Origin of the sequence: Tabrizicola aquatica (genome assembly GCF_002900975.1) — a bacterium.
GTDB lineage: Bacteria > Pseudomonadota > Alphaproteobacteria > Rhodobacterales > Rhodobacteraceae > Tabrizicola > Tabrizicola aquatica.
On record NZ_PJON01000006.1, the window covers coordinates 53,751 to 108,700 of the forward strand.

Genomic DNA, 54,950 nt, shown 5'->3' on the forward strand with positions numbered 1-54,950 from the left:
GCCGCGGATGAAGACTTCCCACAGGGGCCATTCGCTGGACATCGGTTTCTCCTCCCGGATTGGGATTGGGGTGCCTGTGGGCGGGCGATTCGCCCGCCCGGTTTCGGTTACTCGGCGGCCAGACGGGCGGCGGCGCGGCGGGCGTCCTGCTTCTTGGCGTGGGCCATCAGCCCGTCGCGGAACCAGGCGCCGTCTTCCCAGGCGGTGACCCGGGCCTCCAGACGCTCGGCATTGCAGGGGCCGTTGCCGGCGATCACCTCGAAGAATTCGTCCCAGTCGGGCTCGCTGAAGTCGTGGCCGCCCTTCTCCTCGTTCCACTTCAGGTTCGGGTCGGGGATGGTCAGGCCCAGGTATTTGGCCTGCGGGACGGTCTGGTCGACGAACTTCTGGCGAAGCTCGTCGTTGGTGTTGATCTTGATCTTCCACTGCATCGACTGCGCCGAGTGGACCGAGTCCTTGTCCGACGGCCCGAACATCATCAGCGCCGGATACCAGAAGCGGTTCATCGCATCCTGCGCCATGTCCTTCTGCTCGGGCGTGCCCTGCAGGCACATCTTCAGAAGGATGTCGTAGCCCTGGCGCTGGTGGAACGACTCTTCCTTGCAGATGCGGATCATCGCGCGGCTATAGGGACCGTACGAGGTCTTTTGCAGCTGCACCTGGTTCATGATCGCCGCGCCATCGACCAGCCAGCCGACGGTGCCGATGTCGGCCCAGTTCAGTGTCGGATAGTTGAAGATCGAGGAATACTTCATCTTGCCGCTGTGCAGAGCCGCCAGCAGCTCATCCCGGCTGACGCCCAGCGTCTCGGCAGCGGAATAGAGGTAAAGGCCATGCCCCGCCTCGTCCTGTACCTTGGCCAGAAGGATCGCCTTGCGCTCCAGCGTCGGCGCGCGGGTGATCCAGTTGCCCTCGGGCAGCTGGCCGACGATTTCGCTGTGCGCGTGCTGGCCGATCTGGCGGATCAGGGTCTTGCGATAGCCTTCCGGCATCCATTCCTTCGGCTCGATCTTCTCGCCCCGGTCGATGCGGTCCTGGAAGGCGCGTTCCTGGTCCGACATCTCCTCGCGGGATTTGGCGCCTTCGGCCTTGACCATCTGTGCATACATGGACGTGTCCTCCCTCAGACTTTTTCGATGATGATGGCGATGCCCTGGCCCACACCGATGCACATGGTGCAAAGCGCATAGCGGCCGCCGGTGCGGTGCAGCTGGTACATCGCGGTGGTGATCAGACGCGCGCCCGACATGCCCAGCGGGTGGCCCATCGCGATCGCACCGCCGTTCGCGTTCACATGGGCCGCGTCGTCCGGCAGGCCGAGGTCGCGCAGCACGGCCAGAGCCTGCGCGGCGAAAGCCTCGTTCAGCTCGATCACGTCCATCTGGTCCAGCGTCATGCCGGCCCGGGCCAGCACTTTGCGGACCGCAGGCGCCGGGCCGACGCCCATGATCCGGGGCTCCACCCCCGCCGCCGCCATGGCCACGACCCGTGCCTTGGGCGTCAGGCCCTGGGCGCGCGCCGCCTCGGCCGACAGTACCGCCAGCGCCGCCGCCCCGTCGTTCACGCCAGAGGCATTGCCCGCCGTGACCGAGAGGTCCGGGCCGTTCACACCGCGCAGTTTCGCAAGCTGCTCCAGCGTGGTCGAAGGGCGCGGGTGTTCGTCGGTGTCGATGACCAGCGGATCGCCCTTCTTCTGGGGAATGATCACCGGGACGATCTCGTCCCGGAAGATCCCCGCAGCCTGCGCTGCCGCCCAACGCTGCTGGCTGCGAATGGCAAAGGCGTCCTGGTCGGCGCGGCTGATGTTGTAGTCCGCCGCCACGTTGTCGGCGGTTTCCGGCATCGAGTGGGTGCCGTAGATCTTCTTCATCGCCGGGTTCGGGAAGCGCCAGCCGATGGTCGTGTCATAGACCGCGTTCGACCGCGAAAAGGCCGTGTCGGCCTTTGGCATGACGAAGGGCGCGCGGCTCATGCTTTCGACGCCACCTGCGATGACAAAATCGCAGTCCCCGGCCTTGATCGCCCGCGCGGCCATGCCGACTGCATCCATGCCCGACCCGCAAAGGCGGTTGACGGTGGTCCCAGGCACGCCAATCGGCATCCCGGCCAAAAGGACGGCCATCCGGCCGACGTTGCGGTTGTCCTCGCCCGCCTGGTTGGCGCAGCCGTAGATCAGATCATCGACCGCCGACCAATCCACGCCGGGATTGCGCGCCATCAGGGCCTTGAGCGGCTCGGCTGCCAGATCGTCGGCGCGCACCTGCGCCAAGGCCCCGCCATAACGCCCTACCGGCGTCCTGACCGCATCGCAAATGAAGGCGTCGCGCATCCTTGCTCCTGTTGTCTGCTGAGACCGGCGATTCCTCATTCGCCGACCGATCGGTCAACGTATAGCGCAGGAAACATCACAGAGGAAGCGAAATTTGCGAGCTGAGTGTAATGCTTTTGGCCAACTCCAGGCGAGTTGAGAAATCAAGGCTTTGGCAGGTCAGGTGGGGGGCAGCAGACCGGAACGCCGCCGCTGTGTCGCGTCGGTTTCGGCGGGAAGCAGGCCGTCGGTGCCTTCACATTGCGCGGCGATGTGGCGGTGGGCGGCGGGTGTCAGGCCCAGGTAAAGCCTGCGGAACAGCGCCCGCGCCTCGGCCCCGTTCCAGTCGGCGGGCAGATGCTCGGGCGGCAGGCGCGGGTCGCGCAAGAGGACCATCCGATAGGCGTGGACCAGCAGCAGTCGCGTCACCAGGGCATCGGGGTCGGACAGGGCAGAAGGATCGATCGCGCGGAAGAGCGCCATGAACAGGTCATAACCGTCGCGCAGCGCGGTAAGGTCCCAGAACCCGGCCAGGGGTTCGGCTGTCGTCACCGTTTCGGCATGGAACACCATCGCGCCGGGCTGCAGGGGCTGGTTACGATCGGGGCGGATGAAGACGGGGCCACCCATGTGGCCCATGCGCTGGCGCCGCGCATCCTCGGGTCGCAGGTCGGGATCGTGGATGATCTGCCAGCCGCGTGCCGGGCGGTCCGGGCCATACAGCAGGTCGGCCGCCTGCATGAAGGTGGCCACGGCACTGCTGCGCAGGCGGTAGAAGCTGCGGCGGCCGATCCGTTCGCCGGCCAGTTGCTCGGCCGCGACCAGCCGCGAGACGGCGGTGCGCACCAGGCTTTCACTGATCCCCACCTTGGCGCAAAGGTCGATCAGCGTGCCGGTCCAGAGAACCCCGCCGCGCGGCACCACGACATCGCCGTAGATTGTCACGATGAAGGCGGCAGCGTTCAGCCGCAGCTCTTGCGTGATGGTCGGGATCTGGTCCTTTGGCACGGGGCGCGCGGTCCATGGGGTGGAGTCTGCCCGCAGGCCTAGGCCGATTGCGGGGTGGTCGGCAAGGGGCCGATTGACCGGATGTTGATTGACGGGGCCGATAGACGGGGGGCGATTGACGGGGGGCGATTGACGGGGTCGGCTGGGCCTCCTAACCCTTGCAGCCGTGACGGCAGGCTGGGGAAGGGCCGCAAGGATGAGCCACGCGCCCTTTACCTGGGACGGTTTCCGCCGTGGGGCGCGGGATGGTGTGCCGCTGGCTTTGTCGATCTTCGCCTATGGGTTGGGCTTTGGACTGGTCGCGGCGCAAGCGGGATTCGGTGTCGCCAAGGCGGTGACGACCAGTGCGGCGATCTACTCCGGCTCGGCCCAACTGGCGGCGGTGAACCTGCTGCAGACGGGGCAGGCGACGCTGCTGGCGCTGTTAGCGGCGATCCTGGTGATCAATGCGCGGTATGTTCTGTTCGGCGCGGCCTTGCAGCCCTGGCTATGGCAAGCGGGGCCGCTGCGGTCCTATGGCAGCCTTCTTCTACTGGGTGACGCCAACTGGCTTCTGACCATGCGCCGGATCGCCGAGGGCGAGGAGGACCGCGCCTATCTGGCCGGGACGGGTGCGCCGATTGCGGTGGCCTGGCTGACTGGGACCGCCCTAGGGGCGGCGGCGGTCAGCGTCCTGCCCCGGCCCGAGGCGCTGGGGTTCGATCTGATGCTGCCGTGCTTTGCGGCCGCGATGATGGCCGCCATGACGCGCAAACGGGCGGATCTGGTGCCGGTGGTGGTGGGCGCGGGGGCTGCACTGGTGACGGCACGGCTGGTCGGGCCGGCCGCGGCGGTGATTGCGGCAGGCGTTGCCGGCGGAGCGGTGGCGGCACTGATGCACCGGGGAGCGGAATGACCGAGAGCTTTCCGCTTGCCCTGCTGGTGATGGCGGCCGCTGCGCTGCTGTGCCGGGTCGCGGGGTTCACGCTGATGCGGCTGGTCCCCGTCTCGCCCCGGCTGGAGGCGGCGCTGCGCGCGACGCCGCTGGCGGTGATGGCCGGGATCGCGGCGCTGGCCGTTCAGGCGGGCGGCTTGGCCGAGGCTTTGGCGCTGGGCGCGGTCGTGGCGCTGACAGTGGTGCTGGGCAGCGACGTGGCTGCGGCGCTGCTGGGCGTGGTGATCGTGGCCGTTCTGCGCTGGCTGGGTGTCTAGGGTAGGGTGGGGTTGAACCCCACCCTACGCTGGGGCCAAGCGTCAGTCTTTCTTGCCAACGTTCTCGGCAAAGGCCTTTTGGAACGCGGCCTGCTTGCCGGCGTCCGCCTCGGTCTGGTGCTGCGCCACCCAGTCGGCATAGGGCATGCCGTAGACGATCTCGCGCGCGGCGTCCTTGGTCAGGTCGATCCCGCGCTCGGCCGCTGCTTCCTGATACCAGCGCGACAGGCAGTTGCGGCAAAAGCCGCCCAGGTTCATCAGGTCGATGTTCTGCACATCGGGGCGCTTTTCCATCAGGTGATGCACCAGCGCGCGAAAGCTTGCGGCCTCCAGTTCCAGCCGGGTCTGGTCGTCCATGTCAAATCCCCTTCAGCACGTCGCACAGGATCGGCGCCAGCCGCGCGGCCCAATGGGCCTGTGCTTCCTCGGTTGCGACCAGGTCGTTCCTGATCTCTATAAGTGTGTTGTGCCGGCCCAGGCGCAAGGCGTGGCGGTCGATGGCATCGCCGGGCAGGTGGCCCGAATACGGCTCGTTGTCGCCGATGGTAAGGTCGGTCTCTTGTGTCAGTCGTGCGATCAGCGGTTTCGAGAACCGCTCATCCAGGTGGCTGTACAGGACGCCGACATGCCAGGGCCGCGGCGCGCGCCCGCGCAGGCAGGGGGTGAAGGAGTGCAGCGCCACGATCACCCGGTCCGGCCGCAGCGCCGCAAGCCGGGCATAGGCGGCGTGATAGGGGCGGTAGAGGCGGTCGAGACGTTCCTCGATCCCGTCGGCCGTGATGTGGCGGTTGGCCGGGATGATCGTGCCGTCATACAGCTTCATCACCAGGGTCGGATCATCCTCGCCCCGGTTCGGATCGATCACCAGTCGGCTGAAGTCCGACAGGATCACCGGGCTGTCCAGCAGCCGCCCCAGGGTCAGCGCGACGCCGGCGGCGCCGACGTCCCAGGCGATGTGGCGGGCCATATCCGCGGCCGGGATGCCCAAGCTGCCACCCGCCACCCAGTCCGGCACATGGTTCGAGGCATGGTCGCAGGTGACCAGCCAGCGGCCGGGGCGGTGCTCTCCGTCGATCGTGTAGGCCAAGGGTGGGTCCCTGCAAAAGTGTCTGCCCGCCAGACTTATGACCCCTTTCGCCTCGATGCCAGAGCATGGGTGGCGAAAGCCGATGCCCGAATGGCGAAACCGGCGTTGCGGCAGGCGCGGGATTGCGCCATAAGGCGGGCGGCCCACAATGAACCGAAATTTCAGCAGGAGGATGGCGATGCGCCGCCACCGCAACGTGAAGATTGTGGCCACGCTTGGCCCGGCATCCAGCAGTTACGAGATGATCCGCGCCCTGTTCGAGGCCGGGGCGGACGTGTTCCGCCTGAACATGAGCCACGGCGTCCACGAGGACATCGCCAAGCGGCACGAGATCATCCGCCAGGTCGAGAAAGACCTTGGCCGCCCGATCGGCATCCTGGCCGACCTGCAAGGCCCGAAGCTGCGCGTCGGCGTGTTTGCCAACGGGTCCGAGGAACTGGTCGAAGGCGCGGCTTTCCGCATGGACCTGTCCACCACGCCGGGTGACGTCAGCCGCGTGAACCTGCCGCACCCCGAGATCTTTGCGGCGCTGGAGCCCGGCACGACCCTTCTGGTCAACGACGGCAAGATCCGCCTGCGGGTCAACGCCTGCGGCAAGGATTTCGCCGAATGCACGGTCGAGGTCGGCGGCACGATTTCCAACCGCAAGGGCGTGAACGTGCCTGACGTGGTGCTGCCCGTGGCGGCGCTGTCGGAAAAGGACCGCGGCGACCTCGAGTTTGCCTGCGAGCTGGGCGTGGACTGGATCGCCTTGTCCTTCGTCCAGCGCCCCGAGGACGTGATCGAGGCGCGGACCCTGGTCAAGGGCCGTGCGGCCGTGCTGTCCAAGATCGAAAAGCCGGCGGCGGTGAAAGCCTATGACGCGATCCTGCAGGTCTCGGACGGGATCATGGTGGCGCGGGGCGACCTGGGCGTGGAGCTGCCGGTTACCTCGGTCCCGCCGATCCAGAAGCGGCTGGTGCGCGGTGCGCGGGCGGCGGCCAAGCCGGTGATCGTGGCGACCCAGATGCTGGAATCGATGATCGAAAGCCCCGTCCCGACTCGGGCCGAGGTTTCGGACGTTGCGACCGCGATCTACGAAGGCGCGGATGCGGTGATGCTGTCGGCGGAATCGGCAGCCGGGAAATACCCGGTCGAGGCCGTGCGCACGATGAACGCCGTGGCGATGAGCGTCGAAAAGGACCCGACCTATCGTTCGGTGATCGAGGCCAGCCGCCAGGTGCGCCGGGAATCGGTTGCTGACGGCATCGTGGCCGCCGCGCGCGAGATTGCCGAGGCGACGAACATCAAGGCGATCTGCTCGTTCAGCCAGACTGGCACGACCGCTGCGCTGGTGGCGCGGGAACGGCCGCATGTCCCGATCATCGCGTTGACCCCGCTGATGTCGACCGCGCGTCGGCTGGCGCTGACCTGGGGCGCCCATTGCGTCATCACCAAGCCGCAAGAACGTTTCAAGGGCGCGGTTCTGGCGGCCGTGGCAGCGGCCCGCGCGGATGGCTTTGCGTCGGACGAGGACCAGATCGTGGTCACGGCGGGGGTGCCCTTTAACGTCAAGGGCACGACCAACATCCTAAGGGTGGCCCCCTGTGACGAGCGATTGATTTCCAGCGTCGACCCGGAGTAACCTCGCCCCGCGGTTGTCGGCGGAGTGGGTCATGGACACGGATCTGATTCTGACTCTGGGTATCCTGCTGGTGCTGGTCACCATCCCTTCGCTGCTGGCAGCATGGGTTGAAGGGCGCGCGCCCCGGGTCGGGGCGCTGGTCATCCTGGCGGGGATGTCGATGATCCTGGCCGCAGCGATGAATCGTCCGACCGGCTATCGGTTCGAAGAGATTCCGACCGTCATGCTGGGTGTGGTCTCGCGCGCGATCAACTGACGGCTCTTGCACCTTCCAGGGCTTGCCCCTATAGGGGCGGGCTTATTACCCGCACGGCCGGCCAAAGTGGCATGCCGAGTCGTGCCTGAAACCACGGAGATGGAAATGCCCAAGATGAAGACCAAGTCGGCGGCGAAGAAGCGCTTCAGCTTCACGGCCTCCGGTCGTGTGAAGGCCGGCCCTGCCGGCAAGCGCCACGGCATGATCAAACGCACGACGAAGTTCGTCCGCGACGCATCAGGGGCGATGATCCTGTGCGACAGCGACGCGAAGATCGTCAAGAAATACATGCCCTACGACCGGTAAGGAGAGCACCAGATGTCCCGCGTCAAATCCGGCAAGGTCACGCATGCCCGTCACCGCAAGGTGATCAAGGCTGCCAAGGGCTATTACGCCGCCCGTTCCACGAACTTCCGCACCGCCACTCAGGCGGTCGACAAGGCCCAGCAGTATGCGACCCGCGACCGCAAGGCCCGCAAGCGCCAGTTCCGCGCGCTGTGGATCCAGCGGATCAACGCTGCCGTCCGTCTGTTCGACGCCGAGATGACCTACTCGCGCCTGATCAACGGCCTGGCGAAAGCCGGGATCGAGGTTGACCGCAAGGTCCTCGCCGACCTCGCCGTGCATGAGCCCGAAGCGTTCAACGCCATCGCCGGCCAGGCCAAGGCCGCGCTGGCCTGATCGGTCAGAGCCAAGTTTGAAGAAAGGCCCTGCGGTAACGCGGGGCCTTTTTGTTTCGCCTTATGCCAGACCCGCACGGCATCCGGTCCAGACTTGATCCGGGTTCAGCATCAGATTGCATGGATCGGGTCAGCGGTTGAACACCCGACTGGGGTGCAACTCTCCGCCCCGGTAGTGCCCGACGGCCACGGCCTGTCCGTTCAGGCTTGCCCAGCCCTCGGTGCCCCAGTCGGCATGGCCGATGACCTGGCCCGGGTTGCCGTTCTTCAGCCGCACCGCGCCTTCGGGGGTCGCGGTGAACTGAGGCAGGTCCTGCAGCCCCAGTTCCAGCGGCAGAAGGTGGGCATCCAGCGCCTCGGTCTTGGCTTCGGCGTCGATGGTCGCCAGCGTCACGCCCTGATCGGCGTCGAACGGCCCCGACCAGGTCCGCCGCAGCCACTGGACATGGCCCAGGCAGCCAAGGGTCCGGCCCAGGTCACGGGCGATGGAGCGGACATAGCCGCCCTTGCCGCAGACCATCTCCAGGTCGACGTGGTCCGCGTCCGGGCGGTCCAGCAGCGCCAACCGTTCCACCCACAGCGGGCGCGCGGCCAGGTCCATGACCTCGCCCTCGCGCGCAAGGTCATAGGCGCGGTCCCCGTCGACCTTCACGGCGGAATACTGTGGCGGGACCTGCTGGATGTCGCCCCGGAAGGCGGCAAGCGCGGCCTCGATCTCGGCATCCGAAGGGCGGGCGTCGCTGGTCGCGACCACCGTGCCCGAGGCGTCGTCGGTATCCGTCGCAGCACCCAGCACAACGCGGAAGCGGTAGCATTTCAGCGCGTCGGTGATGTAGGGGATCGTCTTTGTCGCCTCGCCCAGGGCCACGGCCAGGACACCGGTCGCATCCGGGTCCAGCGTGCCGGCGTGCCCCGCCTTCTGCGCCGAGAAGGCCCATTTCACCTTGTTCACCACTGCGGTCGAGGTCACGCCCGCCGGCTTGTCCACCACCAGCCAGCCGCTGACGGCCCGACCCTTCTTGCCGCGCGCCATCGTCTTAGCCTTTCGGAACCACGGTGCCGACAATCGGCCCCATCGGAAAGCCCGCGTCATGCCGCCCAAGTTCGGGCGCATAGAGGCGGGAGATATTGCCATCGAAATAAAGGGCGTCGCTTAGCCCCAACTCGTCGCGGAACAGGCGCGCGAAGCTGTGGAAGTTCACCGCGTCGTTCGAGATGGCAAAGACCGCCCGCCCGCCATCGGCGCTGACGCCGACGCCGTTGCGGACATACAGGCTGTCGCTGGTGGCCAGAAAGCGCGGGTGAAGCTCGCCCTTGATGACCAGCATCGGCCCGGACTGGGTGGCAAAGCGGCAGGCTGGCGCCTCCGCCTTGAAGGCGCGGCTTTCGATCACGCGGAAGCCTTCGCCCCAGCAGAACACCCCGTTCGGCAACAGGCCAAAATTCCCCGGCCCGTCACGGGTGACCAGACGCGAGGTTTCCTGCCCCTCTTCGACATAAAGACCAACCGGGTCGAGGTCGCGGTGATACATGCCGGCATTCATCGCGAAGCCAAGGGTCTGGCCTTGCCCCTCAAGCGCCTGGTTCACCGCGCGAAAGCTGCCATAAGCGCCGTCCGCGCCGGAATGGAACAGGCGCAGGTCGTCGGCCAGCGTCACCTCGCACAGGGTATAGGACGCGCCGTCAAAGCTGGTGTCGCGGCAGGTCGCCGCCGCAGCCGCCACCGGCGCCAGCAGAAACGCAAGCGCAAGGCGCAGCATCATTCGTCCCCGTCGTGGTCGCTGTCAGGCTTTTCAAGGTCGCGCTGCACTGTCGGGTCCGAGAACAGCCGCCGGGTTTCGTCCAGCCGGTCAAAGGTCTCATCCGGGCGGAAGCGCAGGTCGGGCGCGTATTTCAGCGTGAGCCCGGTGGCGACGCGGTGGCGCAACTCGGCCTTGTTGCGGGCCAGCGCGGTGATGGCATCCTGCACCGGGACCGATCCCATCAGCGGCATGACATAGACCGTGGCGACCTTGAGGTCGGGCGAGCACGAAACCTCGCCCACGGTGATCGACATGGCGTTCAACTCGGGGTCGTGGATCTCGGCCCGGTTCAGAACGTCAGAGAGGGTGCGCCGGATCAGTTCGCCGACGCGCAGCTGGCGTTGCGAAGGACCGGAGGCGGTGGGGAAGCGTTTGGACATTGCGCCCATTTAGGCCCTTTCCGGTCGCCCTGCAACGCCGGGCTTCTCACGCCTGCGGGAAGCGGCTAGGGAAGGGCAAATCCAAGGGAGTGCGGCATGGGTGATCTTCCTGGCCTTGTGGTGACTGGCGCGTCGGGGCGCATGGGGCAGACGCTGATCCGGCTGGCGCAGGGCAGCGACAAGCTGCGGCTGGTCGGTTGCGTCGAACGTGCGGGCCACGCCTGGATCGGCCGCGATGTGGGCGAGGCGACGGGCGGTGCCCTGGTGGGCGTCAAGGTGACCGACGATCCGCTGGAGGCGTTTGCCAAGGCGCAGGCGGTGGTCGACTTCACCTCTCCGGCGGCCACGGTGGAATTCGCCGCGCTGGCGGCACAGGCCCGCGCGGTGCATGTGATCGGGACCACGGGGCTGGAGGCCGCACATCTGGCCAAGATCGAGGCCGCCAGCCGCCATGCGGTGATCGTACGGGCCGGGAACATGTCGCTGGGGGTCAACCTCTTGGTCCGGCTGACGCAGAAGGTGGCCCAGGCGCTGGACGCCGATTGGGACGTGGAGATCGTCGAGGCGCATCACCGGATGAAGGTGGACGCGCCCTCGGGCACGGCGCTGATGCTGGGTCAGGCCGCCGCCGATGGCCGTGGCATCGACCTGGAGGAGGCCAGGGTCTCGGGCCGCGACGGCATCACCGGGGCGCGGGAGCGCGGGACCATCGGCTTTTCGGCGATCCGTGGTGGGGATGTCGTGGGCGAGCATGACGTGATCTTTGCCGCCGAGGGCGAGCGCATCGTGCTGCGCCATCTGGCGACCGACCGCAGCATATTTGCCCGCGGCGCGCTAAGGGCGGCCATCTGGGGGCAGGGCCGCAAGCCGGGTCAATACGACATGATGGACGTGCTGGGGATCTGAGACTCATCCGTCTGGGCCTGCCCTGCGTAATAGCTGGGTCTGTGCCCGGAGGATGCGATGCTGCGCCTGCTTTTCGTGCTGTCCCTGCTGGCCGCCCCGGTTTCGGCGACGGCGAACGACTTTGAGCCTGTCCGCGAGGAGGGCAAGTTCCTGGATTTGGTCAAGGACCGCGTCCTGCGGATCGGGCTTTACAACCTGTCGATCAACGTCCTTCCGGACGGCAGCATCAAGGGTTCGGCCCTGGGGTGGGAGATCACCGGGAAATGGACCTGGAGCGACGGCTATTTCTGCCGCGAGATGGACTGGAGCGGGACACCCATCGAATACAACTGCCAGCTTGTCGAAGCACAAGGTGCCGAGAAGGTGCGCTTTACGGTTGACCGGGGCGCGGGCGACTCGGCCGTATTCCGGCTGCGCTAGTGGTTGCTCGTGCGTTGGGCGGTGGTGCGCCAATCACGCAAATGCGCGGGCCGGTCGCGGCTTGTTGGCTCGACAAAGCCGCGAATAGGATCAATGAATAGGAAAGGTTGACCCAGGGGGGAGTGGCTGATGCGGAAGGCAAGACCGGCGGTGGTGCGGGCGCAGGCAGTGCGGCGGGCGGCATACGGGCCGCTGCTGGCGACCGGCACCGCGATCCTGGCCCTGGCGGCAACGACCCTGGCGCTGCGGGCCGAAACGGTGATCGTGTCGCACGGCATTTCCACCTTCGGCGACCTCGCCCTTCCGGCCGACTTCACGCATCTGCCCTACGTCAACCCAGATGCCCCTAAGGGTGGCGAGATCAGCCAGTGGGCACCGGGCAGCTTTGACAGCTTCAACCCCTATGCCATCGCCGGCAATGCGGCGGCGCTGTCCTCGATCTTCTACGAATCCATCCTGTCCGGCACCGCCGACGACGTCAGCGCCGCCTACTGCCTTTTGTGCGAGACGATGGAATACCCCGAGGACCGGTCCTGGGTGATCTTCAACCTGCGCAAGGATGTGAAATTCTCGGACGGCACGCCCATGACGGCCGAGGATGTTCTGTTCAGCCACAACCTGTTCATGGAGAAGGGCATCCCCGAATACCGCAGCGTGGCGGGCGGCAAGTTCGAAAAGGTCGAGGTGCTGGACCCCTACCGCATCAAGTTCACCTTCACCCCCGGCACCCCCTTCCGCGACATGCCGGCCCAGGCGGGTGGGACGACGATCTTCTCGAAAAAGCACTACGAAGAGAACAACCGCGATCTGGAGAAATCCAGCCTGGAGCCGTTCCTGGGCACGGGCGCCTATGTGCTGGAAAGCTTCGATCCCGGCCGCCAGATCATCTACAAGCGGGACGAGGATTACTGGGGCGAAACCCACCCGCTGAACGTCGGCCAGAACAACTTTGACCGCATCCGCATCGAATATTTCGGCGACGACAATGCCGCGATGGAGGCGTTCAAGGCCGGCGTCTACACCTTCCGCAACGAGAGCCTGCCCAAGCGCTGGGCGACCGAATACCAATTCCCCGCCGTGCAGGCCGGGGATGTGGTGACCGAAGTCCTGCCCTCGGGCAACATCGCCGGCGGTCAGGCGGTAATCTACAACCTGCGCCGCGCCCAGTTCCAGGACCCGCGGGTGCGTGAGGCGATCGGGCTGATGTTCAACTTTGAATGGTCGAACAAGTCGCTGTTCTATGGCCTGTTCAGCCGGATCAACTCGATCTGGGAAAACTCGGAACTTGCCGCGACCGGCACGCCCACGCCGGGCGAGGTGGCGCTACTGCAGCCCCTGGTGGACGAGGGCCTGCTCCCGGCCAGCATCCTGACGGATGAGGCGGTGATGGCGCCCGTATCCTCGGAAGATCGTGCGCTGGACCGGGGCAACCTGCGCCGCGCCTCGGCCCTTCTGGACGAGGCCGGCTGGGTCGCGGGCGACGACGGCGTCCGCCGCAACGCGACCGGAGAGACGTTGCGGATGGAGATGATCCATTCCCGCACCGACCTGTTGCCGGTGATGAACGCCTATGTCGAAAACCTGCTGGCGCTGGGCGTCGATGCCAGCTTTGACATCATCGATGACCCGCAACTGCAGGAACGGGCCAGCCCGCCCAACTTCGACTTCGACGCGGTGCCAACAGCGGTTGTGAACGGTGGGCTGGAACCCGGTGGCGTGCTGAAGCAGGCCTGGGCCAGCGTGGCCAAGGACAACTCCAGCCGCAACCGGATGGGCTATGCCGATCCGGCGGTGGACCGACTGCTGGACCAGGTCGAAGCCGCCACCACGCGTGAGGAACTGCACACTGCCGTCCGCGCGCTGGACCGGGTGCTGCGGTCGCAGTTCGTCCTGGTGCCGCGCTATTACAAGCGGGACAACTGGGTCGCCTACTACAACATGTACGAACGCCCCGAGACTTTGCCCCCATATGCGCTGGGCGAGATGTCGTTCTGGTGGTACAACGCCGAAAAAGCCGAGGCGCTGAAAGCCAAGGGTGCGTTAAGGTAACAGGAACGGTCGGCAGTTTTGGGCGGCTACATCCTTCGACGGCTACTTCTGGTGATCCCGACGTTGTTCGGGGTCATGTTGATCAATTTTGCGCTGACCCAGTTCGTCCCCGGCGGCCCGATCGACCAGATCCGCGCCCGGCTGGAGGGCGAGGGCGACTCGATCCAGAACATCGCCGGCACCGAAGGCGGCGGGGTCCAGGAAGAGGACTCGGGCTATGTCGGCGCGCGGGGCTTGCCGCCGGAATTCCTGGCCAAGCTGGAGGTGCAGTTCGGCTTCGCCCGCATCGTCTGCGACGAGGGCTTTGTCGGGGTGCCCAGCCTGACCGCCGAGGAATGCCGCAAAGAGCAGATCCCCGCGGTCGAGCGGTTCTTCATCATGATGGGCAACTACCTGACGCTGGATTTCGGCGAAAGCTACTTCCGGTCGATCAGCGTGGTCGATCTGGTGCTGGAAAAGATGCCGGTTTCCATCACGCTGGGCCTGTGGTCCACCCTGATCGCCTATCTGATCTCGATCCCGCTTGGCATCCGCAAGGCGGTCCGCGACGGGTCCAGCTTCGACACCTGGACCAGCGGAATCATCATCGCGGCCTATGCGATCCCCGGCTTCCTGTTTGCCATCATGCTGATGGTGGTCTTTGCCGGCGGGTCCTATTTCCAGTGGTTCCCCCTGCGCGGCCTGACCTCGGACGGGTGGGAGGATTTTCCCTGGTACCAGAAGATCACCGATTACCTGTGGCACATCATCCTGCCGGTTACCGCCCAGCTGATCAGCGCCTTTGCGACGCTGACCTTGCTGACAAAGAACAGCTTTCTGGACGAGATCAAGAAGCAGTACGTGATGACCGCCCGCGCCAAGGGCCTGTCCGAGGCGCGGGTGCTGTATGGCCATGTGTTCCGCAACGCGATGCTGATCGTGATCGCCGGTTTCCCCAGCCTGTTCCTGGGGGTGTTCTTCGGGTCCAGCCTGATCATCGAGTTCATCTTCTCGCTGGATGGGCTGGGACAGCTTGGCTATCGCTCGGCGGTGGAACGCGACTATCCGGTGATCTTCGGCACGCTCTTTGCCTTCGGGCTGATCGGACTGGTGGTCGGGATCCTTTCGGACCTGATGTATGTGCTGGTCGATCCGCGCATCGACTTTGAAAGGCGCGGTTGATGGCGCCTTTCCGACTGTCCCCCCTGAACCAGCGCCGCTGGCGGAACTTCAAGGCGAACCGGCGGGCCTATTGGTCGCTGTGGATCTTCCTGGTCCTCTACGGCATCTCGCTTTGCGCCGAGTTGATCGCCAACGATCGCCCGATCCTGGTGCGGTATAACGACGAGTATTTTACCCCCGCCTTCCAGTTCTATCCCGAGATCGCCTTCGGCGGCGACCTGCGGACCGAGGCGAAGTATTCCTCGGTCGAGGTGCAGTGCCTGATCATCGCGCAAGGCTCGCTTGACTGCTGGGACGACCCGCAGGGCATCATCGGCGAGGTTCAGGCCAGCGGCACCGCTGCCGGTCAGCCGGTGCAAGCCGGCTGGATCCTGTGGGCGCCGATCCCCTACAGCTACAACACCATCGTCAACACTGGCGGGGTGGCCCCGGGCGCGCCCTCGGCGCAGAACTGGCTGGGCACCGACGACACCAGCCGCGACGTGGCGGCGCGGGTGATCTATGGCTTCCGCCTCTCGGTCACCTTCGCGCTTCTGGTCACGGCACTCACCTCGATCATCGGAATCGCGGCGGGCGCGGTGCAGGGCTATTTCGGCGGCCGGACCGACCTGATCTTCCAGCGGGTGATCGAGCTTTGGTCCTCGGTCCCGACGCTGTATGTCATCATCATCCTGACTGCCGTCTGGTCCAAAAGCTTCTGGCTGATGGTGGGGCTGATGGTGCTGTTCGGCTGGACCGCCCTGGTCGGCGTGGTCCGGGCCGAGTTTCTGCGCGCCCGGAACTTCGAATACGTCCGCGCCGCCCGTGCCCTGGGCGTGCCGGACATGCAGATCATGTTCCGCCACCTGTTGCCGAACGCCATGGTCGCGACGCTGACCATGCTGCCCTTCATCATCACCGGGACCATCGGCTCGCTCGCCATGCTGGACTACCTGGGCTTCGGCCTGCCCACCAGTTCTCCCTCGCTCGGCCAGTTGTCGCGCCAGGCGCAGCAGAACCTGCAATCGCCGCATCTGGCCTTCGTCTCGTTCTTCACCTTTGCCATCATGCTGTCGCTGCTGGTCTTCATCTTCGAAGGCGTCCGCGATGCCTTCGACCCGCGAAAGACGTTCAGATGAGGGCGGGCAGATGAGTGTGCTTGAGGTCCGCGACCTGACCGTAAGCTTCCGCCAGGACGGCCGGGTGATCCAGGCGGTCAAGGGGGTCAGCTTTTCCGTCTCCAAGGGTGAGACGGTGGCGCTGGTCGGCGAAAGCGGCTCGGGCAAGTCGGTGACGGCGCTGTCCACCGTGGGCCTGTTGGGTGACAACGCGCAGGTCACGGGATCCGTCACCTATCGCGGCACGCAGATGGTGGGCGCCGATGAACGTGCGCTGCGCAAGGTGCGGGGCAACGACATCAGCTTCATCTTCCAAGAGCCGATGACCAGCCTGAACCCCCTGCACACGATCGAAAAGCAACTGGCCGAAAGCCTGGCGTTGCACCAGGGCCTGACGGGCGACAAGGCGCGGGCGCGGATCATCGAGTTGATGCAGAAGGTCGGTATTCGCGACGCCGAAAGCCGACTAGGCGCCTATCCGCACCAGCTTTCCGGTGGGCAGCGCCAGCGGGTGATGATCGCCATGGCGCTGGCCAACGGGCCAGAGCTTTTGGTTGCGGATGAACCCACCACCGCGCTGGACGTGACGATCCAGGCGCAGATCCTGGACCTGCTGGCCGATCTGAAAAAGGCCGAGGGGCTGAGCCTTCTGTTCATCACCCACGACCTTGGCATCGTCCGCCGCATCGCCGACCGCGTCTGCGTCATGCAGGGCGGCGAGATCGTGGAACAGGGCCCGACCGCCGAGATCTTCGCCAATCCCCGCCATCCCTATACCCAGAAGCTGCTGGCCGCCGAACAGAAGGGCGGCCCCGATCCCGTGCCCGAAGGCGCGCCGGAAATCGTGCGGACCGAAAGCCTGCGCGTCTGGTTCCCGATCCAGCAGGGCCTTCTGCGCCGCACCGTGGGCCATGTGAAGGCGGTGAACGACGCAACCCTGACCGTCCGCGCGGGCGAGACCCTGGGCATCGTCGGCGAAAGCGGCTCGGGCAAGACGACGCTGGCCCTGGCGATCCTGCGGCTGCTCGACTCGCAGGGGAAGGTCGTGTTCCTGGGCCGCGACATCAGCCGGCTGGACCAGGCCGAAGCCAGCCCCGACGTCCAGCAGTGGGGAGAGCTGGCCGCCGCCGCCCGCGACGCTCTGATTGGCGCCAGGGGCCGCAAGGCGATGCGCGTCATTCGCCGCAACATGCAGGTGGTGTTCCAGGACCCCTACGGCAGCCTTTCGCCGCGCATGACGGTGGAGCAGATCATCGCCGAGGGCCTGGGCGTCCACGGCGTCGAGCCGGGCCGCAACCGGACCGAGATGGTGGCCGAGATCATGGCCGAGGTCGGCCTAGACCCCGCCACGATGGGCCGCTATCCGCATGAATTCAGCGGCGGCCAACGCCAGCGCATCGCCATCGCCCGCGCGATGATCCTGCGGCCCTTGGTCGTGGTGCTGGACGAACCCACCAGTGCGCTGGACATGACGGTGCAGGTCCAGATCGTGCAGCTTCTGCGCGAGTTGCAGCGCAAATGGGGCCTGGCCTACATCTTCATCAGCCATGACCTGCGGGTGATCCGGGCCATGGCCCACAAGGTGATGGTGATGCGGGCCGGCGACATCGTCGAAACCGGCGATTGCGAAACCGTGTTCACCAACCCTTCATCCGATTATACCAAGGCTCTGATGGCGGCTGCCTTCGGACCCGGAATGTGAAGCTTCTTTTCGTCCACCAGAACTTTCCCGGCCAGTTCCTGCACCTCGCGCCCGAGATGCAGCGCCGTGGCCATGACGTGCGGGCGATCACCGAAGCGTCGAACACCCATCGTTCCGCCGTTCCTCTCTTGCGCTACGCCTACAAGCCGCCGCCTGTCGATCCCGGCCAGACCCGCCTGGGCCGCAACTATACCACGATGAGCGACCGGGCGGTCATTGTCGCCCGCTTGGCCCAACGTCTGCGTGCCCAGGGTTATGTGCCCGATGTGATCTACGGCCATTCCGGCTGGGGCGAGACGCTGTTCCTCAAGGAAGTCTGGCCCGAGGCGCGCCTGTTGGTCTTTGCCGAGTTCTACTATCGCGGCGAGGGGGCGGATTCCGGCTTTGACCTGGAGTTTCAGAGCCGCAGCTTCGATCAGGTGATGATTGCCCAGGGCCGCGCCACGCATCTGGGCCAGGCGCTGGTCCACGCCGACCGGGGTCTGTCGCCCACCCGCTGGCAGGCCGACAGCCATCCCCCCCTTCTGCGCCGGAATATCGAGGTCATCTTTGACGGTGTGGATTGCGACCGGTTGGCCCCAAACGCCGCAGCGCAGTTCGCCTTGCCGGACGGTCGCATCCTCAAACGTGGGGACGAGGTGCTGACCTTCGTCAACCGCAACCTTGAGCCCTATCGCGGCTATCACATCTTCATGCGCGCCCTGCCCGATGTTCTGGCCGCCCGGCCGGACGCCCAGGTGGTGATCGTCGGCGGCAATGACGTAAGTTACGGCCAGCCGCCAAAGGACGGCGGCTCGTGGAAGGATCTATTCCTGGCCGAGGTGAAAGACCGGCTGGACCTGTCCCGCGTCAATTTCGTCGGGCAGGTTCCCTATGACCGGCTGGTCGACCTCATGCATGTCAGCCGGGTGCATGCCTATCTGACCTATCCCTTCGTCCTGTCCTGGTCGATGGTCGAAACCTTGGCCGCCGGGACGCTTGTGGTCGGCTCGAACACCCCTCCGGTGGCCGAGGTGATCCAGGATGGCATCACCGGGCGGCTGGTGGATTTCTTCGACGTGCAAGGCTGGTCAGCAGCCCTGACCGACGCGCTGGCCCGGCCCGAGGTCTATCAGCCGATGCGCGCCGCCGCGCAGGCCATGGTACGGGAAAGATACGATCTTCGCTCGGTCTGCCTGCCGCAGCAGATCGACCTCTTGACCCGGCTGGAGAGAAGCTGAGCAGACCGTCCTGGACCCAAGATCCTTAAGCAAGGATTTTGACAAATTTCTTGCTTAAGAAATTTGGCGCCTCAGACCGCCGAAGAATGCCGCGCCTGGGCGCTGTCGTAGGCATCGAAGGACCGGACGATCATCCGGGTCAACGGACGGGCGCGTTCGGGAATGAAGAAGCCCTCATCCGTCACTCGCACCATGTCGCCGAACACGGCTTTCGCAGCCTGGAACATCTCGTCAAGCCGCGCTTCCGTCGTGGCAAAGTTTGCCAGCAGTTCTTCGCGCCGGACGACAAAGTCACACATCAGCGCCTCGATGATCCGGGCGCGCAAGGTGTCCTCGCCGCTGAAGCGGTGGCCTTTGTGCGCCGAGAACCGACCCTCGCGGATCGCCTTCACATGCGCTGCCGTGGCCGAGGCGTTCTGGGCAAAGCCCTGCGGAAAGCGGCTGATGGACGAGGCGCCCACCCCGATCAGCACTGGTGCGGTGTCGTCGGTATAGCCCTGGAAATTCCGCCGCAACCGCCCGGCCGCCTGGGCGCGGGCCATCCCTTCCTCGGGCTTGGCGAAGTGGTCGATGCCGATTTCGCGGTACCCGTCCCAGACGAAAAGCTGGCGCGCGGTCTCGAACAGTGAGAGCCGCTCCTGCGGGGTCGGCATTGCGTCCGAGGGGATCATCTGCTGCCGACGGCTCATCCAGGGAACATGGGCATAACCGTAAAGCGCGACCCGGTCGGGCGAGAGGGTCAGCAGCTTCTGCACCGAATCCGCGATGCGCGGTCCAGTCTGGTGCGGCAGGCCATACAGGATGTCGGCGTTCAGGCTGGCGATGCCCCGGTCGCGGATGCGTTCCACCACGTCACGGGTCAGGGCATAGCTTTGCTCGCGCCCGATCGCGGCCTGGATCATCGGGTCAAAGTCCTGCACCCCGATCGAGGCGCGGTTCATCCCTGCCGCCGCCAGCGCGTCCAGCCGCGGGTCGTCGATCTCGTTCGGGTCGATCTCGACCGAGAATTCGCCATCCGCAGCCATTGGGGCGACCTGGAAGATCGCCTCGGCCAGACGGCTCATCCTTCCGGCGTCCAGCAGAGTTGGCGTCCCCCCGCCCCAGTGCAGCCGCGACAGGCTGACCCCGCGCGGCAGGTGGCGGGCCAGCAGGGCCAGTTCTTCCACCAGGGTCTCGACATAGGCGTTGACCGGGTCGTTGTTCGCCACACCCTGGGTGCGGCAGGCGCAGAACCAGCACAGGCGGCGGCAGAACGGGACGTGGACGTACAGCGAGATCTGGCTGCCCTCGGGGACGGCCTCGATCCAGCCAGTGAAATCGGCCGCTCCGACCGATGTGCCGAAGTGGGGCGCCGTGGGGTACGAGGTGTACCGGGGCACGCGCGCGTCGAATAGCCCCAGGCGGGCGAGTTGCGGATCGTGGGTCATGGGGTTACACTACCCAAAGCGCGCCCCGTCACTTTGACGCAGATCAACCTTTGGAACACCGGATGCAGGACCACTTCGTGCATGTCCAGTGCGGCGACTGCCCCATCCGACACCGAGCGGTCTGTGCCCGGTGTGAAACGGATGAACTCGCCCAGCTGGAGCAGATCAAGTATTACCGCAGCTTCCAGGCGGGCCAGACGATCATCTGGTCCGGCGACCGGATGGAGTTTGTCGGCTCGGTCGTCAGCGGGATCGCCAGTCTGACCCAGACGATGGAGGATGGGCGGCGGCAGATGGTCGGGCTGCTTCTGCCGTCCGATTTCGTCGGCCGGCCCGGACGCTCGACCGCCGCCTTCGATGTCACCGCCACGACCGACGTCGTGATGTGCTGCTTCCGCAAGAAACCGTTCGAGACCCTGATCGCCGAGACCCCCCACATCGCCCAGCGTCTGCTGGAGATGACGCTGGACGAACTGGATGCCGCGCGGGAGTGGATGCTGCTTCTCGGTCGCAAGACCGCGCGGGAGAAGATCGCCTCGCTGATCTCGATCATCGCCCGGCGTGAGGCGGCGCTGCACAAGAAAAAGTCCTCGGGCCAGCTGTCGGTGGACCTGCCCCTGACGCGCGAGGAGATGGCCGACTATCTGGGCCTGACCCTGGAGACGGTCAGCCGGCAGATCAGCGCTTTGAAAAAGGATGGGGTCATCACGCTGGAGGGGAACCGGCATGTCAGCATCCCGGACCTTGACCGCCTGCTCGAAGAGGCGGGGGATGACACCGATGGGGGCATGCTGGTCTGATCTGTCCACGGTGGACAAAGTCTGGTAATCCTTTTGGATCAACGGTTTAATTGTGGCCGTTCATACTTTTGAAAGGTTTGCCGCAAGGCCATGCTGACCTTCCATACCTGCGACGTCTTTACCGACCAGCCCTTTGCCGGGAACCCCTTGGCCATTGTCATGGGTGCCGACAGGTTGACCACGGCGCAGATGCAGACCATCGCGCGCGAGTTCAACCTGTCCGAGACGATCTTCGTTCAGGCGCCGCGGAACCCGGATCATACCGCCCGGGTCCGCATCTTCTTTCCCACGGCCGAGATTCCCTTTGCCGGCCATCCGACCATCGGCTGCGCGATCCACCTGGCCTGTGCCGGGGTGTCGGGCGATTTCGACCGCGACCTGGTACTGGAGGAAGAGGCGGGGCTGGTCCCGGTCCGCGTGTCGCGCCGGGGCACGCAGGTCCGGGCCGAATTCGTCGCCCCCGTCGTGCCGCATGGCGTCAGCGATGCACCAGACCCAAAGGCCGCGCTGGACCCCGCGCGGCTGGCGGCGGCACTGGGTCTTGCCCGCGACGAGATCGGCTTTGGCGCGCATCGTCCCGGCCTTTGGCAGGGCGGGCCGCGTTTCCTTTATGCCCCCGTCGCCTCGCTGGCGGCGCTGGGACGCGCCCGGCCGATCCAGCCGGTCTGGTCCGAGCAGATGCAGGCGGCCGGGGTGGACAGCATCTATCTTTACACCGCCGGGTCCGACTGCGCGTTCCGCGCGCGGATGTTCTCGCCCACGGCCGGCATCCCCGAGGACCCGGCGACCGGATCGGCCAGCGCGATCCTTGCGGCGCAGCTTCTGGCAAGCGGCGCGCTGCCGGAAGGCGAGACGCAGCTGGACTTGCGTCAGGGGGTAGAGATGGGCCGGCCCAGCGAGATCGGGCTGACGGTCCGCGTCACGGATGGACGGCTGACCGAAGTGCGGATCAGCGGCAGCGCCGTTCGCATCGGCGAGGGGCGCATCCGGGTGCCGGTGGCATAAGCTGCAAGGTCTCTGAGCGATACGTCGCTCAGCCCCGCTGTGTTGAAAGGCAAGGTTCGTGATGTTTGTGCTGGGTTTGCGCGGGCGGGAGGGTGTGAGTGTCTTTGTTCGGCTGGTCTTGACCTGGACCGCCGCCATGCTGCTTGCGCTGCATTCCACCGTTGCCATTTCGACCATCGTCGTTCTGTTCAGCCTGGGCGCCACCATCTACGCGGCGTTGGTGGTGCTGAGAAAACGCAAATCCCTTCGGTTCAACAACCGGTTCTCAGAGGAGCATGCCTTTCCGTCCAAGCGCCTGAATGAGCGCCTGAACTTCGGCCTGCACACCTTTGTCCTGTTGTTCTTCTATGTGCCGGGCGCCGCGATGCTGTTGCTGAAGCTGCCAGAACTGACGGTGCCTGAGACCCGGATGGTAACGGGGGGCGCGTTCCGGGTCGGGCACCTGGGCGTTGCCGGGCTGGCCCTGCAGGGCTGGCGCAGGTTCGGCGCGGGTCGGTGACCGGCGTCAAGCGCGGACCAGAACGGTCATTGACGGTTCCATCTTCCGTGGCAACGCCGTCGCCGGGGGCTCGATGCCCCCGACGACGGCAGCCCTTGCAAGGGCAGTGCGCCCCGATCAGTGCGCCCCGATCAGTGCGCCCCGATCAGTGCGCCCCGATCAGTGCGCCCCGGTCAGTGCGCCAGGAACACCGGGATCTCGGCCCCTTCCAGCATGTCGCGGGTGGCGCCGCCCATGATCGCCTCGCGGAAGCGCGAGTGGCCATAGGCGCCCATCACCAGCATTTCGGCATCCAGGTCCCGGATATGGCGCGCCAGCACGTCCGAGACGCGCGGCAGCGAGCGGGCGAGGACCGTGACCTCGGCCCGGATGCCGTGGCGGACCAGAAGCTGGCACAAAAGGCCGCCGGGGTCCGAGCGTTCCGGCCCATGGGTCGGCGGGTCGATCACGACGATCTGGACGTTGTCGGCCCGCTTCAGGAAGGGCATGGCGCGGCGGGTGGCGACCAGCGCCTCGCGGCTTTGGTTCCAGGCGATGATGATGCGGCGCGGCTCGGTGGATTTCATCCCGCTCTCCGGCACGACCAGCACGGGGGCCATGCCCTCGAACAGCGCGGCCTCGGTCAGGGCCTCATCCTCGACGCCACGGGTCTTGCCATAGGGCAGGGGCAGGATCACCAGATCGGAATAGCGCGCCCGGGCCGCGACCACGTCGGTTACGGCGCCAAGCTGGGTCACGACCGATTCCACGCCAAAGCGCAGGTCCGGCGATTGGGCGCCAAGCGCGGCTTTCAGTGCGCCTTCGGCTTCGCGGGCGTCGCTTTCGGCCCGTTCCATCGCGGCGGCGATCATCACGGCGCCCGAGCCGACGTAGGAATAGCCGACCTGGGTCCGGTCCACCCCCAGCGCCAGGGCATCGAGATGGGCGTCCATGCGGATGGCGATCTGGGCGGCGGCGGAGACGGGGGCCAGAAGTCCCTCGGTCGAGGCGGCGACGGTAAGAAGCGATTTGTAGGCCATGGAGCTTTCTCCCATTGGTGATGCCGTACTGTGGCGTCCAGGGTCGGTCACCGCATTGACGCAGGTCAAGCACCGGACTGGGGGAACTTGATTCAGATCATGTCGCCAAGTGCCGCCGCAGCGCAGAAGGAAGCTGTCGAATTGCCCGCCCAAGGTCCGAATCGCAATGGGCCCGGGGGACAGACAGGACGAAGGGACACGAAGACATGTGGGATTACCTAAAACTGGCAGGGCTTGGCCTCGTCGCGGTCTGTGCCGCGATCGCGGCCAATTATGCCCGTGACCTGGCCTATCAGGTCAACGCAATCACGGTGATGCTTGCCGCGGGCATCGCCTTTCTGTGGGTGCTGCGGACCGCCGGCGATCCGAAGCCGAATGTGCAGCACGAATATTTCGACAGCGTGGTCCGGGCCGGGGCCATCGCCACGGCCTTCTGGGGCGCGGTGGGCTTTCTGGTCGGCGTGGTGATCGCGCTGCAGCTGGCCTTTCCGCAGCTGAACTTCGAATGGCTGCACGGCTATGGCAACTTTGGCCGGCTGCGCCCGCTGCACACCAGCGCGGTGATCTTCGCCTTTGGCGGCAATGCGCTGATCATGTCCTCGTTCTACATCGTCCAGCGCACCAGCGCGGCACGCCTGTTCGGCGGCAGCCTGGGGTGGTTCGTGTTCTGGGGCTGGCAGCTGGTGATCGTGCTGGCGGCGACGGGCTATGTCCTGGGTGCCACGCAAAGCAAGGAATATGCCGAGCCGGTCTGGTACGTGGACATCCTGATCACGGTTGTCTGGGTCGCTTTCCTGATCACCTTCATGGGCACGCTCTTCAAGCGCAAGGAACCCCACATCTATGTGGCGAACTGGTTCCTCTTGTCGATGATCCTGACCGTGGCGATGCTGCATCTGGTGAACAACGCGGCGATCCCGGTGTCGATCTTCGGGTCGCAGCAGGTTCAGCTTTACGCGGGCGTGCAGGACGCGATGGTGCAGTGGTGGTACGGCCACAACGCCGTGGGCTTCTTCCTGACCGCGGGCTTCCTGGGGATGATGTACTACTTTGTCCCCAAGCAGGCCGAGCGTCCGGTCTACAGCTACAAGCTGTCGATCATCCACTTCTGGGCGCTGATCTTCCTTTATATCTGGGCCGGTCCGCACCACCTGCACTATACCGCCCTGCCCGAGTGGGCGGCGACGCTGGGCATGGTGTTCTCGGTCATGCTGTGGATGCCGTCGTGGGGCGGGATGATCAACGGGCTGATGACGCTGTCGGGGGCCTGGGACAAGCTGCGCACCGACCCGATCATCCGGATGATGGTCGTCAGCATCGGCTTCTACGGCATGTCGACCTTCGAAGGCCCGATGATGTCGATCAAGGCCGTGAACTCGCTGAGCCACTACACCGACTGGACCATCGGCCACGTCCACTCCGGCGCCTTGGGCTGGAACGGGATGATCACCTTCGGCGTCCTGTACTATCTGGTGCCGCGCCTGTGGAACCGTGAGGGGCTTTACTCCCTCAAACTGGTCAGCTGGCACTTCTGGCTCGCGACGATCGGGATCGTGCTTTATGCCTCGTCGATGTGGGTCACGGGCATCATGGAAGGCCTGATGTGGCGTGAAGTGGATGCGAACGGGTTCCTGGTGAACGCTTTCGCCGACACGGTGGCCGCGAAGTTCCCGATGTATGTCGTGCGGGCCACGGGGGGACTGATGTTCCTGACGGGTGCCCTGATCATGTGCTGGAACCTGTGGATGACGGTGCGCGCGCAGCCTGTACGGGCGACGCAGCACTCGGCCGTTCCGGCAGAATAAGGAAACGGGACTATGGGAATTCTTGACAAGCACAAGGCAATCGAAACCCACGCCACGCTTCTGATGGTCCTCAGCCTTCTGGTTGTAACCATCGGGGGGATCGTTCAGATCGTGCCGCTCTTCTATCTGGAGAACACGATCGAGAAGGTCGAGGGCGTGCGGCCCTATACGCCGCTGGAACTGGCCGGGCAGCAGATCTACATCCGCGAGGGCTGCTATGGCTGCCACAGCCAGATGATCCGCCCCATGCGGGACGAGGTCGAACGCTATGGCCACTACAGCCTGGCGGCGGAATCGGTGAACGACCGGCCGTTCCTGTGGGGGTCCAAGCGCACCGGGCCAGACTTGGCCCGCGTGGGTGGTCGCTACTCGGACGAGTGGCACCAGGACCACTTTGAGAACGCGAAGTCCGTGGTGCCGGAATCGGTGATGCCGCCCTATGGCTTTCTGGCCGACAACGTGATCGACGGCCGTTACGTCGAGGACCTGGTCGCCACCTACCAGATGGCGGGCGTGGACTATAGCGACGAGATGGTGGAAAGCGCCCTCGCTGACTTTACCGTCCAGGCCGATCCGATGGGCGACAGCTCGGGCCTGGAGGAACGCTATGGCGACGCGGCCTTCGGCAATCCGGTGAACGTCCGCAACTTCGACGGCCAGCCCGAACTGACCGAGATGGACGCGCTGATCGCCTATATCCAGGTCCTGGGCACGATGGTCGACTTCTCGACCTACACGCCCGTGGCGACGCGGTAAGGGGGCAAAGATGGAAACCTATTCCTTCCTGCGCCACCTGGCCGACAGCTGGTTCCTTTTGGCGATGACCCTTGGCTTCCTGGGACTGTGCGTCTGGGCCTTCCGGCCCGGCAGCCGGGCCATGCACCAAGAGGTCGCAAGCTCGATCTTCCGCAACGACGACCGTCCTGCGGAAGCCAACCCTGCCCAGAAGGAGGCCTGAGCGATGTGCGCCAAGCCAATAAAGCATGAACCCCGGCAGGTGGAAACGACCGGCCACAGCTGGGACGGTATCGAGGAATACAACAACCCGCTGCCGCGCTGGTGGGTCTGGGTGTTCTACATGACGATCGTCTGGTCGATCGGCTACATGATCTTCTACCCGGCCTGGCCGCTGATCAACGGCGCGACCCAGGGTCTTTGGGGTGAGGAACCTGCGGGCGATACCCGCCTGGCCGTTGCCGAGGAGATCAAGCGCTTTGACGACGCCAACGCGCCGATCAAGGCCAAGCTGATCGCCGCCGACCTGAACGCGATCGGCACCGACCCCGAGCTTGCCGGCTTTGCCGAGAATGCCGGGGCGGCGGTGTTCCGCACCAACTGCTCGACCTGCCACGGGTCGGGTGCGGCCGGTTTCGACGGCAAGGGCTATCCCAACCTGTTGGACGACGACTGGCTGTGGGGCGGTACGATGGAGGACATCCATCTGACCATCACCCACGGCATTCGTTACAACGACGACTCGCGTTATTCGCAGATGCCGGCGTTCGGGACGGATGGCATCCTGGACGAAACCCAGATCGGCCAGGTGGTCGAGCATGTGCTGGCCCTGTCGGGGCAAGAGCATGACGCGGCGCTGGCAGCGGAAGGGGCGGTGCTGTACCTGGACAACTGCTCGGCCTGTCATATGGAGGACGGCTCGGGCGACCGGACGCAGGGCGCGCCGAAGCTGAACGATGCGATCTGGCTGTACGGCGGCAGCCGGGCGGCGATCACCGAGACGGTGGCGAATGCCCGGTTCGGCGTGATGCCCAACTGGAACCAGCGTCTGTCCGAGGACGAGATCCGCGCCGTGTCGTTCTGGGTCCACAGCCGCGGTGGTGGCGAAGAAGCCGCGCCGGCAGAGCCTGAGGTGACGGAAGAGCCTGCGGTGGCCGAGGAGCCTGCAGTAGCGGAAGAGCCTGCCGCGCCCGCCAATCCCTGAGGCGACAAACTTGCGATGATTGGGGGCCTTCGGGCCCCCTTTCCTTTTGGCCGATCACGGGAAGTTGTGCTGCCGTGCCGCATGGCCGGCCCCCGAGGCCGGGCCTATTGATGCAGGTCAAGGCCCACCCCGCCGCAATCGCCGATGCAGAGGCAGCAAGATTCTGCGCCCGCCAGGAGCACTCCCGTGTCCGATACCGAATCCCCTCCCAGCCTCTATGCCGCCCGCGAGCCGATTTTCCCGCGCCGGGTGAAGGGCAGCTTCCGCACGATGAAGTGGTGGATCATGGCGGTGACGCTGGGCATCTACTACATCACCCCCTGGCTGCGCTGGGACCGGGGGCCGGCGCTGCCGGATCAGGCGGTGCTGGTGGACCTGGCGAACCGGCGGTTCTTCTTCTTCATGATCGAGATCTGGCCGCACGAATTCTATTTCGTCGCGGGCCTTTTGATCATGGCGGGGCTGGGGCTGTTCCTGTTTACCAGTGCCGCCGGCCGGGTCTGGTGCGGCTATGCCTGCCCGCAGACCGTCTGGACCGACCTCTTCATCCTGGTCGAACGCTGGATCGAGGGCGACCGCAACGCCCGGCTGCGGTTGCACCGGCAGAAATGGAACGCCGAAAAGGTCCGCAAGCGCGCGGTCAAATGGACGGTCTGGCTGCTGATCGGCCTGGCGACGGGCGGTGCCTGGATCTTCTATTTCACCGATGCGCCCACGCTGCTTGGTGATCTGGTGACCGGCCAGGCCCATCCCATCGCCTATACCACGATGCTGACCCTGACGCTGACCACCTTTGCGTTCGGTGGGTTCGCGCGCGAGCAGATCTGCATCTACGCCTGTCCCTGGCCACGCATCCAGGCCGCGATGGTGGACGAGGATACGCTGACCATCGGCTATCGCGACTGGCGCGGAGAGCCGCGCGGCAAGCAGAACGTGGCGGGCAATGGCGACTGCATCGACTGCATGGCCTGCGTGAACGTCTGCCCGATGGGCATCGACATCCGCGACGGTCAGCAGATGGCCTGCATCACCTGCGGCCTTTGCATCGACGCCTGCAACGACGTGATGGACAAGATCGGCAAGCCGCGTGATCTGATCGGTTACCTTGCCCTGACGGACGAGGTGCGCGAGCGGGCCGGCCAGCCGCCCAAGTCGGTCTGGGCGCATGTATTCCGGCCGCGGACGGTGATGTATACCGTCCTTTGGGCCGGGGTTGGCATCGGGCTGGTGGTGGCGCTGTTCCTGCGCTCTCCCATCGACGTCAACGTGACCCCGGTCCGCAATCCGACCTATGTCACGCTCTCGGACGGGTCGATCCGCAACGCCTATGACCTGCGGCTGCGCAACATGCATGGCGCGGATGCCCTGTTCACCCTGTCCGTGACCTCGGAAGAACCGCTGGCCATCGCGCTGGAGGGGGTCGAGGGGCTGACGGTGACGGTCCCGGCGAATGAGACGATGTCGCAGCGGGTCTATCTGACAGCCACGCCGGGGTCCGAGGCGGCTGATGACGACCGGACCGAGGTGCGCTTCTGGATCGCGGAAGAAGGGACGACGAACCGTGTCCACCATGATACCGTGTTCAACGGAAAGGAAAACGACGATGACTGAGTTGACGGGCAAGCATGTGTTCGCGATCACCGCCGGGGCCTTTGCCGTGATCATCGGCGTGAACGGGGTGCTGGCGTTCCAGGCGGTGAACACCTTCCCCGGGCTGGAGGTGAAGAACTCCTACGTCGCCAGCCAGGGCTTCGAGGCGCGCAAGTCGGCGCAAGAGGCCTTGGGCTGGACCCTGGTGCCGGGCTATGCGGACGGGCAGATCACCCTGGCCTTCTTGGACCGCACGGGCCAGCCGGTCATGGTGCAAGAGTTGCAGGTGCTGGTCGGCCGCACGACCGAGGCGCGCAGCGATGTCTGGCCGGAGTTCACGCCGCAGGGGGCCGCCTATGTCGCCGCTACGCCGCTGGAACGCGGCAAGTGGATGGTAAAGGTCACCGCCCGGGCCGCGGACGGAACGCTGTTCGAACAGCGGTCCGAGCTTTTCGTGCAAGGATAGGGTAACCATGGCCGTCGTCGAGGACTTCGACCAGCAGGCAGGCCGCGCGCCGGTCTCGGCCTGTCCGGCCTGCGTCGTGGTGCCGGCGGCTGAACGCATTGCCGCGCTGCGCGCCGAACGGGCGGGGCGGATCGTCCTGTCGCTGCCGCAGGCCGCTGGCGCGGGGACCATCGCGACGGTCGAGGCGGGGCTGCTGGCGGTGCCGGGGGTCCGGTCGGCGCGGGTCAACCTGACGCAGAAGCGCGTCAGCGTCGAGGCGATGGGCGTCACGGCGTCCGAACTGGTCGCGGTGCTGGCGGGCCTTGGCCACGAGGCGCATGAGCTGGACCCCGGCCTGCTATCCTCGACCGAGACCGACCGGCAGGGGCGCGAACTGCTGATGCGGCTGGGCGTCGCCTTCTTCAGCATGATGAACGTGATGCTGCTGTCGGTCGCCGTCTGGTCGGGGGCCGAGGATGCGACGCGCGACCTGTTCCACTGGATTTCCGGGGCCATTGCGCTGCCGACGGTGGTCTTTGCCGGCCAACCCTTCTTCAAGTCGGCCTGGGCCAGCCTGCGCGCGGGCAAGCTGGGGATGGACGTGCCGATCAGTCTGGCGCTGATCCTGGCCTCGTCGATCTCGGTCTATGAAACCGCGATGTCGGGGCATCACGCCTATTTCGACGCGGCGGTCATGCTGGCCTTCTTCCTGCTCTTGGGCCGCTATCTGGACCACCGCACCCGGGCAATCGCCCGTTCGGCGGCCGAGGAACTGGCGGCGCTGGAAGTGCCCCGCGCCATCGTCCTGCTGGACGGGGCCGAGGTCGAGACGCCCATCGCGGCGGTCGCGGCAGGGGATCTGGTGCTGGTCCGTCCCGGCGCGCGGATGCCGGTGGACGGTGTCGTGGTTGCGGGTGCGTCGGAACTTGACCGCAGCCTTCTGACCGGGGAAAGCCTGCCGATACCGGCGGGCGAGGGCACTGTGGTCAGCGCGGGCGAGGTCAACCTGACGGGTCCCTTGACCGTGCGCGTCACGGCGGCGGGGAAAGAGTCCAGCCTGCACCGGATGGCCGATCTTGTGGCCGTCGCCGAGGGGGCCAAGACGCGCTACACCAGCCTGGCCGACCGCGCGGCCAGGCTTTATTCGCCGCTGGTGCATATCCTGTCGTTCAGCGCATTCGGCTACTGGATGTGGGCGACGGGGGGCGATCTGCGCTATGCGATCAACATTTCGGCCGCGGTGCTGATCATCACCTGCCCCTGCGCGCTGGGTCTTGCGGTGCCGGCGGTGATCACCTCGGCGTCGGGCAAGCTGTTCCGCAAGGGGCTGCTGATCAAGCACGGCACGGCGCTGGAGCGGCTGGCCGAGGTGGATACGGTTGTCTTTGACAAGACCGGGACGCTGACCCTTGGCGTGCCCGAACCGGTGGCGCTGGCCGATCAGCCGCCTGCGGCGGTGGCCGTAGCGGCGGCGCTGGCGGCGGGGTCGTCGCATCCCTTGGCGCGCGCGCTGGCCGAAGGCGCGCGGGGGCTTGGGGTGGTTGCGGCCGAGGTGTCGGACATCCGCGAGGTTCCCGGCCAGGGGGTCGAGGGACAATGGAACGGCACCCGCGTCCGGCTGGGCCGGGCCGACTGGTGCGGGGCGATGCCCCTGCCCGAGACGGCGACCTATCTGAGTGTGGACGGCGCGACCCATGGTTTCGCCTTCACCGATCGCCCCCGCCCGGGCGCGGCCGAGGCGGTGCGCGCCTTGCAGGCGGCGGGCCTGAAGGTCGAGCTTCTGTCCGGCGATGCCGAGGCCCCGGTGCGGGCGCTGGCAGACCGGCTGGGCATTGCCGATTGGCGTGCGGGCGTGCTGCCGGCCGAAAAGGCCGCGCGGGTGGCCGAACTGTCGCGGACCGGTCGGGTGCTGATGGTGGGGGATGGTCTGAACGACACGGCGGCGCTGGCGGCGGCGCATGTGTCGATCTCTCCGGCTTCCGCGCTGGATGCGGCGCGGGTGGCGTCGGATATCGTGCTGCTGGGCCAGGACATGGCGCCAATCGCCGATGCGGTGCGGATCGGCCGACAATCGGCGCGGCGGATGGTCGAGAATTTCCTGATCTCGGGCGGCTACAACGTGGTCGCGGTGCCCCTGGCGCTGGTCGGTCTGGCCACACCGCTGGCGGCGGCGCTGGCCATGTCGCTGTCGTCGATCACGGTGTCCCTGAACGCGATGCGGTTGAAGTAATGGAAATCCTGTCGATCCTGATTCCGGTGTCGCTGTTCCTGGGCGGGATCGGGCTGGTCGCGTTCTTCTGGGCGATGAAGGCGCGGCAGTTCGACGACCCCGAGGGCGATGCGAACCGGATCCTGACCAAGGAATGGGACGACCGGCCGAAGCCCTAGGCGACGGCTCCTCGTGCGACTTCGTCTTCTCGTCGCGGGATGGCCCGCGAGGAGTGCATCAAATGCATCGACGAGCGGCAGGTCAGCCGATGATGACCGTGGCCGATTGCAGCCCGTCGATCTCGACCTTGCAGGTGTCGCCGCGGGTCAGGGGGCCGACCCCGGCAGGCGTCCCGGTGAAGATCAGGTCGCCGGGGGCCAGGCTGACCAGCCGTGACAGGGCGGCGATGATGGCGGCCGGGCTCCAGATCATGTCGGACAGCCGGGCCTCTTGCCGCAGCGCGCCGTTCACGGTGCAGCGCAGCGTGGCATCGGGCAGGGCGCCGGGGCGGATCGGGCCGACGACGGCGGATTTGTCGAAGCCCTTGGACATGTCCCAGGGGCGGCGGTTCGCCTTGGCCTCGGCCTGGAGGTCGCGGCGAGTCAGGTCGTTGCCGGCGGCATGGCCCCAGATCAGCGCCTCGGCCTCGGCTTCGGCGACCATGGCCCCGGCCTTGCCGATGGCAAGGACCAGCTCGCCTTCGTGGTGCAGGTTGCTTGTCGCGGGCGGATAGGGGATGCGGCTGCCGCTTTCGACGACGGCATCGGCGGGCTTGGTGAAGAAGAACGGCGGTTCCTTGCCGTCGCCGCCCATCTCGCGGGCATGTTCGGCGTAGTTGCGGCCGACGCAGAAGATGCGGCGCACGGGGAAGCGTTCGTTGCGGCCGGTGACCGGCAGGGTGACGGTGGGCAGCGCGGGAAAGACCAGGGCGACCATCGGTTTATCCTCCCACGGTTTCGCAAGGCACGGCGCGGGCGCGCAGGCGGCGGCAGGCGAGTTCGGCCTGCTCTTCGGTCAGGCCCATGAAGCTGGCCCGCCAGGCGCCATCGGCCTGGCTGGTCTTGCGCAGCCCTTCGTTCAACGTGGCGCTTTCGGCCAGCGCGGTCTTGAGAAGCGCACGCTCGGCCTCGTACCGCGAGGGGTATTCGCCGACGTTGACCCCGAAGTGACGCCCACCCGAGGTGGACATCACGACGACGACTTCCTCTTGCGCGGCGGCGGGGGTTTCGGCGACCTCGACGGTGTCGAAGATCGGGGCCTGGCGGGCGGGGGCGGTGGCGGCCGGTTCGACCGGGGCCATGGTGGCGGCTGCGGCGACGGTTTCGACGGCGGTGATTTCGGGCAGCGCCTCGGGAAGCGGTTCAGCCAGGGCCAGGTCGATCGGGGCGGGCTCGGGCAGGCCGGGATCGGTCACGACCTCTTCCGGGGTGGCGGCGGCGAGTTCGACCGGCACTTCCTCGGGCACGGGGGATGCGTCGGCCACGGGCGCGAGGGTCTCGGGCCGGGCCTGGGGCTTCAGCTCGGCCAGCGCCGGGTCCGCGACGGCGGCGGCAAGTTCGGTTTCAGCGGGCAATACCGCTTCGGCCAGGGCTGCGGCCTGGGCGTCCAGCGTGCCCGGCGCGGGCGCGGGTTCGGCTGCGGCAAGGGTGGTGTCTGCGGGCACGATGCTGTCGGCAAGGGTGGCGGCCTGGGCGTCCAGCGTGCCCGGCTCGGGCGCAGGTTGGGGCGCGGCGGCGGCAAGTTCGACGGGCGCGGGCAGGGCCTCAACGGCTGGCTCGGCTGCGGGTTCTGCTGCGGCCAGCGCAGTCTCGGGTGCGGCGGCCATCGTTTCGGCCTGGAAGTCCAGCGTGCCGGGAGGGGCAGGTTCGGCGGTGGCCTCGGCCAGGGCGCCGTCGATGCTGGCGGCCATGGCAAGGGCGACCTCGTCCGGGACGGCGGGAACACCGGGCCGCGACTTTGGCCGCGGGCTGGAGGACACGCCACCCGAGACGCGCACCGTCTTGCCGGCACCGCCTTCGGCGTCGATCTCGTCAATCTCAGGCTCGGCCGAGGCAATGAGGGCGTCGGAGGGCAGCGGGGCCGGGGTTTCCGGCGGCTGTTCCTTCACCCGGTTCTTGGCGGCACCAAAGCCGATGTCCATCAGTTCGGCCATCTTGGCGTTGCGGGCGGCGGTCGAGGTGCTGCCGAAAACGGTGGCGATGATGCGCTTGTTGCCGCGCAGGGCCGAGGCGGTCAGGTTGAACCCGGCGGCCGAGGTGTAGCCGGTCTTGATCCCGTCCGCGCCTTCGTAACCGTCCAGGAAGCGCGAGTTGGTGTTGCGCACCTCGGCAATCCCGGCATCGGCGGTGCGACGCGAGAAGATGTTGTAGTACTGCGGGAAGTCGTAGAACAGGTGCCGTCCCAGGATGTTCATGTCGTAGGCCGTGGACAGGTGCCCGTCGGCGGTCAGGCCATGCGCGTTGCGGAAGGTGGTGTCGTGCATCCCCAGGCTGCGGGCGGTCTTGGTCATCCGCTTGGCGAAGGTGGCGGCATCGCCGCTGATATGGTCGCCAATCGCGGCGGCCGCATCGTTGGCCGATTTCACCGCTGCGGCACGGATCAGGTAGCGCAGCGCGATCTTCTGGCCCGGCTTCAACCCCAGGCGCGAGGGCGGCTGTGCGGCGGCGTATTTCGAGACGGTGACGCGAGTGTCCGGCGACAGGCGGCCGGCCTCGATCTCTTGAAACGCGATGTAAAGCGTCATCATCTTGGTCAGCGAGGCCGGGTGCAGCCGCGTTCGCGCGTTCTTTTCGTACAGGATTTCCCCGGTGCGCGCGTCCATCACGATGGCGGCGAAAGGGGCCGCCTGCAGCGGGCTGGTCAGCAGGACCGTGCCGACCACCAGATAGATGAAGACTGCGCGAAGAATACGCCCGACAAGCGATGCCACGTCGCCTATTCCTTTGCCTGTACGGCCCGAGTTTCCCGGTGCCATGTTCTGCCTCGACCCGAAGGCTAGCACAGAGGAACGGTTCCGAAAACCCAAAAATTACAATGGCTTTCGAGGAAGAGTTGATGCAGTTGCCAAGGCGCTGCACCTGGCCATATCTAGCGCCGGTCCGGTTCCGTGGCGCTATCCGTTGCGGCCCGGACGGAGGCTTTCGACCAGTGCGGGCAGGGCGCCCAGGTCCGCCAACTCGTGAAAGCGGCGGTGGCCGGTGGGCGGATCGGCGGCTTCCAGCGCCCAGGTCGGGCCATGTGGGACGTGGACCCCCCAGGCGCCGGACTCCAGCGCCGGGATCACGTCGGATTTCAGCGAGTTGCCGACCATCATCGCCTGGTCGGCCCCCGTCCCGTGGCGGGCGAAGATCGCGCGATAGCTGTCGGCGGTCTTGTGGCTGACGATCTCGACCGCGTCGAACAGGTCGCCCAGGCCGGATTGCGCCAGTTTGCGTTCCTGGTCCAGAAGGTCGCCCTTGGTGATCAGGACGACGCGATAATCGGCGGCAAGGGTGGTCACGGTGGCGCGGACATGGGGCAAAAGCTCGATCGGGTGTTCCAGCATCTCGCGCCCGGCTGCGACAATGTCGCCTATGACGCTGGCGGGAACGCGGGCATCTGTCACCTCGATCGCGGTTTCGATCATCGACAGGGTGAAGCCCTTCACGCCAAAGCCGTAGTGGCCCAGGTTGCGCCTCTCGGCCGCTTCAAGGCGTTCGGCCAGGTGGTGGGGATCGGCGTAGCGTTCAAGCAGTCGGGCGAATCGGTCCTGGGTCAGCCGGAAGAACGCCTCGTTCTGCCAAAGCGTATCGTCCGCGTCGAAGCCGATCGTGGTCAACATTATGCACCTTGCGGCGTCCCATGCGCCGCCCCCCTTTTCGCTGCGGGAAAAGAGGCTATATTTCCCCCACCCGATGCAACCCCCGAATCCTGAAGCCGAGGCGCCTTCCTGTGTCCATGCGACCGCTGACGATGTCTGACAAGCTGGGCGGGCCAGAGGGGCCGGGCGGGCCGGAAGGGCCGGGGAACGACACCTCGTTGCTGACCAAGACCAAGACCAAGACCCAGCGTCCGCCGCTGTACAAGGTTCTTCTCTTGAACGACGACTATACCCCGATGGAATTCGTCGTGCATGTGCTGGAGCGGTTCTTCGGTCTGAACCATGCTCAGGCGTTCGAGATCATGCTGACGGTCCACAAGAAGGGCCTGGCCGTGGTCGGAGTGTTCAGCGCCGAAGTGGCCGAGACCAAGGTCGCGCAGGTCATGGACTTTGCCCGTCGGCATCAGCATCCGCTGCAATGCACGATGGAAAAGGAATGACCGCGCCAGCCCGCAGGTCGGGGGCCTAGGCCCCGCCCATGCGGTCCGCCCGTCTTTCTCTGGCGCTTGAAAGTGGCGCGCTGGTCCTTCCTGCTTCTGGGCTGATTGCGGTGTATCGGCCGCGGGCCCGGGACGATCTGTCGGACCTGCCGCAGGACCGGGTCGTGGTGCTGACCGGGTTCAAGCCTGACCATGACCATTTCGCCCGGGGCTATCAGGTACAGCCCGCGCCGCCCTATGCCGCAGCTATCGTTTGCCTGCCCCGCAGCCGCGAGGCCGGTCGCGCGCTGATCGCGCAAGCGGCGGCCGAGGTTGCGCCCGGTGGCTGGGTGGCGGTGGACGGGCAAAAGACCGACGGGATCGATACGGCGCTGAAGGATCTGCGCGGCCGCGTGGATCTGTCCGAAAGCCTGTCGAAGGCGCATGGCAAGCTGGCAAGTTTCACCGTGGGGCCGGACCTGTCCGACTGGCAGGCCCGCCCGTCGCAGGTTTCGGGGTTCCAGACCCTGCCTGGAGTGTTCTCGGCCGACGGGCCGGATCGTGGGTCAATCCTGCTGGCGGCGGCGCTGCCGGTTAAATTGGGCGGCAAGATCGCCGATCTGGGGGCCGGCTGGGGCTACCTTGCGGCCGAGATCCTGAAGTGGCCGGGCGTCAAGCGGCTGGACCTGGTCGAGGCCGAGGCGGATGCGCTGGCCTGCGCCCGCATCAATGTGACCGACGACCGGGCGCGCTTTCATTGGGCGGACGCGACCCAGTGGCGGCCCGAGACGCTGCTGGACGCGGTGGTGATGAACCCGCCCTTCCACTCAGCCCGCGAGGCTGATGTAGGATTGGGTGCCGCCTTCATCCGGGCGGCGCGGCGGATGCTGGCGCCGAATGGGGCCCTTTGGCTGGTCGCCAACCGCCACTTGCCCTATGACGCCGTTCTGGCCGAAAGCTTCCTGGAGGTGCAGGACGCTGGCGGCGACAGCGGCTTTCGCGTGATCCATGCCACCAAGCCCAGACGGGCCAAACCCTAGAGGCAGCGCATGTCCTTTTCCGTCAGCGGCAAGACCGCCATCGTCACCGGCGCAGCGGCCGGCATCGGCCTTGCCATCGCGCGGCACCTTGTCGACAAGGGCGCGAACGTGATGTTTGCCGATATCGACGAAGCCCGGCTTGAGGCCGAGGTCGGCGACGAGGCGCGGGCCGAAGGGCCGATCCGGGCCTTTGGCGGCGACCTGACCGAGAAGCTGACCATCGCCAACCTGCTGTCGGCCACGGTCGACGCCTTCGACCGGCTGGACATCCTGGTCAATGCCAGCCGCCGGATGCTGGTGTCCGAAGTCCTGAACCCCGAGGCCGACGCGGTGGATGAGTTGTGGCGCCACAACGTCCTGTCCGCGCTGCGCATGTCGCAGATGACGGCCAAGCGGATGATCCAGCATGGCCAGCGCGCCGGGCTGGAAGAAGGCACGATGCTGGGCTCGATCATCAACATCTCATCCATCGCGGCGCAGGCCACCCGGCCCGAGCTTCTGGCCTATTCGATGGCGGCGGCGGCGACGGACCAGATGACCCGCTCGCTGGCGGTGGCGCTGGCGCCGAAGGGGATTCGGGTCAATGCCGTCGCTTTCGGCAGCGTGATGAGTGCCAGCCTGCAAAGCTCGTTGCGGGACAACCCGGATGTACGCGACCAGATCACCGCTGCGACTCCGCTGGGCCGGATCGCCGCCCCGGCGGAACTGGCCGAGGCGGTGCAGTTCCTGGCCTCGGACGCGTCGGGATTTGTCACCGGGCAGGTGCTGACGGTGGATGGCGGGCGGGGCCTGCTGGACGTGGCCTGCACGCCGTCGCACTGATCATTCGGGATATTCGGCCTTGCAGGCGGCGATCTGCGCCTGGGCGGCGCGCGACAATTCACGCCGCTTGGCCTTCAGCCCGTCCAGCTTGCGCGCCTCATCGCGCAGGTCGATGGCCTTGGGCCGCGTCGTGGTGACGGGGCGTTCGTCCAGGCACAGATGCGGCGGGGCGGGCTTGCCCTCGACCAGGACCGGGGATTGGCACCAGGTCCAGTCATCCTCGTATACGGTGATCGTCTCGATCGCATAGCCGCGGTCCAGGTTGCCTTGCATCTCGGCAATCAGGCGGTCGACTGTGCGCAGGTCGCGGGTGCTGCGCGCGATGCATTGTTCCTGCGGCGTGCCGCAGGCGGCCAGCAGGGCCAGCGCGGACAGCGTGAGGGTAAAGACGACGGGGCGTTTCATCGAAGCCCTCCTTGCAGTGGTGGAAAGCGGGATGCTAGGCAGGCGGTGTCAACAGCCGGAGACAGCAGGATGACCGATCCGTCAGACAATCGCAACGCCCGGGCCGCCGCCTGGTTCCGCGAACTTCGCGACCGGATCGTCGCGGCGTTCGAGGATCTGGAGACCCGCTATGCCAAGGGCGTGCCTGGCCGGTTCGAGGTCACCCCGACAACCCGCGCCGATGGTGGCGGCGGGTTGATGAGCGTGATGCGCGGCGGTGGCGTGTTCGAGAAGGTCGGCGTCAACTGGTCCGAGGTACATGGTGTGCTGGGCGAAAAGGCACAGCGCGCGATGGCGGCGCGGGGCGTGCCGGGCATGGACAAGGACCCGCGCTTCTGGGCCAGCGGGATCAGCCTGGTCGCCCATATGGTCAACCCGCATACCCCGGCCGTACACATGAACACCCGGATGTTCTGGACCCCTGGCGCCTGGTGGTTCGGCGGTGGGGCGGACCTGAACCCCTGCATCGAATATGCCGAGGACACCGCGCATTTCCATGCCGAGATGCAGCGCGCCTGCGACGCCCACTCGCCAGAGTATTACGCCAAGTTCAAGGCCTGGGCCGACGAGTATTTCTTCGTGCCGCATCGCGGCCGGGCGCGGGGCGTGGGCGGGATCTTCTACGACGATCTGAACACCGGCGACTGGGAGAAGGACTTTGCGTTCACTCAGGCTGTCGGCAGCGCCTTCCTGCCCGCTTTCGTGCCGGTGACCGAGCGGCGCATCGCCACGGCCTGGACCGAGGCGGACCGCGAGACGCAGCTGATCCACCGCGGGCTTTATGCCGAGTACAACCTGGTCTACGACCGGGGCACCAAGTTCGGGCTGGAAACCGGGCATGACGCCAATGCCGTGCTGATGAGCCTGCCTCCAGTCGCGAAATGGCCCTGACGATGGCGGAGATCACGGTGACGGCGGCCTATGGTTCGGTCGTCGAGGATGAGGGGCTTTTGTTCGTGGGCTTCGCCGAGGGCGAGGACGAGGACGAGAACTATGCCCTGTTCCGCCAGCCGGTGGGCGGCGGGCCGGTCTGGTTCGAGGTGGGCGACGAGAGCTTTGGTGCCGAGGACGCGCTGGAATCGGTCACGCTGGGGCCGACGGGGCTGGAGATCGTGATCGCCCCCGCCAGGCGCGCGGCCTTCGGCTTTGCCGGGTCCATCGCCGTGCGGATCGGGGCGGGATGTGAGGATGCCGAACCCGCCCTGGCCGCGCTGCGCGAGATGTTGGGGCCGATCTGGACCGACGCAAGGTAAGGTGGGCGATACCGCCCACCCTACGCCCGCGCGTCAGGGCTTGGGCGCGTCGGGGTTCATCATCTCGGTCTCGATGAACACCTGCACCTCGTCCGAGACGCCCATCGTCGTTCCCGGCGCGGGGATGCCGTTCGAGATGCCGAAGTCGGACCGCTTCAGCGTCGTCTGCACCGAAAAGCCCGCCCTTGCCCCGCCCGGGTCCAGCGGCATGTGCCCCCAGCCGCCGTTATAGGTCGCCTGCAGGACCACGGGCTTCGTCACCCCGTTCAGCGTCAGGTCGCCGGTGACATCGGCCGTGCGGTCCCCGGTCAGGGTGACGGAGGTCGAGGTGAACCTTGCCAGCGGATGGGCCGGGGCGTTCAGGAAATCGGGGCCCGAGACGATGGCGTTGAAGTCATAGCTCGGGTCGTCGTTGTGGGTTTCCAGCGAGGCCAGGTCGACGGTGGCGGTGACCTGCATCGCCTGCGGCGCGTCCGGGTCGAACTGGAGCGTCGCCTCGACCTTGGTGAACAGCGCCATGTAGCGGGAAAAGCCCAGGTGATCGACGGTGAACCACAGCCGGGTATGCGCGGGATCGGTGCGGTAGGTGCCGGCGGGCGGGCTGCCCAGGTCGGACATGTCCTGCGCCTGTGCGGGCAGGGCAAGCAGGGCGGAAAGGAGAAGCGGGCGGAGCATGCGGTGCCTTTCAGTTAGCTGACTGGCTAAGTAATCTCTGATCTTCGCCGCAAGTCAACCGGGTTGCCTGTCGGATGGGCGGACCCTAGCTTGGCGCAAACTTCGGGGGCAGGCATGGGTATGATCGAAGAGTTTCGTGCGGCGGTCGGGGCGGCCAATGTGCTGACCGGGGCTGATATGGCCCGCTATGCACGTGACTGGATGGGCAAGTATCACGGCGCGCCGCTGGCGGTGGTCCGGCCCGGCTCGACCGCCGAGGTTGCGGCTTGTGTCAAGCTTGCGGCGGCGCATGGGGTGCCGGTGGTCCCGGTCAGCGGCAACACGGGGTTGGTCGGGGGGACGATGACCTCGGGCGGGCTGATGCTGAGCCTGGAACGCATGAACCGCATCCGCACGGTCAAGCGGGACGCACGCCTTGTGGTGGCCGAGGCGGGCGTGATCCTGTCGCGCCTGCATGACGCGGCTGAGGCCGAGGGGCTGTATTTCCCGCTGTGGTTCGGGGCGCGCGGCTCGGCGATGCTGGGCGGGGTCCTGTCCACCAATGCGGGCGGATCGAACGTGCTGCGCTATGGCTCTACCCGGGGCCTGTGCCTGGGGTTGGAGGTGGTGCTGGCCGACGGGCGCGTGCTGAACCTGATGAGCGAGTTGCACAAGGACAACTCGGGCTATGACCTGAAGCAGATGTTCGTCGGGGCAGAGGGCACGCTGGGGATCATCACGGCGGCGGTGATGAAGCTGGTTCCCGCGCCCCGCGCCCATGCAACGGCCACGCTGGCCGCGCGGTCGCTGGCGGATGCGCTGGTCCTCCTCAACCGGATGCAAGAGGCGACGGGGGGCCGGGTCGAGGCGTTCGAATTCATGCCGCGCACCTATTCGGAACGGCTGCGGGTGGCGCGGCCCGACCTGGGCCTGCCCTTCGACCATATCCCCGAGGTCACGATCCTGATCGAGGCCGCGACGACTGTCCCGGCCGAGGCCGCGCCGGATGCCGGGGGCGAGGTGCCGCTGGTCGCGCTTCTGGAGCGGGTGCTGGCCGGGATGCTGGACGAGGGGCTGGTCACCGACGCGGTGATCGCACGGAACGAGCAGCAGCGTCGCGCGATGTGGGCCCGGCGCGAGGCGGCGGCCGAGATTTGCGTCGGACTATCGCCTGCGGTGGATACCGACGTCTGCCTGCCCTTGGACCGGGTGGAGACCTTTCTTTCGCAGGCGCTGTCCCGGCTGGAGGCCTTGGACCCCGGCCTGCGCAGCCTGACCGTCGCGCATCTGGGCGACGGCAACCTGCACTTCACCGTCTTTCCGACCCGCGATGATCCGGTCCTGAAGGACCGGGTGATGGAGGTGGTCGAGGACGTGGTGCAGGAGATGGGCGGCAGTTTCTCGGCCGAGCATGGGGTGGGGCTGTCGAAGCTGCCCGCGATGGCCCGGCGCAAGGACCCGGTGGCGCTGGAGGTGATGCGGGCGGTCAAGCGGGCGCTGGACCCGGAGGGGCGGATGAATCCGGGCAAGGTGATCCCGGGCTGAGACGGTCTGGTCGGACGATCTTTCTGCGAAAGATCGGGGCGCTTGGGCAGGGCCTTGCGCGGCGCGGGGCGACGGGGTAGCCCTCGCCGTCATGTCCGCGATCCGCCTTTGCCTGACCGATCCCCCCCTGCGCGCTGCCGGTCTGATCATGGTGTTGCAGGGCGCGATCGTCTGCAGCTTCGGGCCGTACTTTTCCACGCTGGCCGTCAACGCCTTCGGCTTTGGCGACCGGGGCTATGCGGTGCTGCTGGCGCTGTCGTCGGTGGTGGCGGTGTCGGCTTCGGTGATCGGGGGCATCCGGGCGGACCAGACCGCGAACCGGCGGCAGGTGACGTTGGCGGCGGTGGTCGCTTTGGCGCTGGGGATGGCGTCGATGACGGTCGCGCCGGGGCCATGGGTCTTTGCGGTGACGGCGGCGGTCCTGCTGCCGGTGGGGGCGGTCACCTTCGGGCAGGTATTCGCGCTGGCCCGGATGGCCTCGGCCCGCCATGCGCCCGAGGAGCGGGACGCGATCATGGCGGTGATCCGGGCGCTGTTCGCGCTGCCCTTCGTGCTGGTGCTGCCGGTCTGGGCCGTGGTCTTTCGTCAGGGTACGCCGGTGACGGCGATCTTTCCGGTCAGTCTGATCCTGTCGGCGGTGATGCTGGCGGTTCTGTTGCGCTACTGGCCCAGGGACGGCGCGACCGACTGGCAGGACCGGCCGAGCGGGTTGAGCTTTCGCGCGGCGCTGGCCGAGATGGGGCAGCCACGGGTCGCGCTGCGGGTGCTGGCGCTGGGGGCGGTCAATGTCTCGGCGACGATCTATGTGGCGATCATCTCGCTGGTGATGGTGGCCGAGATCGGGCGGGGGACGGCGGATGTGGCGCTGTATTTCGGCCTGGTCGCGGGGCTGGAGGTGCCGTTCATGCTGCTGCTGCCGCGTCTGATGCGGGGGGTGGACCGGCCGTTGCTGATCCTGGCCGGGTCGGTCCTGTATGGGGTGCATGTGCTGCTCTTGCCGGTGTTGGCGGGGTCCTGGACGGTCTGGCTGTTGATCCTGCCGGCGGCGGTCGGGGGGGCGGTGATCCTGACGGTGCCGATCGCCTACCTGCAGGACCTCATGGCCGACCGGCCGGGGGCGGGGGCGAGCCTGATGGCGGTGCAGCGGCTGGCGGGGGACGTGATCGCGGCGCTGTGCTTCGCGGTGGGGACGGCGGTGGCGGGCTATGGGCTGGTCGCCTGCCTGGGGGTCGCGGTGGCGGTCACGGCGGCGGGGGCGTTGTGGTGGATGGACCGGCGGCGCGTGCCCGGTGTGGACAAAGCATCGGCCTGAGGAGATTCAAGGGCTTGGCCGTGGGCGTTTACGGTACGTAAAGTTTTTGGAGGCTTCGGCGGGTGGCCGCCATCGTCGGGCCTGGGCCATGGTGCCGGACGGATTGGCGGGGTTGCCGCGTCCCGCATCCGCCTGGCGCACAGCGCGCGGTCGGGGATCGGAAAGCGGCGTAGGGTGGGCGATATCGCCCACCTTACGCCCGTGCTAATCAACTGAGACGGTGCGCAGGTCGAGTTGCAGGATCGCAGGGGCCGGGCCGCTGTCCGCTGTTCCTTCGTCCGTCAGGGCGACCGCGCCGCGTGTCGTCTCGCCGAAGCCGGCCTCGGCCAGCGCATCACCGAAGGCGGTTCCGCCCAGGCTGCGGGTCACATCGAGCGCGTCCTGCGCCAGATAGGACAGGTCCTCGACCGGGCTTTGCGGCTTGGCGGGGGTAACCACGACCAGCATCCGTTCCTGCCCCAGAACGTTGTCGGAAATCTTGAACAGACCCTTCTTCAACTCGTCCCCCGGCTGCAATCGGCCCGAGAACCAGTGGCTGATCGACCAGTCCGCGCCGATATAGAGGACATTCACGTCCACCGGCCCGTCCGTGTTGTTGCGGGCAAGGACATGCACCTCGTCCTCGGGGATCAGGGTCGGGACCGGGGTGAAGGGCAGGGGCCGCAGGGTGCGGTCTTGCGGCGTGCGGGTGAGGAGTTCCACCTGCACGTCCAGATTGCCCGCCCCCACGGCGGCGGCGAGTTTCAGCAGGTTCTGCGCCCGGGCCATCGTGGTCAGCGTGTCGGCGAGTGTCGCGGCCAGTTCCGCCCCGTCCTTGTCGGTGGTCGAGACCGAGGGGGTTGCGGCCAGGTCTTGCGCCAACCCGGTCGAGGGCAGGACCCAGATCGCCTCGGGGCGCGGGCTGTCGGGCAGGACGGCAAGGCGCAGGTCGGCGTCCTGATCGGGCGCGACGAAGCTTAGTCGCGGACCGGAAGCTTCGGCCAGCGCATCCATGACCGCCAGCATTGCATCGGCCGGGGCAGAGCCGGGCGGCGGCAGGGCGACGGTCAGGGTGAAGTCCAGCGCCTGGTCCAGTTTGCGCAGGGTGACGCCCTTGGGCAATTCGGCGGGCAGCACCTTGCCGTCACGTTCCACCGGCGTGCCCGTGGCGGTGAAGGTGTCGACGGCGGTCAGTTCCACGAAGCCCAGCGCGTCGGCGTCGGCATCGGCGGCCGTGGCCATCACCGCCAGGACCGCGCCTTCGGCAAGCCCGTGCAGGGTGCCGGCGGGGATGGTCAGGCCATTGGCCGTCGCTTCCGCCTGCCATTGCGAGACGCGGGTGCCGCCCTGACCTGCAAAGGCCACCTGGTCGAGGTCGCCTTCGAACAGGGGGGTCGAGCGGGCGAGGTTCTTCACCGCATAGCGGCGCAGCACCTCTTGCCCGATCTGGCCGTAGGTGGCCTGCGGGAATTCGGCCAGGACTTCCATCAGCGTCCAGGTGAACACGCCCTGCGGCTTGCGGCCCGGCTTGCCGCGCGGCAGGTTCTTTTCCGGCGTCACCTCGTTGGTCTGGGCGGCGAAGAAGGCGACGAAGCTGCCTTCGCCCTGGCTGGCGTCAAAGGGAGCCTCGGCCGCGCGCGGATCGCCAAGCGAGCGGGTCGCTGCCACAGCGTCGGGGTCGATCCCCAGCGCGTCGGGGGGCAGTTGGCGGGTGCGCACCTCTTCGTCCGCGCCGTCAAGGCTGCGGGTCACGGTGCCGGAGTGGCAGCTGTCGAACACCGCCCAGACGTTTGCGCCCTTGGCGCGCAGGCCGTCGATCAGGGCGCCGATCTCGTCATCGACGAGCGCGTTTTCCACCGCGCCGACCTGGTCGGACCAGGTGCCAATGTCGATGGGCAGGAACAACTCGTCCAGCCCGTCGAGTTCGGTCGAAGGATCAAGGGCCGGGGCCTGGGTGCCGTGGCCGGAGAAATGGAGATAGACGAAATCGCCGGGCTGAACCTTGGCGGTCAGGTCGGCAAAGGCGCTGCGGATTGCCGCCAACGTGGGTGGGGTCGCGCCGGGCACGCCATCGGACAGAAGCGTCACGTTCCCTGCGTCGAAGGGGACCGGAGCCTGGGTGGTCAGGTAGCTGGCCACCAGTTGCACGTCGTTCGCCGGGCCTTTCAGCCACCAGCGTTCGTCAAGGTTCTGGTACTGGTTCGCGCCGATCAGAAGCGCAAAGTTTTCGCGGGCGAGGGCCGGCAGGGCCGTCAGGCACAGGGCCGAGGTGAGCAGCGCGCGCAGCATCAGTTGGTCATCAGCGCATAGGTGGCCGGGGCCGGGCCCTTGTTCTCGACCTTCAGGGTGAAGGTCCCGCCGGCGGCCGGGGTCCAGCCGCAATAGGCGATGTGGCTGATATCGGTGTCGGAACAGACCAGCCGGCCCTTGTCGTCGTAGATCGCAAGGTTGAGGTTGGTGGCGGCCTTCGCCTCGACATAGACCTCGGCATATTCGCCGCCCAGGAATTCGATCGGCGGGTAGGTGTCGCCCTTGCCGTTGCCAAGCTGGCCGATGTTGTAGACCGGGCCAGAGGCGACGCCCTTGGTCGTCTCGGCGCGCAGGTCGTCGATCAGGCCGAGGAGTGCATCGTCCCCGGCGGCGAGGGGTTCGGCGCTGGCAAGCATCTCCTCCCATGTCAGGGGGGCACCTTCGGTGTTGGTGCCGCCTTCGGGCGCGCGGTCGGTGGCGGTGGGGGCCAGCGATTTCCGCAAGCGGGCGGCGGACAGGATCAGAAGCGGGTCGGACTGCCGCATCCCCAGCGTGTAAAGCCGGGCCGAAAGCTCGGCCGTCTTGACCGGCGAGGGCGTCTGGGCCTGCGCGGGCAGCGCGAGGGTCAGGGTCAGGGCGAGGATCAGGCGCATGGGACTCGTTTTCCTTGGACGTGCTGAAGATGGGCCGCGGCTTTCCGCCTGTAAATGCGGGAATTCCGGATGACGGTCTTTGTCATGTGCCCTGCGCAAGGGCCGCTGCTAGCAAGGCGGCAACGAGGCAGAACAAGGGTTTGACGGATGGCAAGGCACAGGCAGGGGCGGTGGTTCGGGGTCGAGGCGCTGGCGGTGGCGCTGGTGGTCGTGCTGGTGGCGCTGGTCGGACCGGCGCGGGCGGGGTCGCTGGACCAGGCGATGGACCGGGTCTTTACGCTGCGCAGTGCGGATGCCGAGGATCGGTTCCTCGGCTCGGCCTTCCTGTGGGGCGATGGGTCGGTGGTGGTGACAAACGCGCATGTGGTGGGCGAGGCCGAGGAGGTGCGGCTGGTCAGCCGGCAGGGGGTCGAGGACATCGGCCTGGTCATCGCGCGGGATGCGGTGCGGGATGTGGCGGTGATTTCGGTCGCGCCGGGCTTCGTGGCGGTGCGCGGCGGGCTGTTGCCCGCGGCGGGGGTTCCGGCGCTGGGGACCGAGGTCTTTGCGCTGGGCGCGCCCCTGGGGGTGGAGTTTTCGCTGACCGAGGGGCGGATCTCGGCCACGGCGCGGCAGGTCGACCCGGCGGTGCCGCTGCTGTTGGTGCAGCATGACGCGGCGGTGAATCCGGGATCGTCCGGTGGGCCGCTGGTGGATGTGGAGGGGCGGCTGCTGGGGATGAACAGCCAGATTGCCGATGGCAGCCGGATGTTCGTCGGCATCGCCTATGCGATCAGCGCCGCCGACCTGGCGGTGATCGTGCCGGGGCTGGTGGAGGAGACGCTGCCGCCCTTTCCGAAGCTGGGGTTGCGGGCGCGGCCGGTGGACCGGCAGGTGGCGGCGGCGCTGGACGTGCCGGTGGGCGGCCTTCTGGTCGACGGGGTCGAAGCGGGGGGGCTGGCCGAAGCGGCGGGAATTCTGGCGGGCGATGTGATCGTCGCGGTGGACGGGGCCGAACTGGTGCAGCCGGGCGACCTGGCCTTTGCGGTCGAGCGGGCGAGTGTTGCGGGGGCGACCACGGTGGCCGTCCTGCGCGGCGGCGAGCGGGTGGAACTGGCGCTGCCGCTGGTGGCGGAAGAAAGCGGGGGGCTGCGCCTGCGGCAGGTAGAGGGAAGTGCCCCGGTCGCGGTCAAGTCCTATCGGCTGGCAGCTTTGGGCGTGATGCTGGATGCGCAGGGGATGGTGACGGCGGTCACCGAGAACTCGCCCGCGCTGTTTGCGGGGCTGGCCAAGGGCGACCGTATCCTGACGGTGAACGGGGTCGTCGTGGACCTGACAAGCTATGAGATCACCGCGCCGGTCCTGATCCTGGTCGCGGCGCCGGGCGGGGCGACGCGGCATCTGTACCTGGACCCCTGGGGCAAGCATGAGGGCGTGCGACCAGTGGGTGGGGCGAATGTGCTTGACCCGGACGTGGTCGTGTTCTGAATGATCCTGCAGGAAGGTGGGGCCATGCAAGACCGTATCCTGATCGTCGAGGACGATGCCGAGACCGCCGCCGCCGTGCGGGCCGAGGTCGAGGGGCTGGGCTGTGCCGCCGACCATTGCGCCACGCTGGAGGCGGGGATCGCTGCGGCGGTGGCCAATCCTTACAAGGTCATCGTGCTGGACCGGATGCTGCCCGGCGGCGACGGGGTCGAGGCGATGGCGCAGATGCGGGCGGGCGGCTCTGGCGCCTTGATCCTGATCTTGTCGGCCTTGGGCCGGGCGGCGAACCGGGTCGAGGGGTTGGAGAAGGGGGCGGATGACTATCTGCCGAAGCCCTTTGAACCCGAGGAACTGCGCGCCCGGCTGCGCGCGCTTTTGCGGCGGGGCACGATGCAGGTGCTGGACAATGACCTGCTGGCCTTTGGCGATCTGGAAATCCGGTTGAAGGCGCGCACGGTGCATGTGAAGCGCGCCCATGTCGCGGTCAGCCCGCGCGAGTTCGAGTTGCTGACCTATTTCGCCCGCAATGCCGGGCAGGTGGTCACGCGGATGCAGCTTCTGGAAAACGTCTGGAACCTGCATTTCGACCCCGGCACCAATGTCGTCGACGTGCATGTCGGTCGGCTGCGGCGCAAGCTGGAGGAGGCGGGCTCCACCGCGATCCAGACCGCGCGGGGCGAGGGCTATGTCTTTGCGCCCAAGGTGGGCGGGTGACACTGGCGCGGCCGATGGCGGCGCGGGCCACGCTGCGGCTGGCGGCGCTGATGGCGGTGGCGGTCACGGTCCTGTCGCTGGGCGCGATGGCGCTGCAATACCGGCTGGTGGAGGTGCGCCTGATGGCGGCGGCGCGGGCGGCGCTGGCGGCCGACCTGGGCGGGTTCGGGGCGCTGTACGACCAGCGCCGGATCATTGCGCTGCGGCAGGCGATCGACTTTCGCGCCACGGCTGCGACGGGCGAGGAGATGTTGCTGCTGTTGGACCGGCAGGGCGCGGTGCTGGCCGGCACGCGGGAAGGCTGGCCGGTGGGCGTGACGGCCAGGGGCGACGGGTTCGGCGTGGAACCGGCCGAGATTGTCGTCGAGGGCGGGGTGCGCTGGCTGACCGTGGCGCGCGAGTTGCCGGGGGGCTTTCCGCTGCTGGTGGCGCGGTCCTTGCGGCCGATGGATGAGACCTTGGCGGCGATGCGGCGCGGGATGCTGGGCTTGCTGGCGGCACTTCTGGTGGCGGGGGGTGGCGTTGGCTGGCTGGCGGCGCGGTCGGTGATGCGCCGGATCGGGCGGGTGAACGACCTGGCCGACCGAGTGGCCGAGGGGGAGCTGGACGCCCGTCTGCCGGGCGCGCGGAGTGACGACGAGTTCGGCCTGTTGGAGACCCACGTCCACGCGATGCTGGACCGAATCCAGAACCTGAACCGGGCGACACACCGCCTGTCCGACACCATCGCGCATGAGTTGCGCACACCCCTGAACCGGATGCTGCAGAAGCTGTCCCGGATCGAAGGGCAAGATGATCTGACCGCCGAGTTGAAGGCCGAGATGCGGCAGGCGATCCGCATGTTCGACTCGCTTCTGGACATCAGCCGGGCCGAGGCGGATCAGGGCACGGGCGGCGGGCTGGTGCCGGTCGACCTGTCCGCCGTCGCCGCCGAGGTCTGGGACCTGTACGAGGCCCTGGCCGAGGACAAGGGCCTGGTGGCCGAGGCGCGGGTGCAGCCAGGGCTGCGGGTGCTGGGCGACCGGACCCTGATTGCCCAGGCTTTGGCGAACCTTCTGGACAATGCGATCAAGTATTGCGCGGCGGGCGACCGACTGACGCTGGTGCTGGAGGAGACGGGCGACCGGCATCTGATGCGGGTGCAGGACACCGGGCCGGGCCTGCCGGACGAGATGAAGGGCGCGGCCTTCGACCGCTTTGTCCGGGCCGAGCGGGACCGGGGCTTGCCGGGCCATGGGTTGGGCCTGGCGCTGGTGCGCGCCATCGCCGCGCGGCACGGGGCGCGGCTGGTGCTGCCCGAGGGACGCGGATTCACGCTTGAAATCCACTGGCCAAGGCTTCAGCAATCGGACTGACCCTTTATTCCGGTTGCCGCATGCGTCCTGCCTTGCTGTCCCTTCTGATTCTGGTCGGCTGTGCGCCCTGGAACCAGCCGCAGAACCAGCCGCTTCAGCGCGAGAACGCCCCGCTGACCGAGGGTGGGGCCGGCGAGGGCGAGCTTTACATTGGGCTGGCCTTCTCGGGCGGGGGGATGCGGGCCACGGCCTTTGCCTATGGGATGCTGGAGGAATTGCGCGCGGCGGGCGAGGGGCCTGCAGGGCTGCTGGATCAGGTGCGGCTGGTTTCGGGCGTCTCGGGCGGGTCGGTCATGGCGGCGCAGTTCGGGTTGCGGGGGCCGGAGGGGCTGGCCGGGTTCCGCGAGCGGTTCCTGCTGACGGATGCCGAGCGGTATATGGTCACCTCGGGCGCGAACCCGCTGACCATCGTCAAGGGCGTGGCCGGGGGCGTGAACGGGCGGGAGACCTTCGGGCGGTATCTGGACGAGGCGCTGTTTCAGGGCGCGACCTTTGCCGAGTTGCGGACCTCGGGGATCAAGACCTGGATCAACGCGACCGACATGGCGAACAACACGCCGTTCCTGTTCAGCCCCGAGACGTTTGACGCGCTGTGTTCGGACCTGTCGAAAGTGCGGATCAGCGAGGCGGTGGCGGCGAGCGCGGCCTATCCCCTGGTCTTTACCCCCATCGTGCTGGAGGCGCATCAGGGCGACTGCGACTATCAGGAGCCGGACTGGCTGACGGCGGCGCGCTATAATCCCGAGGCGACGGCGGCGATGCGCGCCCATGCGCGGGCTTTGGAAAGCTATACGAACCCCAAGGAAGTGAAGTTCGTGAAGCTGCTGGACGGGGGGATCACCGACAATTTCGGGACCACCGGACTGGCGGTGGAGCGGGCGCGGGCGGAGGTGCCTTACGCTCCACTTACGGCAGCCGAGGCGGTGAAGCTGAAGCGGATGCTGTTCCTGGTGGCGAATGCGGGGGTGGAGCAGGATTACGACTGGACGCAGAAGGTGGCGGGGCCGGGGGGCGTGAACCTGGCGATGTCGATTGCGTCAAGCGCGATGTCGGCGGCGTCGCGGTCGGGCTATGACAGCATGCGCGGCGAATTGCGGCTGTGGGAAATGGAGTTGATCGAATGGCGCTGCGCCCTGCCGCTGGAGGAGGTGCGCCGCCTGCGCGGGACGGCCGAGGGCTGGGACTGCAAGGACGTCAAGCTGTTCGTCGGCGAGGCAAGTTTCGCCAGCCTGCCGGCCGATCTGCGGGAAGAGGTCAACAAGGTGCCGACCCGGTTGAAGCTGGACGCCGCCCAGGTTGATGCGGTGATCGCGGCAGGGCGGATGGCGGTGCGGTTGACGCCAGAGTTCAACGGCTTTGTCGCCTCGCTGGCGGGGAATGACGTGGAGAGCCGGATCGAGGCCTCGGGCAAGCGGCGGGTGGTGCCGCTGGGGAATTGAGCGACGAATTTTCTGCGAAAATTCGCCGTGTGACAAATGTCGTCATGCTGATCTGGGCGCTTGTTCCAGGACTGACCGGCGATATCCTGCGCGCATCATGCGCCTGATCCTGCCCCTGTGTCTTGCTGCCCTTCTGGCGACCCCGGCCCCGGCCGAGGTGCGCGCCGTGCTGGTGGGGGTGGGCGATTACCTGGTGCTGGACGCCGACCTGCACGGCCCGACCCATGACGTGCGGTTGATGGCCGAAGTGCTGGCAGGGCGCGGGGTGGGCGAGATGGTGGTGCTGACGGCCGACCCCTCGGGCCTGCCGGCGGGCGTGGCGACCGGGCAGCCGGTGCGGGCCGAGATCCTGGCGGCGCTGGAGGCGGTGGCGGCGGCCTCCAATCCCGGCGATACGGTGGTGTTCTATTTCTCGGGCCACGGGGCGCAGGCGCCGGACATGTCGGGGGACGAGGGCGGGGGTTATGACGAGATCCTGCTGCCCGCCGATGCCGCCGGCTGGAAGGGCGCGATCGGCGCGGTCGAGAACGCGATCCTGGACGATGAGTTGCAGGCCTGGGCGCAAGCTGCGCTGGCGCGGGGGGTGAAGGTCGTGGGGCTGATCGACGCCTGCCACTCGGCCACCGGATTCCGCGCCTTGGGTGGGGCGGGCGTGGCGCGGGTGGTGGATGAGGGGCTTTTGGGCATCCCGCAGGACGTGGTCCCGGTGGCGGGCGATCCGCTGCCACCGCTGCGCGGGGAGTTCGTGTTCCTGTATTCCTCGCAATCCGACCAGCGGTCCTTTGAATATCCGCTGGGCGATGGCGCGACCTGGCATGGCGAGTTCACCTTGCGGCTGGCGCAGGTGCTGCGCGACGCGCCCGAGGCGAGTTGGGCGCAGGTGCTGGCGGCCACGCGCGAGGCGATGGTGCAGGGTCCGGCCCGGCAGATGCCCGAGGGCGAAGGGCCGCTGCTGGAGGCGCAGGTCTTTGGCCAGGGTGCGGGTGCGGCGCGGCTGCCGGTGGCGGGCGGGCGGTTGGAGGCGGGCCTCCTGCAAGGGTTGGCGACGGGCGCAGAGGTGGCGCTGTATGCCGATCCGGCCGGGGGTGAGGCGCTGGCGGTCCTGCCCCTGGGCGAGGTGACGGCGCGGGAGGCGACCCTGGTGGGGGCGGTGCCTGCGGGCGCGGCCTGGGCCGAGCTGGTCAGTGCGCCGCCGCCGGATCCTTTGGTCCTGGCGGCGCCGGTGGTGGCGGACCATATGGACCACTACGACTATCGGGCCTGGCGGGCGGCGCTGCCCGCGCCCGCGCCCAACCCGGACCTGGTGCCGATCCTGGTGGACGGCGCGGTGGCTTTGGCGGGACCGGATGGGGTGCTGGACCCGGCGGGGCCGGGCTCTTCGCCGCGCGTGTCGCGGCTGGCGGGCGAGACCGAAGCCGAGGCGGTGGCGCGGGTGCTGGAGCAGGCCGCGCATGGCTTGCGGCTGCGCGAGGTGCTGGCCGGTGCGACCGGGCGCGGGCTGACGGCGCGGCCGCCGCTGACGATGGCGGTAGAGCGCCGGGCGGCCGATGGCTGCGGGGCGGTGGGTGCGCCCCAGCCGTTCGATCCGGGCCAGGCGGTCGGGCCCTGCGATCAGCTTTGGCTGACGCTGACCAACACGGGTGGCAAGGCGCAGGACGTGAGCGTGTTGTATTTTGCCGCCGATTTCGAGGTGCAGCCGATCTGGCCGCAAGCGAACCTGGCGAACCGGTTGGCACCCGGCGAAAGCGTGCGGGTCGGCCTTCAGATCGAGGCGGACAGCGCGGCGGGACTGGAGGAGATCTGGGTGCTGGCGGTGCCCGTCGATCCCGATGCGCCGCGCGTGGACCTGACGCGCCTGGCCTCTCCTCTCATCACGCGCGACCTGTCCGGTGCGGCGATGACCGACTGGCTGGCGGGGCGCCTGGACCCCGACACCCGGACCCGTGGCTTTTCCCTGAAACCTGCCCCGCTGGTGCTGCTGCGCCAGAGCCTGCGCCTTGCCCCTGCCCATTCGATGGAGAATTGAGATGACACTCCGCTTCCTGCCGATCCTGCTGTCGACCACGCTTGTCGCCCCCCTGGCCCTGGCCGAGGGGTTCGAGGTGGCCGCGCCGCCGGTCACCGCCTCGCCCTATGCCTATGCCAAGTCGGGTGCCAAGGCCGAGCGGGCCAAGGCCGCCGGATCGGCCGGGGCCAAGGTCATCGGCGGCGAGGTCGCGGCCGAGGGGGCCTGGCCCTGGCAGGTGGCGCTGCTGGTCGGGGGTGCCCCCGTCGGGACGGATGCGCAGTTCTGCGGCGGGTCGATGGTGATGGATCGCTGGGTGCTGACGGCGGCGCATTGCATCCACATGCCGCAGGAGGACGGGAGCTTTGCCGACCTCTGGCCGCAGGACCTGTCGATCCTGGTGGGGACAAACCAGCTTGCGCCGGGGCGGGGCGACCTGATCCCGGTCGAAGCGATCTTCCGGCATCCGTCCTATTCCGGCACGCAGTTCGATTTCGACATCGCCCTGGTCAAGCTGGCCCGTGCGCCGCAGGTGCCCTACCAGACGATCGAGGTGCCGGATGCGGAATACGGCGGCATCCTGAACCAGCAGGGCGTCACCACCATCGTCACCGGCTGGGGTCTGCAGGAGGGGGCCCAGCCTTCGGCCGAGTTGCGCCAGGCCGAAATCCAGGTCCTGGACCGCGAGCTGTGCAACAGCGCCATGCTGGAGGCCCGGGCCGAGGATGCGGCGGGGGGGTTCAGCTATGCGGTGCAGACGCTGGGGGTGGGCGACGAGGACGCCTATGCGTTGTGGGACGAGCTGGTGGCCCGCGCGCCGAAGCCGGTCAGCGAGAACATGATCTGCTCGGGCACGTTCGAGGGCGGCAAGACCTCCTGCAATGGCGACAGCGGCGGGCCGCTGGTCGTGCCGCTGGAGGACGGCCGGTACATCCAGGCAGGGATCGTGAGCTGGGGCCTGAGCGCGATGAGCGGGCAGGGCTGCGAGGAGACGGCGTTGTTCTCGGCCTATACCGACATCTCGAAATTCGTGCCCTGGCTAAATGAGGTCATCACCGCCAACCCGTAGGCCCCTGCATCCGGCGGCTGCAAAGCGGAGCGCGTTCCGCGCAGGTTTCCTGTCTCGTCGTCGGGCTTCGCCTCCTCCTCGGTGAATGGGGGCGCTGCCCCCAAACCCCCGGGATATTTGGGGAAGAGAAAGCAGCTTTCCCTTCGGAAAATATCCCGGGGAGCGCGAGGGGCAGCGCCCCTCGTCAGCCGAGGAGGAGGCGAAGCCCGACGACGAGAGGAAAGGCTTGCGCCTGTAAAGGCGCTCGATCTGATGACCGCCCCAAGCGTGCGGCGCGGCCTGGATGAGAAAGGCCCGCGGCTTGCGCCACGGGCCTTGTGGTCCGGTTTGAAGGGGATCAGTTGGTCAGCAGGTAGTAGCTGTTCCGCGATCCGCCCATGTTCTGCACGGTGACGTAGAAGTAGCCGTCCCAGGCCGGGGTCCAGTCGCAGTAGAGTTTGTCCGACCAGCTGACGTCATAGCAGATAACATTCCCGTTCTCGTCCGTCACGGCCACGTCGAGGTTCGCGTCGCCGTCGCCGACGATCGCGACCTCGGCGTAGGAGTTGCCGTAGTAGGGGATCTCCCAGACGTCGGTCTGACCGGCGGGCAGGCGCGAGAGCCATTCCACCGCCCCCCCGATCCGCCCGCGTGTGCCTTCGGCCATGGCGTCCTCGATCAGGCCCAGCACCGCCTCGTCATCGGCGGCGAGTTCCTTGGCCTTGGCGAACATCGCATCGGCGGTGACGGGCGCGTCGGCGGCGCCTTCGTCCTCCGAGGTGGCGGTGAAGAGCGTGACCTTGCCGGCCGCGCGGGGCGTGCCGTCGTTCATCATCGGGGCCGGGGCTGCAGGGGCGGCCGGGGCAGCCTTCTTGCGCAGGCTGGTCTGGTCGTCGGTGACGGTGACCTTGGCCGGATCAAGGGCCGCCGGTTCGGCCGAAGCGACCTGGACCGAGGCGGCAAGCTTGGCGGCGGCCAGCACGGTCACCGCATCGCCTTGTGCCACGCCCACGGCATACAGCTCTTGTGCGAGGCCCATGGTCGAGGCGCCGCCGGGTGCGGT

General features: G+C 67.3%; 56 protein-coding genes (2 of these 56 cut by a window edge). 37 read left to right on the forward strand and 19 right to left on the reverse strand.

Annotated features, from left to right (window positions below):
• The 4 genes from paaB to CXR42_RS18040 form a co-directional block, all read right to left on the reverse strand.
• Positions 1-42, reverse strand: the start of a protein-coding gene (gene paaB, locus CXR42_RS18025) for a 1,2-phenylacetyl-CoA epoxidase subunit PaaB (protein ID WP_103258987.1). 243 nt of this gene lie to the left of the window's left edge; 42 of the gene's 285 nt are visible here — the first part of the coding sequence; the start codon lies at positions 40-42; its stop codon lies beyond the left edge, outside the window.
• 65 nt (positions 43-107) lie between these two features.
• Positions 108-1,109 carry a 1,2-phenylacetyl-CoA epoxidase subunit PaaA gene (gene paaA / locus CXR42_RS18030; protein ID WP_103258988.1) on the reverse strand — a complete coding sequence of 334 codons (1,002 nt, stop codon included), beginning with the start codon at positions 1,107-1,109 and terminating at the stop codon, positions 108-110.
• Between the two features lie 14 nt (positions 1,110-1,123).
• Positions 1,124-2,329 carry a 3-oxoadipyl-CoA thiolase gene (pcaF, locus tag CXR42_RS18035; RefSeq protein WP_103258989.1) on the reverse strand — a complete coding sequence of 402 codons (1,206 nt, stop codon included), beginning with the start codon at positions 2,327-2,329 and terminating at the stop codon, positions 1,124-1,126.
• A gap of 159 nt (positions 2,330-2,488) precedes the next feature.
• Positions 2,489-3,316, reverse strand: a complete 828-nt coding sequence (locus CXR42_RS18040; RefSeq protein ID WP_103258990.1) for a PaaX family transcriptional regulator C-terminal domain-containing protein — start codon at positions 3,314-3,316, stop codon at positions 2,489-2,491.
• Between the two features lie 196 nt (positions 3,317-3,512).
• On the opposite strand from CXR42_RS18040, the gene CXR42_RS18045 reads away from it, so the two are divergent.
• Positions 3,513-4,211: an AzlC family ABC transporter permease gene (locus CXR42_RS18045; protein ID WP_103258991.1), complete on the forward strand. Its 699-nt coding sequence runs from the start codon at positions 3,513-3,515 to the stop codon at positions 4,209-4,211.
• On the forward strand, positions 4,208-4,507 hold the full coding sequence (locus CXR42_RS18050; protein WP_103258992.1) for an AzlD family protein: 300 nt from the start codon (positions 4,208-4,210) through the stop codon (positions 4,505-4,507). The genes CXR42_RS18045 and CXR42_RS18050 overlap by 4 nt, the downstream gene beginning before the upstream one ends.
• 42 nt (positions 4,508-4,549) lie before the next feature.
• Here the strand turns inward: CXR42_RS18050 and CXR42_RS18055 are convergent, their stop codons facing one another.
• Positions 4,550-4,864 (reverse strand): DUF1244 domain-containing protein, encoded by a 315-nt coding sequence (locus tag CXR42_RS18055; protein ID WP_103258993.1) that lies wholly within the window; start codon positions 4,862-4,864, stop codon positions 4,550-4,552.
• 1 nt (position 4,865) lies between these two features.
• Entirely contained in the window at positions 4,866-5,594 is a 729-nt protein-coding gene (locus CXR42_RS18060; RefSeq protein ID WP_103258994.1) for an N-formylglutamate amidohydrolase, read from the reverse strand.
• A gap of 178 nt (positions 5,595-5,772) precedes the next feature.
• On the opposite strand from CXR42_RS18060, the gene pyk reads away from it, so the two are divergent.
• The 4 genes from pyk to rplT all read left to right on the forward strand — a co-directional run bounded on the left by pyk (position 5,773) and on the right by rplT (position 8,155).
• A complete protein-coding gene (gene pyk / locus CXR42_RS18065) occupies positions 5,773-7,218 on the forward strand; it encodes a pyruvate kinase (protein WP_103259122.1) in 1,446 nt (481 codons plus the stop codon).
• A 31-nt stretch (positions 7,219-7,249) separates the two neighbouring features.
• Entirely contained in the window at positions 7,250-7,474 is a 225-nt protein-coding gene (locus CXR42_RS18070) for a hypothetical protein (protein ID WP_103259123.1), read from the forward strand.
• A 105-nt stretch (positions 7,475-7,579) separates the two neighbouring features.
• Positions 7,580-7,780, forward strand: coding sequence for a 50S ribosomal protein L35 (gene rpmI / locus CXR42_RS18075; RefSeq protein ID WP_103259124.1), 201 nt, complete (start codon positions 7,580-7,582; stop codon positions 7,778-7,780).
• A 12-nt stretch (positions 7,781-7,792) separates the two neighbouring features.
• Positions 7,793-8,155 carry a 50S ribosomal protein L20 gene (rplT, locus tag CXR42_RS18080; RefSeq protein WP_103258995.1) on the forward strand — a complete coding sequence of 121 codons (363 nt, stop codon included), beginning with the start codon at positions 7,793-7,795 and terminating at the stop codon, positions 8,153-8,155.
• Between the two features lie 129 nt (positions 8,156-8,284).
• Here rplT and truB read toward each other — a convergent pair whose 3' ends face one another.
• Genes truB through rbfA form a run of 3 tightly spaced genes read right to left on the reverse strand, consistent with a single transcriptional unit; the run spans position 8,285 to position 10,336 of the window.
• Positions 8,285-9,187 (reverse strand): tRNA pseudouridine(55) synthase TruB, encoded by a 903-nt coding sequence (gene truB, locus CXR42_RS18085; protein WP_103258996.1) that lies wholly within the window; start codon positions 9,185-9,187, stop codon positions 8,285-8,287.
• A gap of 4 nt (positions 9,188-9,191) precedes the next feature.
• On the reverse strand, positions 9,192-9,914 hold the full coding sequence (locus tag CXR42_RS18090) for a phosphodiester glycosidase family protein (RefSeq protein ID WP_425444871.1): 723 nt from the start codon (positions 9,912-9,914) through the stop codon (positions 9,192-9,194).
• A complete protein-coding gene (gene rbfA, locus CXR42_RS18095) occupies positions 9,914-10,336 on the reverse strand; it encodes a 30S ribosome-binding factor RbfA (protein ID WP_180996107.1) in 423 nt (140 codons plus the stop codon). The genes CXR42_RS18090 and rbfA overlap by 1 nt, the downstream gene beginning before the upstream one ends.
• Positions 10,337-10,432: 96 nt before the next feature.
• Between rbfA and dapB the strand changes: the two genes are divergently transcribed.
• The 7 genes from dapB to CXR42_RS18130 all read left to right on the forward strand — a co-directional run bounded on the left by dapB (position 10,433) and on the right by CXR42_RS18130 (position 18,891).
• Complete coding sequence (gene dapB, locus CXR42_RS18100; protein WP_103258999.1) at positions 10,433-11,242, forward strand: 4-hydroxy-tetrahydrodipicolinate reductase; 810 nt, start codon at positions 10,433-10,435, stop codon at positions 11,240-11,242.
• 57 nt (positions 11,243-11,299) lie between these two features.
• Entirely contained in the window at positions 11,300-11,662 is a 363-nt protein-coding gene (locus tag CXR42_RS18105; protein WP_103259000.1) for a dihydrodipicolinate reductase, read from the forward strand.
• Between the two features lie 129 nt (positions 11,663-11,791).
• Positions 11,792-13,711 carry an extracellular solute-binding protein gene (locus CXR42_RS18110; RefSeq protein WP_103259001.1) on the forward strand — a complete coding sequence of 640 codons (1,920 nt, stop codon included), beginning with the start codon at positions 11,792-11,794 and terminating at the stop codon, positions 13,709-13,711.
• A gap of 18 nt (positions 13,712-13,729) precedes the next feature.
• On the forward strand, positions 13,730-14,872 hold the full coding sequence (locus CXR42_RS18115) for a microcin C ABC transporter permease YejB (RefSeq protein WP_103259002.1): 1,143 nt from the start codon (positions 13,730-13,732) through the stop codon (positions 14,870-14,872).
• Positions 14,872-15,990, forward strand: a complete 1,119-nt coding sequence (locus CXR42_RS18120) for an ABC transporter permease (protein WP_103259003.1) — start codon at positions 14,872-14,874, stop codon at positions 15,988-15,990. Before CXR42_RS18115 ends, CXR42_RS18120 begins: the two co-directional genes overlap by 1 nt.
• Before the next feature lie 10 nt (positions 15,991-16,000).
• On the forward strand, positions 16,001-17,671 hold the full coding sequence (locus tag CXR42_RS18125) for an ABC transporter ATP-binding protein (RefSeq protein WP_103259004.1): 1,671 nt from the start codon (positions 16,001-16,003) through the stop codon (positions 17,669-17,671).
• The gene (locus tag CXR42_RS18130; RefSeq protein WP_103259005.1) at positions 17,668-18,891 is read left to right on the forward strand and encodes a glycosyltransferase; all 1,224 of its coding nucleotides are present in this window, start codon (positions 17,668-17,670) and stop codon (positions 18,889-18,891) included. Before CXR42_RS18125 ends, CXR42_RS18130 begins: the two co-directional genes overlap by 4 nt.
• A 71-nt stretch (positions 18,892-18,962) precedes the next feature.
• Here CXR42_RS18130 and hemN read toward each other — a convergent pair whose 3' ends face one another.
• Positions 18,963-20,318 (reverse strand): oxygen-independent coproporphyrinogen III oxidase, encoded by a 1,356-nt coding sequence (hemN, locus tag CXR42_RS18135; RefSeq protein WP_103259006.1) that lies wholly within the window; start codon positions 20,316-20,318, stop codon positions 18,963-18,965.
• Between the two features lie 62 nt (positions 20,319-20,380).
• Between hemN and fnrL the strand changes: the two genes are divergently transcribed.
• From fnrL to CXR42_RS18150, 3 genes are all read left to right on the forward strand, one after another.
• The gene (gene fnrL / locus CXR42_RS18140) at positions 20,381-21,118 is read left to right on the forward strand and encodes a transcriptional regulator FnrL (RefSeq protein ID WP_103259007.1); all 738 of its coding nucleotides are present in this window, start codon (positions 20,381-20,383) and stop codon (positions 21,116-21,118) included.
• A 90-nt stretch (positions 21,119-21,208) separates the two neighbouring features.
• On the forward strand, positions 21,209-22,123 hold the full coding sequence (locus CXR42_RS18145) for a PhzF family phenazine biosynthesis protein (protein ID WP_103259008.1): 915 nt from the start codon (positions 21,209-21,211) through the stop codon (positions 22,121-22,123).
• A 136-nt stretch (positions 22,124-22,259) separates the two neighbouring features.
• Positions 22,260-22,622 carry a hypothetical protein gene (locus CXR42_RS18150; protein WP_180996108.1) on the forward strand — a complete coding sequence of 121 codons (363 nt, stop codon included), beginning with the start codon at positions 22,260-22,262 and terminating at the stop codon, positions 22,620-22,622.
• A 173-nt stretch (positions 22,623-22,795) separates the two neighbouring features.
• Here CXR42_RS18150 and CXR42_RS18155 read toward each other — a convergent pair whose 3' ends face one another.
• A complete protein-coding gene (locus CXR42_RS18155) occupies positions 22,796-23,641 on the reverse strand; it encodes a universal stress protein (protein ID WP_103259010.1) in 846 nt (281 codons plus the stop codon).
• A 206-nt stretch (positions 23,642-23,847) separates the two neighbouring features.
• Here CXR42_RS18155 and ccoN point away from each other — a divergent pair, with 206 nt between their 5' ends.
• From ccoN to ccoS, 8 genes are all read left to right on the forward strand, one after another.
• A complete protein-coding gene (gene ccoN / locus CXR42_RS18160; protein ID WP_103259011.1) occupies positions 23,848-25,446 on the forward strand; it encodes a cytochrome-c oxidase, cbb3-type subunit I in 1,599 nt (532 codons plus the stop codon).
• A 12-nt stretch (positions 25,447-25,458) separates the two neighbouring features.
• Positions 25,459-26,202 (forward strand): cytochrome-c oxidase, cbb3-type subunit II, encoded by a 744-nt coding sequence (ccoO, locus tag CXR42_RS18165; protein ID WP_103259012.1) that lies wholly within the window; start codon positions 25,459-25,461, stop codon positions 26,200-26,202.
• A 10-nt stretch (positions 26,203-26,212) separates the two neighbouring features.
• A complete protein-coding gene (locus CXR42_RS18170; RefSeq protein WP_103259013.1) occupies positions 26,213-26,404 on the forward strand; it encodes a cbb3-type cytochrome c oxidase subunit 3 in 192 nt (63 codons plus the stop codon).
• 3 nt (positions 26,405-26,407) lie between these two features.
• Positions 26,408-27,385 carry a cytochrome-c oxidase, cbb3-type subunit III gene (gene ccoP / locus CXR42_RS18175; protein WP_103259014.1) on the forward strand — a complete coding sequence of 326 codons (978 nt, stop codon included), beginning with the start codon at positions 26,408-26,410 and terminating at the stop codon, positions 27,383-27,385.
• Between the two features lie 144 nt (positions 27,386-27,529).
• Positions 27,530-28,996 (forward strand): cytochrome c oxidase accessory protein CcoG, encoded by a 1,467-nt coding sequence (gene ccoG, locus CXR42_RS18180; protein WP_103259015.1) that lies wholly within the window; start codon positions 27,530-27,532, stop codon positions 28,994-28,996.
• On the forward strand, positions 28,989-29,441 hold the full coding sequence (locus tag CXR42_RS18185) for a FixH family protein (RefSeq protein ID WP_103259016.1): 453 nt from the start codon (positions 28,989-28,991) through the stop codon (positions 29,439-29,441). Before ccoG ends, CXR42_RS18185 begins: the two co-directional genes overlap by 8 nt.
• A 7-nt stretch (positions 29,442-29,448) precedes the next feature.
• Positions 29,449-31,650: a heavy metal translocating P-type ATPase gene (locus CXR42_RS18190; protein WP_103259017.1), complete on the forward strand. Its 2,202-nt coding sequence runs from the start codon at positions 29,449-29,451 to the stop codon at positions 31,648-31,650.
• A complete protein-coding gene (gene ccoS, locus CXR42_RS18195; protein ID WP_103259018.1) occupies positions 31,650-31,808 on the forward strand; it encodes a cbb3-type cytochrome oxidase assembly protein CcoS in 159 nt (52 codons plus the stop codon). Before CXR42_RS18190 ends, ccoS begins: the two co-directional genes overlap by 1 nt.
• An 82-nt stretch (positions 31,809-31,890) precedes the next feature.
• On the opposite strand, the gene CXR42_RS18200 is transcribed toward ccoS, so the two are convergent.
• The 3 genes from CXR42_RS18200 to CXR42_RS18210 all read right to left on the reverse strand — a co-directional run bounded on the left by CXR42_RS18200 (position 31,891) and on the right by CXR42_RS18210 (position 35,449).
• A complete protein-coding gene (locus tag CXR42_RS18200; protein ID WP_103259019.1) occupies positions 31,891-32,565 on the reverse strand; it encodes a fumarylacetoacetate hydrolase family protein in 675 nt (224 codons plus the stop codon).
• Between the two features lie 4 nt (positions 32,566-32,569).
• Positions 32,570-34,603 (reverse strand): D-alanyl-D-alanine carboxypeptidase family protein, encoded by a 2,034-nt coding sequence (locus CXR42_RS19975; protein ID WP_103259020.1) that lies wholly within the window; start codon positions 34,601-34,603, stop codon positions 32,570-32,572.
• 138 nt (positions 34,604-34,741) lie between these two features.
• Positions 34,742-35,449 (reverse strand): HAD family hydrolase, encoded by a 708-nt coding sequence (locus tag CXR42_RS18210; protein ID WP_103259021.1) that lies wholly within the window; start codon positions 35,447-35,449, stop codon positions 34,742-34,744.
• A gap of 131 nt (positions 35,450-35,580) precedes the next feature.
• Here CXR42_RS18210 and clpS point away from each other — a divergent pair, with 131 nt between their 5' ends.
• The 3 genes from clpS to CXR42_RS18225 are packed head-to-tail and all read left to right on the forward strand — an operon-like array spanning position 35,581 to position 37,769.
• Complete coding sequence (clpS, locus tag CXR42_RS18215) at positions 35,581-35,928, forward strand: ATP-dependent Clp protease adapter ClpS (protein ID WP_180996109.1); 348 nt, start codon at positions 35,581-35,583, stop codon at positions 35,926-35,928.
• A 38-nt stretch (positions 35,929-35,966) separates the two neighbouring features.
• Positions 35,967-36,947, forward strand: coding sequence for a class I SAM-dependent methyltransferase (locus tag CXR42_RS18220; RefSeq protein ID WP_103259023.1), 981 nt, complete (start codon positions 35,967-35,969; stop codon positions 36,945-36,947).
• Between the two features lie 9 nt (positions 36,948-36,956).
• Complete coding sequence (locus CXR42_RS18225; RefSeq protein WP_103259024.1) at positions 36,957-37,769, forward strand: SDR family NAD(P)-dependent oxidoreductase; 813 nt, start codon at positions 36,957-36,959, stop codon at positions 37,767-37,769.
• Here the strand turns inward: CXR42_RS18225 and CXR42_RS18230 are convergent, their stop codons facing one another.
• A complete protein-coding gene (locus CXR42_RS18230; RefSeq protein ID WP_103259025.1) occupies positions 37,770-38,174 on the reverse strand; it encodes a hypothetical protein in 405 nt (134 codons plus the stop codon).
• A 69-nt stretch (positions 38,175-38,243) separates the two neighbouring features.
• On the opposite strand from CXR42_RS18230, the gene hemF reads away from it, so the two are divergent.
• Positions 38,244-39,104, forward strand: a complete 861-nt coding sequence (gene hemF / locus CXR42_RS18235; RefSeq protein ID WP_103259026.1) for an oxygen-dependent coproporphyrinogen oxidase — start codon at positions 38,244-38,246, stop codon at positions 39,102-39,104.
• A 2-nt stretch (positions 39,105-39,106) separates the two neighbouring features.
• Complete coding sequence (locus CXR42_RS18240) at positions 39,107-39,466, forward strand: hypothetical protein (protein WP_146038111.1); 360 nt, start codon at positions 39,107-39,109, stop codon at positions 39,464-39,466.
• A gap of 33 nt (positions 39,467-39,499) precedes the next feature.
• Here the strand turns inward: CXR42_RS18240 and CXR42_RS18245 are convergent, their stop codons facing one another.
• The gene (locus CXR42_RS18245) at positions 39,500-40,141 is read right to left on the reverse strand and encodes a YceI family protein (RefSeq protein WP_103259028.1); all 642 of its coding nucleotides are present in this window, start codon (positions 40,139-40,141) and stop codon (positions 39,500-39,502) included.
• Positions 40,142-40,255: 114 nt separating this feature from the next.
• Between CXR42_RS18245 and CXR42_RS18250 the strand changes: the two genes are divergently transcribed.
• Positions 40,256-41,665, forward strand: a complete 1,410-nt coding sequence (locus CXR42_RS18250; protein ID WP_103259029.1) for an FAD-binding oxidoreductase — start codon at positions 40,256-40,258, stop codon at positions 41,663-41,665.
• Positions 41,666-41,756: 91 nt separating this feature from the next.
• Complete coding sequence (locus CXR42_RS18255; RefSeq protein ID WP_103259030.1) at positions 41,757-42,977, forward strand: MFS transporter; 1,221 nt, start codon at positions 41,757-41,759, stop codon at positions 42,975-42,977.
• 204 nt (positions 42,978-43,181) lie between these two features.
• Here CXR42_RS18255 and CXR42_RS18260 read toward each other — a convergent pair whose 3' ends face one another.
• Together CXR42_RS18260 and CXR42_RS19630 are read right to left on the reverse strand one after the other, a co-directional pair.
• Positions 43,182-45,245, reverse strand: coding sequence for a caspase family protein (locus CXR42_RS18260; RefSeq protein ID WP_180996110.1), 2,064 nt, complete (start codon positions 45,243-45,245; stop codon positions 43,182-43,184).
• A complete protein-coding gene (locus CXR42_RS19630) occupies positions 45,245-45,859 on the reverse strand; it encodes a hypothetical protein (RefSeq protein WP_180996111.1) in 615 nt (204 codons plus the stop codon). Before CXR42_RS19630 ends, CXR42_RS18260 begins: the two co-directional genes overlap by 1 nt.
• Positions 45,860-46,006: 147 nt before the next feature.
• Here CXR42_RS19630 and CXR42_RS18265 point away from each other — a divergent pair, with 147 nt between their 5' ends.
• From CXR42_RS18265 to CXR42_RS18290, 6 genes are all read left to right on the forward strand, one after another.
• Positions 46,007-47,326, forward strand: a complete 1,320-nt coding sequence (locus CXR42_RS18265; RefSeq protein WP_103259032.1) for a S1C family serine protease — start codon at positions 46,007-46,009, stop codon at positions 47,324-47,326.
• 24 nt (positions 47,327-47,350) lie between these two features.
• Positions 47,351-48,040 carry a response regulator transcription factor gene (locus tag CXR42_RS18270; protein ID WP_103259125.1) on the forward strand — a complete coding sequence of 230 codons (690 nt, stop codon included), beginning with the start codon at positions 47,351-47,353 and terminating at the stop codon, positions 48,038-48,040.
• On the forward strand, positions 48,037-49,395 hold the full coding sequence (locus tag CXR42_RS19935) for a HAMP domain-containing sensor histidine kinase (protein WP_146038112.1): 1,359 nt from the start codon (positions 48,037-48,039) through the stop codon (positions 49,393-49,395). The genes CXR42_RS18270 and CXR42_RS19935 overlap by 4 nt, the downstream gene beginning before the upstream one ends.
• 20 nt (positions 49,396-49,415) lie before the next feature.
• Positions 49,416-50,834 (forward strand): patatin-like phospholipase family protein, encoded by a 1,419-nt coding sequence (locus CXR42_RS18280; protein ID WP_103259034.1) that lies wholly within the window; start codon positions 49,416-49,418, stop codon positions 50,832-50,834.
• Positions 50,835-50,931: 97 nt separating this feature from the next.
• Complete coding sequence (locus tag CXR42_RS18285) at positions 50,932-52,860, forward strand: caspase family protein (RefSeq protein ID WP_180996112.1); 1,929 nt, start codon at positions 50,932-50,934, stop codon at positions 52,858-52,860.
• Position 52,861: 1 nt separating this feature from the next.
• Positions 52,862-53,908, forward strand: coding sequence for a serine protease (locus tag CXR42_RS18290; protein WP_103259036.1), 1,047 nt, complete (start codon positions 52,862-52,864; stop codon positions 53,906-53,908).
• A gap of 337 nt (positions 53,909-54,245) precedes the next feature.
• On the opposite strand, the gene CXR42_RS18295 is transcribed toward CXR42_RS18290, so the two are convergent.
• Positions 54,246-54,950, reverse strand: the 3' portion of a protein-coding gene (locus tag CXR42_RS18295; protein ID WP_103259037.1) for a hypothetical protein. 114 nt of this gene lie beyond the right edge of the window; 705 of the gene's 819 nt are visible here — the last part of the coding sequence; its start codon lies off the right edge, out of view; its stop codon occupies positions 54,246-54,248.

Bases quoted from the DNA above. Each gene is read 5' to 3' on its own strand.
- hemN (WP_103259006.1), bottom strand. From the start codon at position 20,318: ATGACCCACGATCCGCAACTCGCCCGCCTGGGGCTATTCGACGCGCGC.
- CXR42_RS18155 (WP_103259010.1), bottom strand. From the start codon at position 23,641: ATGGCCTACAAATCGCTTCTTACCGTCGCCGCCTCGACCGAGGGACTT.
- CXR42_RS18280 (WP_103259034.1), top strand. From the start codon at position 49,416: ATGCGTCCTGCCTTGCTGTCCCTTCTGATTCTGGTCGGCTGTGCGCCC.
- CXR42_RS18270 (WP_103259125.1), top strand. From the start codon at position 47,351: ATGCAAGACCGTATCCTGATCGTCGAGGACGATGCCGAGACCGCCGCC.
- clpS (WP_180996109.1), top strand. From the start codon at position 35,581: ATGTCTGACAAGCTGGGCGGGCCAGAGGGGCCGGGCGGGCCGGAAGGG.
- CXR42_RS18070 (WP_103259123.1), top strand. From the start codon at position 7,250: ATGGACACGGATCTGATTCTGACTCTGGGTATCCTGCTGGTGCTGGTC.
- ccoP (WP_103259014.1), top strand. From the start codon at position 26,408: ATGTGCGCCAAGCCAATAAAGCATGAACCCCGGCAGGTGGAAACGACC.
- CXR42_RS18240 (WP_146038111.1), top strand. From the start codon at position 39,107: ATGGCGGAGATCACGGTGACGGCGGCCTATGGTTCGGTCGTCGAGGAT.
- truB (WP_103258996.1), bottom strand. From the start codon at position 9,187: ATGGCGCGCGGCAAGAAGGGTCGGGCCGTCAGCGGCTGGCTGGTGGTG.
- CXR42_RS18050 (WP_103258992.1), top strand. From the start codon at position 4,208: ATGACCGAGAGCTTTCCGCTTGCCCTGCTGGTGATGGCGGCCGCTGCG.
- dapB (WP_103258999.1), top strand. From the start codon at position 10,433: ATGGGTGATCTTCCTGGCCTTGTGGTGACTGGCGCGTCGGGGCGCATG.
- CXR42_RS18290 (WP_103259036.1), top strand. From the start codon at position 52,862: ATGACACTCCGCTTCCTGCCGATCCTGCTGTCGACCACGCTTGTCGCC.
- CXR42_RS18190 (WP_103259017.1), top strand. From the start codon at position 29,449: ATGGCCGTCGTCGAGGACTTCGACCAGCAGGCAGGCCGCGCGCCGGTC.
- CXR42_RS19630 (WP_180996111.1), bottom strand. From the start codon at position 45,859: ATGCGCCTGATCCTCGCCCTGACCCTGACCCTCGCGCTGCCCGCGCAG.
- rplT (WP_103258995.1), top strand. From the start codon at position 7,793: ATGTCCCGCGTCAAATCCGGCAAGGTCACGCATGCCCGTCACCGCAAG.
- CXR42_RS18045 (WP_103258991.1), top strand. From the start codon at position 3,513: ATGAGCCACGCGCCCTTTACCTGGGACGGTTTCCGCCGTGGGGCGCGG.
- CXR42_RS18220 (WP_103259023.1), top strand. From the start codon at position 35,967: ATGCGGTCCGCCCGTCTTTCTCTGGCGCTTGAAAGTGGCGCGCTGGTC.
- CXR42_RS18120 (WP_103259003.1), top strand. From the start codon at position 14,872: ATGGCGCCTTTCCGACTGTCCCCCCTGAACCAGCGCCGCTGGCGGAAC.
- CXR42_RS18105 (WP_103259000.1), top strand. From the start codon at position 11,300: ATGCTGCGCCTGCTTTTCGTGCTGTCCCTGCTGGCCGCCCCGGTTTCG.
- pyk (WP_103259122.1), top strand. From the start codon at position 5,773: ATGCGCCGCCACCGCAACGTGAAGATTGTGGCCACGCTTGGCCCGGCA.
- CXR42_RS18245 (WP_103259028.1), bottom strand. From the start codon at position 40,141: ATGCTCCGCCCGCTTCTCCTTTCCGCCCTGCTTGCCCTGCCCGCACAG.
- CXR42_RS18260 (WP_180996110.1), bottom strand. From the start codon at position 45,245: ATGCTGCGCGCGCTGCTCACCTCGGCCCTGTGCCTGACGGCCCTGCCG.
- CXR42_RS18170 (WP_103259013.1), top strand. From the start codon at position 26,213: ATGGAAACCTATTCCTTCCTGCGCCACCTGGCCGACAGCTGGTTCCTT.
- fnrL (WP_103259007.1), top strand. From the start codon at position 20,381: ATGCAGGACCACTTCGTGCATGTCCAGTGCGGCGACTGCCCCATCCGA.
- CXR42_RS18090 (WP_425444871.1), bottom strand. From the start codon at position 9,914: ATGCTGCGCCTTGCGCTTGCGTTTCTGCTGGCGCCGGTGGCGGCTGCG.
- CXR42_RS18185 (WP_103259016.1), top strand. From the start codon at position 28,989: ATGACTGAGTTGACGGGCAAGCATGTGTTCGCGATCACCGCCGGGGCC.
- ccoO (WP_103259012.1), top strand. From the start codon at position 25,459: ATGGGAATTCTTGACAAGCACAAGGCAATCGAAACCCACGCCACGCTT.
- CXR42_RS18145 (WP_103259008.1), top strand. From the start codon at position 21,209: ATGCTGACCTTCCATACCTGCGACGTCTTTACCGACCAGCCCTTTGCC.
- CXR42_RS18250 (WP_103259029.1), top strand. From the start codon at position 40,256: ATGGGTATGATCGAAGAGTTTCGTGCGGCGGTCGGGGCGGCCAATGTG.
- CXR42_RS18200 (WP_103259019.1), bottom strand. From the start codon at position 32,565: ATGGTCGCCCTGGTCTTTCCCGCGCTGCCCACCGTCACCCTGCCGGTC.
- CXR42_RS18255 (WP_103259030.1), top strand. From the start codon at position 41,757: ATGTCCGCGATCCGCCTTTGCCTGACCGATCCCCCCCTGCGCGCTGCC.
- CXR42_RS19975 (WP_103259020.1), bottom strand. From the start codon at position 34,603: ATGGCACCGGGAAACTCGGGCCGTACAGGCAAAGGAATAGGCGACGTG.
- CXR42_RS18265 (WP_103259032.1), top strand. From the start codon at position 46,007: ATGGCAAGGCACAGGCAGGGGCGGTGGTTCGGGGTCGAGGCGCTGGCG.
- paaA (WP_103258988.1), bottom strand. From the start codon at position 1,109: ATGTATGCACAGATGGTCAAGGCCGAAGGCGCCAAATCCCGCGAGGAG.
- rbfA (WP_180996107.1), bottom strand. From the start codon at position 10,336: ATGTCCAAACGCTTCCCCACCGCCTCCGGTCCTTCGCAACGCCAGCTG.
- CXR42_RS18125 (WP_103259004.1), top strand. From the start codon at position 16,001: ATGAGTGTGCTTGAGGTCCGCGACCTGACCGTAAGCTTCCGCCAGGAC.
- ccoN (WP_103259011.1), top strand. From the start codon at position 23,848: ATGTGGGATTACCTAAAACTGGCAGGGCTTGGCCTCGTCGCGGTCTGT.
- CXR42_RS18110 (WP_103259001.1), top strand. From the start codon at position 11,792: ATGCGGAAGGCAAGACCGGCGGTGGTGCGGGCGCAGGCAGTGCGGCGG.
- rpmI (WP_103259124.1), top strand. From the start codon at position 7,580: ATGCCCAAGATGAAGACCAAGTCGGCGGCGAAGAAGCGCTTCAGCTTC.
- pcaF (WP_103258989.1), bottom strand. From the start codon at position 2,329: ATGCGCGACGCCTTCATTTGCGATGCGGTCAGGACGCCGGTAGGGCGT.
- CXR42_RS18150 (WP_180996108.1), top strand. From the start codon at position 22,260: ATGCTGCTTGCGCTGCATTCCACCGTTGCCATTTCGACCATCGTCGTT.
- CXR42_RS18285 (WP_180996112.1), top strand. From the start codon at position 50,932: ATGCGCCTGATCCTGCCCCTGTGTCTTGCTGCCCTTCTGGCGACCCCG.
- CXR42_RS18055 (WP_103258993.1), bottom strand. From the start codon at position 4,864: ATGGACGACCAGACCCGGCTGGAACTGGAGGCCGCAAGCTTTCGCGCG.
- hemF (WP_103259026.1), top strand. From the start codon at position 38,244: ATGACCGATCCGTCAGACAATCGCAACGCCCGGGCCGCCGCCTGGTTC.
- CXR42_RS18225 (WP_103259024.1), top strand. From the start codon at position 36,957: ATGTCCTTTTCCGTCAGCGGCAAGACCGCCATCGTCACCGGCGCAGCG.
- CXR42_RS18230 (WP_103259025.1), bottom strand. From the start codon at position 38,174: ATGAAACGCCCCGTCGTCTTTACCCTCACGCTGTCCGCGCTGGCCCTG.
- CXR42_RS18210 (WP_103259021.1), bottom strand. From the start codon at position 35,449: ATGTTGACCACGATCGGCTTCGACGCGGACGATACGCTTTGGCAGAAC.
- ccoS (WP_103259018.1), top strand. From the start codon at position 31,650: ATGGAAATCCTGTCGATCCTGATTCCGGTGTCGCTGTTCCTGGGCGGG.
- ccoG (WP_103259015.1), top strand. From the start codon at position 27,530: ATGCAGAGGCAGCAAGATTCTGCGCCCGCCAGGAGCACTCCCGTGTCC.